Raw genomic sequence first — 57,671 nt, 5'->3', positions numbered from 1 at the left:
TGAGTTCTGATTATGGGGAGAAAATTCTCAGCGCTTTAGATGATCCAGAAGCCTTTATTTTGGGCGTTAGACTTTCATCTGTTGAAAACTTAACGCGGGAGACGGAAGCAGATGTGGTGGATATTACATACTTTTCAATTCCACCAGGAGAAACCGCAATGAACCCAACGTTAGTAGAAGGGCGTTTTCCAGAGGGTCCTAATGAAGTGTTGGCTTCAGAGCATATTGTTAACGACGGCATTCAACTGGGCGATGATTTACAAGATGATCGGGTGAATACTAGGTTTAAAGTAGTCGGACTCACCAAGAAAGAGACGCATTCATACAATCCCATCATCTATACTTTGCCGGAGAAATACATTGATACGAGTTTCTGGGGGCAGGTGACAGGCTATGCTGAAGTACAAGCAGTCGTGACAGAGTTGAGCCCAGAAGAAATTAATGACGAGGTTCGGGCGCTGAATGTTGATATCCATCATAAAGACACGATTATCCAGAATCTGCCTGGTCTACTAGCTCAGACGGCATCTTTTATTTTATTAATCATTGCCATGTATATTATTTCAGCCACGATTATTGGCATGTTCTTTTATATTATCAACATGGATAAACGGGAAGAGTTTGGTTTGTTGAAGGCCTTTGGTGCTAGCGATAAAATGTTAACTAAGATGGTGATTCGCCAAGTTTTAATGGTGGCCGTCATTAGTGTGGTACTCTCGGTATCCTTAATATTACTAACTAGCGTACTCCTTCCGAGCATCGTACCATTTTACTTCGTGCCAGAATATATTCTAGGCGGAAGTATAGCCTTCGTATTGATTGCTTTGCTAGGCTCGCTGGCATCCTTAAGGACCATTCGAAATGTTGATCCTGCAGAGATTATGGGAGGGACGCACTGATGGAAATATTGCACCTCAAAAACTTAGTTAAAAGCTATCCTGATGGCAACCAAGAGCGAGAGATCATTGCTGACTTGAATTTAAAACTCAAGCAAGGAGAAGTGGTGGCAGTAGTGGGTCCGAGTGGATCAGGAAAGTCTACTTTCTTATCGATGGCAGGCCTTTTGATTACCCCTAATGCAGGAGAAGTTCAAATTAAAGGAACGAATACGAGCAGCCTAAATGATGAAGAGAAGACGCTTTTTCGTAAAGAGCACATTGGTTATATCTTCCAAGGTAGCCATTTAATTCCTTACTTGAAGGTCAAAGAACAACTTCAAATCATTCAATCTTTAAGTGGCTATCAAAACAATGAAGAAGTCGATAAATTGCTATTGGATTTAGGGATTAGCCACCGTGCTGAAGCGTATCCAGAAGCTCTATCCGGTGGAGAGAAGCAGCGAGTAGCGATTGCCCGAGCCTTCATTAATCACCCTAGTCTAATCCTGGCGGATGAACCTACTGCTAATTTAGATGAGTCACTTGGTCGAGAGATTATTGACATGATTCGCAGGCAAGTTAAAGCGCGGGATACTGCCGCGATTGTCGTCACCCATGACACCAGTCTCTTAAGTCTAATGGACCGTGTTTATCGCTTAAATCAAGGTCAATTAGAAGAAATGCAAGTATAATATAAGCGAGGGATACGGACTTTCGGGTCTGTATCTTTTTTTTGTAGGGGACACAGGCGCATTTTCTTCTAACTAAAAACCCCCAAAAGATAAGCTTGTAAGCTTACTTTTTGGGGGGTTGAATGAATGATTATTGACTTAAGGCATTATTAACGGCTTCCATAATTGCTTGAGACGTTAACGATGCGCCTGAAGTAACTTCAACTTCAGTAGAGTTATTTTCAACGATTGCTGCTGGAACATCACTAATGGCTGGATCAGAAATGCTAGCTGTTTCGCTATGTTCTAAAACATTAACCGCTGTAATAACGCCGCCTTCAACGATCACTTCAACTTCAACAGCTCCGTTATGTCCTTGAGCTGAACCAGTGTAAGTACCGTCTTCTAAGTTAGAGAAGTCGACAGAAGCTGCTTCTTCAGTGCTTTCATCAGTTTCAGATGTTTCTTCTTCTTCCACAGTTTCGGAATCGTCTTCAGTTGCTCCAGAAGTGACATCTGTTTCATCGATATCTAAGTCTGCGCCAGTTTGTTGTAACCAGAAGTCTACTACAGGTTGGATATCCCAAATCACTTCGTTAATTCCCATGTAGTTACCATCTTCATCGTGAATAGCATAGTAGTCATGAACGACGAATTTTTCAGGGTCAGAGTTAGGTACACCCATACGTACGTGATCAGTATGACCTTCACGTAATTGGTTGATCACCCAAGAAAGATTTTGTAAAGCTGACTCCGGGTGAACGTCGGCAAGAGCGCTACCTACTTGATCAAGTCTACGTGAACCTAACATTTCTTCAGGTTCTAACTTGTAGTTGTAGAATAAGAATTGGTTATTGTCATCCGCGTAAGTTAATTCAACAGGTTGTGCTTTTAGGAATTCGTTAATTTGATCAACCGTTAGAACACCGTTGTCTAATTTAACGTATGTATCTCCTTCAACCGCGTCTACTGCCTTAGCAGCTTGATCTACCCAGTCTTCAGCAGCCATATCCACATCAGCAATCGTTGTTCCGTGTGCTGATTCGCCTTCGGCATTAACATCTTCAAATTCTAAAGCTTCTTCAGGGCTTAAGATTGGTGCAGCATCTTCGGTTGTTTCTGCTTCAGTTTCCTCATCGACTTCTTCACTGATTTCTTCCTCAGTTTCTTCAGTAGTATCACCGTTTTCTTCACCGGTTTCTTCTGTAGCTCCTGATGTTGCGTCTACTTCATATGACGCATTGTTTTGTTGCATCCAGAAATCAATCACTGGTTGGATGTCCCAAATAACTTCGTTGACACCCATAAAATTGCCTTCATCGTCATAAATTCCATAATAATCATGAACCACAAACTTATTTGGATCAGAATTCGGAACGGCCATACGGACATGGTCAGTGTGACCTTCGCGCAATTGGTTTACAACCCAAGATACATTGACCAGTGCTGACTCAGGGTGAACATCTGCTAATGGATTACCAGCTTGGTCAGGACGACGAGAACCTAACATATCTTCAGCTTCTAATTTGTAGTTATAGTATAAGAATTGGTTGTTGTCATCTGCATAAGTTAGTTCAAAAGGATTCGCTTTTAAGAAAGCATTTAATTGATCAACTGTTAAAAGTCCGCTATCCAAACGAACATAAGTATCGCCTTCTACCGCTTCCGTTGCAGCAGCGGCCTGATCCACCCAATCTTCTGCCGTCATATCGATGTCGGCAATCGTAGTTCCTTTGGCAGCACTTCCTTGAGAAGTTAAATCTTCAAATTCAAAAGCTTCCTCGGGAGATAGTGCGGTCGAAGTATCAGCCACCTCTTCAGTATTTACAGATTCTGATTCAACTTCTGAATTGTCTTGAGCAAATACCATTGTGCTACTTAATGCAAGTGAAAGAACCAAAGGTATAGTTAATAAGTTTTTCCAGTTTTTCATAAATCTTCCTCCTTTATATAATGAAACCATACCAAAAATATGCTTATAAAACAATAGTGAATGGTGTTTTTGTTACAATAATGCATAATTATATTGTATAACTAAAATTGCAACAAATGGTAAGAAGGCATGACCAATCAATCTGAGGTAATGGTTAAAATTCTCATTTTTGTGTAAGTAATCACAAAAAAGCGCGTGCCATAAATCATTATGTTGAGCTAATTAGCACTAGAAGGAAATATTTGGTGAAATAAATCTAAATAATTTTTGTTATTGTCAAGAAAAAGAAAGCCCACTAAAGTACCTAATCATTCGATGAATAAATCGTGAGAGGTGATTGATTCAACCCCATCACACATTTGTTTTCTTTCCACCGCTTCAATTATCAGTGAGAGATTCCTCCTATACCATGACGTTCACGCATTGACACTTCACCATCGATTAATATCTGATAAGAATCATGAATAATACGATCAAGAATCGCTTCTGCCAATTGTACATTTTCAATTTTTATATGCCAGCCTTCTGGACCAAATTGAGAGCAGAAAATCGTAGAAGCATTTTTTAACCGAGCTTCTACAATTTCAAATACATGCATCAAGTCCTCTTGTGTTAAAGGAGTTAGTAGAAATTCGTCCAATATAAGCAAGTCAATTTTACGATATTTATTGACGAGTTTTCGATAAGAACCATCCGCTTCATATTTAGCTACTTTTAGTTCATCAATGAGTTCTGGTAAACGTATGTATTTAACTTTTAGCCCTCTTAAGCCAAAAGACTACTCAATTGCAAAGTTCTCTAAGTGTTTTTCCACCACTCATATCTTACGGTACTGCATGGGTGTGCAGCCATAAGTTTCTTTGAATAGCTTATAAAAATATGTTTTATTCTGATAACCTACCTCAAGCATTATGTCTTCAATATTTAAGGTTGTATTCTTCAAGAAGAAAGCAGCGTGCTTAATTTTTTCCCCGTTCAGTAATTCTGTAAACGTTTGATTAGTCAGCTCTTTTATTCGATTGCTCAAATAATTTTTATTATAACCTAACTTTCTCGAGATAGAATCTAAAGAAATTGTCGAGTGATTCTTTTCAATTACATCTAATAAATCAACAATTAATGAATCGGTATTGAAGCCGGATTCTTTGCCAGTTACGTAAGTAACATTTGTAATCAGTTCAGTAATAAGAATTGGAATGTAGAGACTAATCATGCTGTCTACCGCTTTTTTTTCTAAAAAATAAATAGTTAAAATCCGTTTTACAATCTCTTGAACATGGTCATTATCAAAACTATTAAAAAGTAGGTAACTCTGTTTAGTATTGTCTTTAATATTCTGTGTTAAGAAATCAAAGACTAGAGAATTTTCTTGGTTTAGATTGGTTAACCATTCCAAATTCATTCTTTTATTGCGGAAGACGATATTTATTAAGATATCGTTTTTTCCCATTTCTTTGATACTGTGAGAAGAACCTTGATCAAGAAATAGAAGATTGCCTTTTTTTAGTAAGACTTCTTTTCCATTAATTACTTGTGTGCATTGGCCATCAAACATGTAGTTAATTTCTAAGAATTGATGCTTGTGTTCTGGATATTCCGCAAAACGATTGTGTTTATTTATGAAAATATCGCGATTGTTTAAAAAATAAGTATCTAAGAGAACCATTCTGTCATTTGTATACCTAACAGAAGATTTAGGAAAATCAAAGTAGAACTGATTACTTTCTAATTGTTTTGCTTCAATTGAATTGATGTGATACAAATAATCGTGAATAATTTCATTCACTTATAAGAATCCCCTTTCAAATGTTGGATAAAAGTTATTTAACTAATAATAGCATAACAAAGCAAACCTGTAAATTGGATATCTTTCGTATTAATTGATGATATTGAGAACGGTATCAAATAGATTGATAATATGGATAAGCTAAAGGGAGTGATAATAAGTGAACTACTACGTCGCAATAGACATTGGCGCTTCAAGTGGAAGAGTGATGTTAAGTCAACTAAAAAATAATCAAATTAAACTAGATGAAATATATCGCTTTAAAAATGAGTTTGTAAAAGAAAATGGTTTTGATACTTGGAATATCCAACACCTTATCGAATCGATTCTGATTGGCTTGGAAAAAATAAAACATATGGGAATCGACCAATGTACAGTTGGAATTGATACTTGGGGCGTTGATTATTGCTTAGTTAATGAAGAGGGACAATTAGTTAGAAAACCAATCTCATATAGAGATGACCGAACAAATGATATTCTAGAACGCTTCGAAAAAAAACTTCCATTAGAAGAACTGTATGAAAGAACTGGAATCCAAATCCAACCATTTAATACCATTTTTCAATTGATTACAGAAGAAAGCGAAGCTATCAAACAAGCAAAGCATATTATGCTAATTCCTGATTACTTAGCCTTTGTCTTTACGGATACGGTGATAACTGAACGAACAAATGCTTCTACAACTCAGTTAGTTAACTCTAAAACCGGAGATTGGGATTTAAAGTTATTAGAAATGATCAATATTTCCATAAAGAAATTACCTCCTATCAAAGAGGTTGGTACTGTTCGAGGGAAACTAAAACATGAAAAATTTAAGAAGCATAACTTGCCTGATGCGACCTTTATTAATGTAGGGAGTCACGATACTGCGTCAGCTGTTGCTGGTATTCCAGCAACGAAAGATGAAAATTGGTTATTCTTAAGCAGCGGAACGTGGTCTTTGTTAGGTAAAGAAATGAAAACGCAATCAATAACAAAAGACGCCTTTAAGGCAAATTATACCAATGAAGTTGGGGTGTATGAGCGTTTTCGTTTTCTGAAAAACATTATGGGTATGTGGTTAATACAAGAAGTGGCAAGAAATTTTGACTATCAGTTTACTTATCAAGAAATCGTAGAAAAAGCTAGTGAATCTCCTGCCTTTCAACAATTTATTAATGTGAATAACCCTATTTTTCTTAATCCAGATAATATGTACATGCAAATTCAAGAGTATTGTGAGCAGACAGGTCAAAAAGTACCTCAAACAATATGGGAAGTGGCACGATGCATCTTTGACAGTTTAGCATTAAGTTATGCAGTAGAGATAAAGTTATTAGGTCAATTAATAGAGGAAGATGCTAGCTTCGATACGCTTTATATAGTCGGTGGCGGTGCGAACAATCAATTGTTAAATCAATTGACAGCAAACTTGACGCAGATGAAAGTAGTGTCTGGACCAACAGAAGCGACTGCTTTAGGTAATATTGTTGTACAGATGATTACACAAGGGGATTTAAAAGATTTAAATAAAGCGAGGAAAGTCATTATGGAGTCAAGTGAGCTCCAAATTTTCTATCCAGAAAAGATAGATTTGAGTATTATTGAAAACTATGAAAAATTTCTGAAGGAGTATGAAACATGAGCGATGTAAAAGCACGTTATAAAGAAGCAAAGAGAAAGTATGAAAGTATAGGAGTAGATACGGACAAAGCATTAGAAAAACTTCAACAAATTAAAATTTCAGTGCATTGCTGGCAGGGGGATGATGTCAAAGGGTTTTTAAATCCTGATGGCGAATTAACCGGTGGAATCATGACTACTGGAGATTATCCTGGTAGGGCGCACACACCAGAAGAACTTCGCCAAGATTTAGATAAAGCATTTAGCTTAATTCCGGGAAAACACAAATTAAACCTTCATGCGATGTATTTAGATACTGATGAAACAGTCGATTTGAATGAGATCGAACCAAAACATTATGAAAAATGGGTCGAGTGGGCCAAAGAAAAGCAATTAGGCTTAGATTTCAATCCAACATTCTTTTCACATCCCATGATGAAAGATGGTTTAACCTTATCTCATCCTGACAAAGAAGTACGAGAGTTTTGGATTGAACACGGCAAGCGATCACGTAAGATTGCGTCTTATTTCGGTAAAGAACTTGGTGCAGTTTCTATTAATAATTTTTGGGTTCCAGATGGAATGAAAGATAATCCGATTGATCGATTGAAACCAAGACAAAGATTGGCAGAATCCTATGATGCGATATTCGAAGAAGAAGTGGATAAAACTTACACACTAGATGCCTTGGAAAGTAAATTGTTCGGTATTGGTGCGGAGGCATTTACTGTCGGGTCACATGAATTTTACATGGGTTACGGTATAACGAGAAATAAGTTGATTGGACTGGATGCTGGTCACTTTCATCCGACAGAAACAGTGTCGAATAAACTGAGTGCCTTATCATTATTTACGGACGGATTACTCCTTCATGTTAGTCGTCCAATTCGATGGGATAGTGACCATGTGGTCATTATGGACGATGAGTTGCAAGGAATTGCCAATGAATTAGTTCGAAACAACTTATTAGATAAAACCTATATTGGCTTAGACTATTTTGATGCGACGATTAACCGAATTTCTGCTTGGGTCATTGGTACACGTAACACTCAAAAAGCTTTATTAAAAGCTTTGTTAGAACCAACTGATGACTTGAGAAAACTTGAGGAAGAATTTAATTTTACCAGTCGTTTAGCATATACCGAAGAATTTAAAGATTTTCCTTATGCGGATGTTTGGAATTATTTCTGTGAAATTAATAATGTCCCAGTCGGTTTAGACTGGCTCGAAGAAGTCGAGCAATATGAGCAAAACGTTCTAAAAATGAGATAATAGAGAGGTAAACCATGAAGAATATTTTAGAGTCACATTATGTACAAGAAATGATCGAGGCAACAAGCAATATGTATCGTTTAGGTTGGGATGAAAGAAACGGAGGCAATATTTCTTATTTGCTCAGTGAGGAAGAGGTAAGTGAATACATAAATCTCAATCAAGTGATAAGACACATTCCTTTAGAATTTGATGGGTCAGAATTAGTAGGTAACTATTTTATTACAACCGGATCAGGAAAGTATTTCAAAAATGTTAAAAGTAAACCAGCAGAGTGTCTAGGTTTATTCCGTATTGCGAATTCCGGAAAGGAATTGGAGTTATTATGGGGCTTTGATAACGAAAGTCTACCAACTTCTGAATTGCCATCTCATTTGATGAGTCATATTGCGCGACTCAAAGTTGATTCACAGCATCGCATTGTTATGCATTGTCATGCGTCACATTTATTAGCCATGTCATTTACTCATTCTTTAGACCCTCGTGATTTTACAAGAACATTGTGGCAGATGTGTACAGAGTGTTTGGTAGTATTCCCTGAGGGGATTGAAATTATTCCATGGCTTGTTCCAGGGACAACGGAAATTGGTATGGCAACGGCTGAAAAAATGCAAACAGCAAGATTAGTTATTTGGCCCTACCATGGTATTTATGGAAGTGGAACGACGATGGACGAGGTTTTCGGCTTGATTGAGACGGCAGAAAAGGCTGCGCAAGTCTATACTTATGTTCAAGCGCAAGGTGGAGTTAAACAGACAATCACTGATGAGAATTTAATTCAATTGGCGGAGCGTTTTGGAGTGACTCCAAAGGCCAATTACTTAACGGATTGACTTCAGTAAGCAGTGAGCTGCTGAAATCATTATTAGAAGGGGTATTCCATGGAGATAATAGATTTTAATCAAAACTGGAGATATGGAGTATTAGGTGCGAGTGAAAGGACGAATGTTTCACTCCCACACGATGCTATGCGCACCGAATTACGTACTAATATAAGTAAAGGAAAAGAACATATTTCATGGCACTTAGGAAATGATTATTCCTATGAAAAAAACTTTTATATCTCTAATGAACACAAGCATAAAGAAGTAATGTTTGAGTTTGAGGGTGTGTACAGAAATGCGGAAGTCTTTGTAAATGGTGAGAAATTAATGTATCGTCCTTATGGTTATACAAATTTCTTTGTCAATGCTACTTCTTATATTAAATTTGGTGAAGAAAATAATATCCAAGTTTTTGCCTATAATTCAGATCAACCTAATAGTAGATGGTACACTGGTTCAGGTATTTATCGACCTGTAAAGATGATACTGTTACCTAAAAAACACGTCAAAGTAAATGGTGTTAAGGTTAGAACTCTAAGTCTTAATCCAGCAAGAATTGCTATAAATATTGAAACGAATGGACCAGGAGATTTAGACATTCAGATCCATAATGAAAGTAGCCAATTAATGTCAAATAAAGTATTTACAGACAGTTCAATTGAAGTTGAATTAGAAATACCTCAAGCAGTATATTGGTCGACTGATACTCCATACTTATATAAATGTGTGGTGGATTTTGAGGGGAGCAAATTTGAAACTGAATTTGGCATTCGAACGATTAATTGGGGAAGTAAAAACGGACTAGAAATCAATGGCGAACGTGTGATTTTAAAAGGAGCATGTGTGCATCATGATAATGGATTGTTGGGCGCCGCAGCTTTCGAAGATGCTGAGTGGAGAAAAGTAAAACTACTTAAAGACATTGGTTATAACGCAATTAGATCTGCTCACAACCCCTGTTCAAAGGCCATGTTAAGAGCGTGTGATGAACTTGGTATGCTGGTTTTAGATGAGTATGTCGATATGTGGTATATACATAAAACGAATCATGACTACACAGATTATTTTGATCAATGGTGGGAAGAAGATCTTAAAGATATGGTAGATAAAGACTATAATCATCCTAGTGTTATCATGTACTCTATTGGAAATGAGGTCTCTGAGACAGCAGAAGAACGCGGAATTAATATAACAAAAGAATTGACGGAGTACCTTCATAAATTAGATTCAACAAGACCCGTCACTTGTGGGGTTAATATATTCTTCAACTATCTGAGTTCTTTAGGTTTTGGCGTTTATTCAGATGAAAAAGCTGAAAAAGATGAGAATAGAAGTAAACCAGTAGGTAGTGAGTATTATAATAAATTAGCTGGAATACTTGGCGATAAAACTATGAAATTGGGAGCAACGCTACGAGGCAGTGATTTAAAAACAAAAGATGCGTTTGAACAATTAGACATAGCGGGATATAACTACGGGATTTTGCGTTACAAAAAAGATTTAAAGAAATATCCGGATCGATTAATTTTAGGAACCGAAACGTTCTGTAAAGATGCTTATAGTTTTATGGAATTAGCTAAAGAAAATCCTCGCATTATTGGTGATTTTGTTTGGGCTGGATGGGACTATCTTGGTGAAGCCGGAATTGGGGCATGGGTATATGAAGATTATGCACCCAAAAATGCGGATGAATCTGGTTGGATGACTGCAGGGAGTGGGCGTCTTGATATAACTGGTAAGCAAGGCGGTGAAGCGCTGTATACAAGTGTTGCATTAGAAAAAACTAATGGGCCTTATATTGCAGTTAAGCCTGTTTTTCAGACGGGTGCTCATTCTCCCTCAGCTTGGAAAATGACAGATGCTATCGATTCTTGGACGTGGCCTAATTGTGAAGGAATGAAAGCTCAAGTTGAAGTGTATGCAAGAGCTGCCTTTGTAGAATTATTGATTAATGGTAGAGTAATCGCAAAGAAAAAAACTAAGAAAGATTGTCGTGTTATTTTTAAAACGAAGTATGAAAAAGGGACAATCGAGGCGATTGCTTATGACGATAATCATAAAGAAATTGGACGTCATCATTTAACAACTGCTAATGATGAAACAATATTATCAGTTCTTCCAGAAAGTCCAACAGTTAGACCAGGTGGTTTAAGTTTTATACGCATTGCTTTTACAGATTCTAATGCTGTGTTAAAACCAATGGAAAATCACATCGTCAAGGTAGAGGTTCATGGAGGGAAGCTATTAGCGTTTGGACATGCGTGTCCGTACAATCCTCAAGGCTATATTGAGTCGGAAACAAACACTTATTATGGAGAGGCCCTCGCGATTGTTCAAGCAGAGGAGAAAGATAATAGTGAAATTCAGGTAATCTTTACTTATGGAAATAACAAAATAACTGAAAGAAAACTACCGATAAGGAAGGGTGTAGAATGTTAAAAATTAATAATTTTACTGTGAACAGCATGAGCGAAGGGTGTGTAACAGATGAATTGCCTCGCTTTTCTTTTTCGTTAGAAAGTAATCATGAGAATGTTGTGTTAAAACAAGCGATATTAACAATCGATGATTGGGTAACAGAAACCACAGATCAAATTGAAATTCCTTATACTGGCCCAACTTTATTACCTTTTACAGAATACACAGTTCAACTGAAAGTAACAGATAATTATGGTGAGGTGGCAGAAAAAGAATTAAGTTTCGAAACGGGCAAAATGTCTGAATCTTTTAAAGCCAAATGGATTACATTTGGAGATTATCAATTTAAAGAGAAAAAAGTTTCACCAAAGCCAATATACTTTCGCCGAAAGTTTTCTTGTGACAAAAAAGTAAAAAAAGCACATTTGTATTCTACTGCACTTGGAATATACGAAGCCAAACTCAATGATAATAAAATTGGTTTAGATTATTTTGCACCAGGATTTACTTCTTATCGAAATTATTTACAGTATCAAACCTATGATATTACAGAAGATATACAAGCTGAAAACGAGTTGCAGTTTGTAGTCGCAGGTGGATGGGCAGTAGGGGCTTTTACATATGCTAGGCGCAATCGAGTCTACGCAAAACGTCAAGCGTTACTTAGTGAATTGCATCTTGAATATGAAGATGGTAGCAAGGAAGTCATTGGTACGGATAGTAGCTGGCAAGTGACGATGGATGGCAATATGTTAGAAGCAGAGTTTTATAACGGTGAAATTTTTGATGCGACAGTCAATATGCAGAAAAGCCGTTGGAGCGATGCAAGTCTTGAAAATGTGAAAATAAAACCACAAATACTCGCTCAATATGGACTGCCCGTTAGGGCTCAAGAAGAGTTTCAACCAATTTCTCATTTTAAATCAAAGAGTGGTGTATGGATTTATGATTTCGGACAAAATTTTGCTGGTATTATCTCTGCAAAAATAAATGGAAAATTGGATCAAAAAATAACTATTAAACACGCAGAGATTTTAATGGATGGTGAACTTTTTACTGAACCATTGCGAACAGCCAAACAAGAAATTGTCTATATTTGTAAAGAAGGAGAGCAAAACTACTCACCCAGTCTAACGTATATGGGCTTTCGATATATCGGAATTAGAGGGATTGAACCTGAAAACATACAGATTACAGCCAAAGCCTTATATTCAGATATGAAGGAAATAGGAGATTTCGAATGTTCTAATGCACAATTGAACCAGTTACAAAGTAATATAAAATGGGGCGCTAAGTCCAATTTTGTTGATGTTCCGACTGATTGTCCACAACGTGACGAAAGAATGCCTTGGACAGGGGATATAGCATTGTTTGGACGGACTGCCGCCTATAATTTTAATACGCGTCGTTTTTTTGATAAATGGCTTCTTGATGTAAAAGCAGAGCAAAATCCAGGTGGAGGAATTCCAGTGACTGTACCATTAGTCCGAGTGCCTACACAAGGTGAAATAATGTTCCCAATGGCTGTCGATCATTGGGGGGATGCCTGTATATTAGTCCCTTGGGCAGAGTATTTAGCTCGAGGTGATGTGGGGATTTTAAGGAATATGTACCCAACCATGAAAAAGTATGTAAAAGCTTGTGAGTTTTGGGCAAAGTTATTCTCTGTAGGTAAACGTCGAAGAATTTGGTTGCTTTGGCATCATTATGGAGATTGGGTCGCACCTGAGGGGGGGCTTTGGACTTGGATGAGTCGTGGTCGTTTCACAGGAACCGCCAGTTTAGCAAATACAAGCAGACTCTTATCCCAAATAGCTAGTATCTTGGGTGAATCTGAGGATGCCGCTTATTACCGTAAAGTTAGCGAAGAAACTTCAGATGCCTATCAATCGATTCTTTTAGATAAAGATGGGCGGATAAAAGGAAAAAAAGAATTCCAAACAGGATACGTTCTGCCTTTGTATTATGAAATGTTGAAAGACAAGACAAAAAAACAAACTGCAGGTCACTTAGCCAGAATTGTACGTGAGAATAACCATCATATTGGCACAGGATTTCCTGGAACTCCATATATTCTCTTCGCATTAGCAGATAATGGCTATGTCAAAGATGCCTATAAGATGTTATTAAAGGATACCAGTCCATCATGGTTATTTGAAATTAAGGCAGGAGCGACTACTATATGGGAACGTTGGGATGCTTTAAGAGAAGATGGGACAAGTAATACCGGTGCAAATGATGGTACGAACGGTATGGTGTCGTTTAATCATTATGCTGCCGGAGCAGTAGGTGACTTTATGTATCGAAGAATTGCTGGAATTGAATCTATCACTGGCGGTTATAAGACATTTAAGATTGATCCAATCATTGGGGGAGGACTGACTTATGCTAAAGCCGAGGTAGAGACCGCTTTTGGTAAGATACAAAGCCTTTGGAAAATTGAAGGTAATCAATTCGTAATCAGTGTTCAGGTACCGGTCAATTCGACATGTTATTTGCATATGCCTAGTGGTGTTATAGAAGAGTTGGGGAGCGGTGAATATTGCTTTACAGAACACAAAGAGGAGGAAAAAGATGAGTTTTGATAGTTTCTTTGGATCGCCTATCGCAAGAACAAAGATAAAAACCGCGCAAGTTAGTGCGAAAGAAAGTCTTATAGGATATTTCTTCGCTCCATTTTTAGCATTATTATCGAACGCCATATTTGGTGCTTATTTGAATCGTTACTATTCAGATGTTATAGGATGGACGGATCGAAGTCAGTTCGGTGTGTTTTCAGCCGTACTACCCGTTATTTCGGTTGTATTTGTAATCGCTGGGAATTTGATTATTGGAAGATTAATTGATAACACCAGTACGCCTCAAGGGAAGACACGACCGTATTTACTTATATCAGCACCTTTAGTCGTCATAGCGATAATATTATTATTCTTAACCCCTACTAATTTAAGTCCTAGCATGCAAATGTTTTGGATAGCGGTTTCTTACAATGTTTACTATGCTGTGTCTTATCCATTATATTACACAGCTCACAGTTCTTTAGTTGCACTCTCAACGCGAAACAGTGCTGATCGAGGAAAATTAGCAACTTTCTCCAACGCATCAGGTGTCGCAGCAGTCGGTATCGGAGGAAGTATTCTAGTCCCAATCTTTTTACAGAAATACTTGTTTGTAACAAATGATGGGGTAATCGATCGCGTGGCTAGTTATAATAACTGGCGAATATTGATGGTTGCTCTATGTTTTATAACATTTATCGCGATTGTCTTAGAATATTATTATACTCGTGAACGAATAACGGAAGAAAGTGCACAATTATCTGTAAAAGAAAAGATATCATTAAAGACTCAAATAAAAGGATGTGTATCAAGCCCTTATTGGTGGTTAATCATTGGATACTTTTTCTTATTCCAATTTGGAGGGTTAGTGAAGAATGGGTCAATGAGTTATTATGCTCGTTGGATGTTTGACGGTGTGAATAATGAGACAAGTGCAGGAGCTGCCATGGCATCATTAGGGTTAGTAGGAGGAATCCCTACAGCTTTAGGAATGTTTATTGCTTGGCCACTCGCGAACAAATTTGGGAAACGTAACACTATCTTGTATGGTGTCATTTTCTCTGTAGCTGGTGGTCTAATTAGTTTTATTGATGTGAATAGTATCTTTTATGTTTCACTAGGAATTGTGCTCAAAGGTATTGGCGCAATTCCGGCAATGTACGTCACTTTAGCATTATTGTCAGATGTATTAGATCATTTGGAGGCCAAGAATGGTTTCAGAAGTGACGGCTTTACAATGTCTGTGTATGGATCCATTATGGTAGGTTTAACAGGATTAGGAAGTGGTTTGATAAATATAATGCTGACTCAAAGTGGATATGACCCCACTGCAATGATACAAAGTGACAGCGTTAGCAGAGTCATGGTTTGGGCATTTTTAGGCATAGAGCTTGTTTGTTATTTCGGAATTATCTTTTTAATGAGTTTTCTTAATGTTGAGAAACATATCGAAGAAGATCAAGAAAAAATATTAAATTACCAAAAGAGTCAGGTTTTAAAGGCCGGTGGTGAATGGATTAATCCCGAAGAAAGATTGAAACTTGAGGAGGCAAAGAGTAATCAGAATTAAAGGTAAAAATAACTTTAGAAAAGGAGAATAATAAATGAGTAAAACAAAAGCACAAGTATGGAGAGGATTAACCTCTCTATTGTTATCGACATCAGTAGCGCTAGTAGCCATAAATCCCGTTATTGAGCAATGGAGACCGATTATTGATACTTCTTTAGGAACTTCAAGTACAGAAATTACCAATGATGATAAGTTTCTTTCAGATTATGCTTCAACAGATGAACTAATATCTGCTCATATCGCACTAGGGGAAAGTATGAGCGAGGAAGGGTCCGTTCTTTTAAAAAATGAGAATAATGCCCTACCTTTATCTAATGAAAATCTTAAAGTAACTCTTTTTGGGATGGGAAGTGTCTATCCATTTTTAGGAGGAACAATGGGAAGTACTGTCACCGAATCATCTCAAAAGGATTTAGTCACGTCGTTGGAAGAAAAGGGCTATGAAGTGAATCCCCAAATGCTTGATCTTTATACTACGTTCGGAGAGGTTAAAACTGGAGAGAGTGAGATGTGGGGAACTATTACACCAATTTATGGGAAGAGACCAGCTAATTTCTCTACCCCTTATGAACCATCAGAACCATCAGTAGATAGTTATGCCGAAACAGTTGCAACTTATGAAGATAGTTTTGGTGATTATAATGATGCTGCAATCGTTGTTTTCTCAAGACCTGGTTCTGAGGGAAGCGATTTTTATCCTGGAAGTAACGGGATTGATGTAGAAAAACATGAGACAGATACTCCATTGGGGTTAACTGTCAATGAGAAAGAAGTTCTAGAATTAGCAAAAAGTAATTTTGAAAAGGTAATTGTGTTAATTAATAGTAGTTCTACTATGGAAATCGAAGAACTCAAGCAAGATGATCAAGTTGATGCTATTCTTGATGTTGGATTTCCAGGAGCGTATGGATTCCTAGGTGTTGCTGATATTCTAAAAGGAGAAGTCAGTCCTTCTGGTCGACTATCAGATACTTATGCAGTATATAGTGCAAATTCACCTGCTATGCAAAACTTTGGAAAAATAGAATTATCAGATACAAGCCTGATTTCATCACCTGACTCTTTAATGGGACAATTATCAGCAAATTCTCCAATAGGTAGTTTTGGCGGGGATGCTTCATTAGCGGCTGATCACTATTTAATCGAAGCCGAAGGGATATACACAGGATACAAATACTATGAAACACGCTATTATGATAGCGTTTTAGATCAAGGTAATGCAAGCAGTAGTGTCGGAGCTTCTAATGGTTCGACTGAATGGGAATATGAAAATGAAGTAACTTATGATTTTGGATACGGTCTATCTTATACAAGCTTCGAACAAGTCATAGATAATACGGAGATTAACTTAGAAGAACAAACAATTGCTGTGGATGTTACAGTGACTAACACGGGTGATTATCCAGGTAAACAAGTTGTTCAATTATATGTTCAAAAACCGTACACCGAATATAACAAAGAAAATAATATCGAAAAATCTGCGATTGATTTGTTAGGCTTCGAAAAAACTAGCGAACTCGCTCCTAATGAGTCTGAAACGATTACAATTACAGCAGACATGAAGTATATGGCAAGCTGGGATTCGAATGCTAAAGATGGTAAAGGTGGCTATATATTAGATGGCGGAGATTATTACTTTACTCTAGGTGATGGTTCTCATAATGCCGTGAATAATATATTGGCTAGACAAGGTCAAACTGATTTGGGAGATGAAAACCAAGTCTTTGTCGAAAAAATCGGGAATGACGGAACTGTTGATGAAGAAATGTTCGCTTTTTCTGAGAACGGAACTGAAATAGTTAATCAGTTAAACGATGCAGATATTAATTACTATTTATCAGATTATGCTACTTATTTAAGTAGACAAGATTGGGAAGGAACTTATCCAAGAACGTACGATGATCTAAGTATTGGCGGGGATAAAGTTGATGAATGGATAACCAATTTAACAAATGAAAACTATGTTTTTTCTGAAAATGGGGAACCAAACGCAGACGGAATAGAAAGTGAACTCAACTTTTCTGATATGGCAGGCGTTGATGATATCAATGATTCTCGTTGGGATGAACTTGTGAATCAAATTCCAGCACAAAACTTGATAACAAAAATTGCTAAAGGCGGAAGTACTAATGATGTCATTGAAGAAATCAATTCGCCATTAATCTATCAAAATGACGGTCCAAATGGGTTTGGTGGAACAATTAATGGACGTGGTCTTCATCAAGAAGATGAAAATGGCGACTATTCATTAGGAACGATGGCAAATGCAACTGTTATTGCTCGTACATATAACAAAACCCTTGTAAGAGAATGGGGACAGTTGATGGGAAATGATGGTCTTTGGAGTGGGAATTACCTAATTTGGGGTGCAGCACCAAACATTCATAGAACACCTTATAACGGAAGAAATCACGAATATTATTCTGAGGATCCTATGTTATCTAACTATATGGCAGCGGAAACTGTAAAAGGGGCTCTTGATTATGGTGTTCTAATTGGACCTAAACATTTTGCCTTTAACGATCAGGAAACACAAAGAAGTGGTATCGCACCTTATATGACAGAACAAAAGGCAAGAGAAGGAGACTTACGTGCTTTCCAAGGTGCCTTTGAAGATGCAGGCGCATTAGCAGGTATGGTGTCATTTAGTCGTATTGGTGCAACTAATGCCAACAATTCTATTGGATTACTAACAAACATCTTGCGAGATGAATGGGGATTCAAAGGGCTTTTAACAACAGACATGGTTAATAACGTTGGATATTTCCGACCAGAGTCAATTATTATGGCAGGTGTGACGATGATGGCAGATTTCGGATCTAATGAGACGTTTGAACAAGTAAAAGAATCATGGCCATATATGGATGATGCTTTAATCAGTCAAGACGAAACTTTCCTTAAGCAAGCAAGACAGAATATGAAACATCAGCTTTACGCATTTGCACATAGTGCGGCACAAAATGCATTAACAGTAAAAGTAACTCCATGGTGGGAAACAGCGAAGACCATATTAACCTATTCTACCTTTAGTTTAGGGATTATTAGCTTTGCTATGTATCTATTTGTTGAATTAAAAAGAAAGAATCAGGAGGGATAATAATGAATTATATTAAAAGTCAAAGAAGTGGCAGTATTATGTATTTAGTTGTGTTTCTATTCTCTATTATTACTTTGAGCGTCTACGTATTAAACGTAAATAAAGTATACTATCAAGATATGAAGACTAGTATAATATATATGATGTTAGGAGCGTTACTAACAATTCTTATTTCTAACATTATCCCACAAACAAATCAGTCACCGGTTTATCGGATTATCAGCGATATTGCTAGAATTTTAACTCCCATTCTAATTGTTTGGGCAGGTGTTACTTTCATAAGTATGCGAGTAGAATCTTTTGGCTATATTTTTGGATCTAATCTTGAGATGGGAAATGAAGCAGCTTTTGATGCAGGACAACAAGCCATTGTGGGTATAGTACTGTTCATAGTTACTTGGATTCTATCCATAATTGCGTCATTCTTAAAGATAGGCAAAAAATAACAGGATGAATAATAGTTAAGTGAGTTGTAATCGTCTTGAACCCAATATATTGAAAATGTATGATGGTGTTCTTTTTAAGTCAAAATTCTAACTTGCGAATTTGTAGATTAGTTAGAGATGCCAGAAAATGACGAATAGAACCCATTGAGTCGTAAGGCAAAAGATGATTAAAAATAGTTTTGGTAAACTATGTACGCATTAACTAAAACATTACCAATTTGGCAGAGACTATTTGAAAGCTAAAAATAATAAGTTAGGTTGTTTTGTAGATGGATCAAACGACTGACGAAAGATCTGTTAAAGTGGCAAATTAATCGTTAGCAATTCTTTATTAGTTGTTGCCCTTGAAGCATCTGATTTTATCTTAGAGGAATTAAATGGGATGATCGCTTTAGCGAATAAAGTAGAAGCGGTTTATCAAGCGCAACGCGAAGGCGTTACTAAGAAGGATATAACCCCTTTTACAGACAACCAAGGAAACCAATAGGAATTCGGTTAGGGTTTGAATTATAGTGACGTCATCCAAGATGAAGGTACAGCTAAATATGCTGATTAATTTAACAGGGTAGATTATATGCAAACAATATGCTTCTTTGATGCGAAATCTTTTGTACAAAGAGATGCCATCTTTGAAGCATATTGTATTTTTGACAAAAGGGGGTCAGGTGATTGAAGCACCAACAAATTATTGACAAGATGACACTGTTTGAAAAGGCTGCCCTAATGAGTGGGAAAAGCGTTTGGCAAACACAAGATTACAAGCATTTAAATATTCCTTCACTATTCTTATCGGACGGACCACACGGGATTCGTAAGCAATTAGGAAGTGCAGACCATCTAGGGTTAAACAAGAGTATAGAAGCTACGTGTTTTCCGACAGCTGCTTCTATCGCAAATAGTTGGGACGAAGATCTTGCCAATCGTATCGGTCAAGCACTAGGAAAAGAAGCACGTGAACTTGGTGTTAATGTCATTTTAGGGCCCGGATTGAATATTAAACGAAATCCATTATGTGGACGTAATTTCGAATACTTCAGTGAGGATCCTTATTTAACTGAACGACTATCCGTTGAATATGTTAAAGGAATCCAAAGTCAAGGTGTGGCAGCCACGCCTAAGCACTATGCTGTTAACAGCCAAGAATTGAGACGAATGTCAAACGATTCAGTGATAGATGAAAGAGCGCTACGTGAAATTTACTTGCCAGGTTTTGAGGCTGCTGTAAAAGAAGGTAAAGCGGATTTTATCATGACGGCATACAATCGCGTAAATGGTGACTATGCTAATGAGCATCCTCATCTATTAGATGAGATTTTGTATAAAGAATGGGGCTTTGAAGGCGCAGTTGTTACAGACTGGGGTGGCAGTAATGACCATGTTGAAGGCGTTGTAAGAGGTAGTCATTTAGAAATGCCTGGAACGGGTGTAGCGGGAGCTTTGGAACTCACTCAAGCAGTAACAGAAGGCCGTTTAAGTGAAGATATCCTCAATCAAAGAGTCGATGAATTACTCGATATTATCTTTAAACTGGCACATGAGGACACGGTTAGTGATCAACTGTCAGAAGTGACAGTCTATGAACATCATCAACTCGCTTATGAAGCAGCGATAAAAAGTGCAGTGTTATTAAAGAATCATCAACAGATATTGCCTATTTCGCCAGATAAGCAAATTGCCATCGTAGGAGATTTTGCTTTTGAACCACGTTATCAAGGATCAGGTTCTTCAGCGGTTAATCCTACTCAATTAGAGTCCGTCGCTGCCATTATTGATAAAACAGATGCCACTAATAATATTCAGCTCTATAAAGGCTTTACGCGCGAGGATAAAATACAAGAGGAATTAGTGAATGAAGCCGTAGCAGGAGCTAAAGTAGCTGATGTGGTGATTATTTTTGCTGGTTTACCAGAAATTGCAGAATCTGAGGGGATGGACCGCGACAATATGCAATTCCCAAGGAATCAACAACACTTAATTGAAAAGATTAGCGACGTTAATTCGAATGTCGTCGTTGTATTAAGTGGTGGCTCACCAGTGGAATTACCCTGGGTGAACAAAGTATCCGGCATCTTGCATACTTATTTAGCTGGTCAAGCAAGCGGCCAAGCAATTTGGGATCTATTGACAGGGAAACATTCTCCTTCAGGAAAATTAAATGAAACTTACCCCTTAACGTATCAAGAGGTTCCGTCAAGCATGTATTATCCTGGAAAAGAAGCAACGAGTGAATACAAAGAAAGTATCTTTGTCGGATATCGCTATTATGATACGGCGGGTATACCTGTTCAGTTTCCTTTTGGATATGGTTTAAGTTATTCGAAGTTTGCCTATTTGGATATTCAATTGACTGATAGTGAATTATCCTTTAGATTAACAAACATTGGTAACTATGCCGCAGAAGAAATCACTCAAGTTTATGTATCCAAAGAAGAATCTGCTATTTTCCGAAGTGCTAAAGAACTCGTAGCCTTCAAGAAAGTCTTTTTAGAAGCGGGTGACAGTCGTCTAGTCACAATCACCTTGCCACAGCGTTCGTTTGAATTTTATAATCCCGTGACAAAACGTTGGGAAATTGAGGCTGGAGTATATACCATTGGCGTTGGTGAAAGTAGTCAAGTCATTCATTTGTCCACAAAAGTAACCAAAGAAGGCGTTGACTTAACCGGCTTATATAGTCAGACATTATTAGCCGTTTATCGTGAGGCTAACATCAAGAACGTTTCTGATGATGTCTTTGAAGAGTTAATAGGTTATCCTGTCCCTGACAAAGAGTGGAACACTCAGTTACCTTTGTCAGCTAATGATACGCTATCACAGATGTATTATGCAAAAAGTGGACTGGCAAGAAACGTTTACCGGGTCATGACTTATTTTCTAAATCGAAGTATTGCCAAAGGCAAACCCAATTTAAACTTATACTTTAATTACAACATGACTTTTCGTGCAATGGCTAAAATGACTGGGGGTCTGATGAATCAGAAAATGGTAAACGAAATTGTGCGTATGGTGAATGGTCATTTTTGGTCTGGCGCTAAAGGGGTTACTTCTGCTTTCTTTGAGAATAGGAAGATAACAAAAAAGGAGCAGATAAATGAATGAAACAATGAATCGATGGATTGAAGAATACCCAGACTTATCATTCATTTTATTCTGCTAGGATTAGCAACCGGTTTTCTTTTTAGTGGCTTCAGTGGTCAACATTCTCATGGCTCATGTTTAACTATTCTGTTGAGAATATTGGGCTAACGGTCTTCTTGTCATTTTTACTCGCCTATATAGGTGACAGGAATGTTAATTACGTCGTTCTAAGAAAATAATTGTTCTCTGCGAATATTCGTTTTTTTTATAGTATAATTGTTATTTTCTGGGAATATATCAGTTATAATGTCTCCCTGTGTCATCATTTATTGATGGACTGGGGATTGAACATAGGGTTAGCTCAAACACTAGCAAACATTCTTAACATCTTCTTGCAAGTTGTTATAAATTGCCTTATGCTAATATTTGTTATTATGAAGAAAAAACTTTAAGCGTTCTTAAAGCTAAGTGCTATATAATTGAAAGGTGTAGATAAATCATGAAGCTGTTAACAATTACGATCCCCTGCTATAACTCAAGTAGTTATATGCATAAAAGTATAGAATCCTGCCTAGTGGGGAAAGAGGAAGTAGAAATTATAATTGTTAATGATGGTTCAAACGATGAGACTGCCGTAATTGCAGAGGCCTATGCTAATCGATACCCTTCTATAGTGAAGGTCATTCATCAAGTTAATAAGGGACATGGTGGGGCTGTTAATGCTGGATTGGCGGCAGCCACTGGACGGTACTTTAAAGTGGTGGATAGTGATGATTGGTTAGATGCGGAGGCACTAACTCTGGTCTTGAATAAACTACGCTATTTTGTTGAACAATCATCGTCGGTAGATATGTTAGTGTCTGATTTTGTTTATGAACAAGAGAATGTCTTAATCACCAAAAAAATGAAATACAACGGTATTATTCCCATTCAGAAGATAGTTGGTTGGGAGGATTTACATGAGTTTAACAAGCGACAATATCTACTGATGCACTCTTTGATTTTTAGTACAGAAGTCTTAAGAACAAGTAAATTAGCGTTACCTGAGCATACGTTCTATGTCGATAACTTGTTTGTCTTTGTTCCTTTACAACATGTTGAGACAATTTTTTATTTAGATGTTCCTTTGTACCGTTATTTTATCGGAAGAGACGATCAATCTGTAAATGAGCAAGTGATGATGAAACGTATTGACCAGCAACTTAAAGTCAATCGATTGTTAATCAGTTGTTATCATCAAACGGATCAGTTACCCTCTAAGTTAGATGACTATTTAATTCATCACATCCAAATTGTCACTTTAATTTCAACTGCCTTACTTAATAAGATCAATACTGAAGAGAGTTTAGCTCAAAAGCAAGCCTTATGGGTATACTTAAAGCAACAAACTCCAGAAGCATTTCTAAAAATTTCTAAAACAATGCCTGCACGTATATTGAACATTAGAGGTACGACCGGTGTAAGAATTTCTAATACCGTTTATAAAACTGTCCGTAAGGTTGCAGGATATGGCTAAGAAGAAATAACACTTAGGTGTTACTTTTTCTTGTGAAAGGAGACGATGATGTCAGAAAGAATCTTGGTTGTGGGTGCTGGATTGTTTGGTGCAACTTATGCACACGAAATGGCAAAAAAAGGCTATCAAATAGATGTCATAGAAAAGAGAGACCATGTGGGTGGCAATATTTATACTTATGAATTAGAAGGCATACACGTTCATAAATATGGTGCGCATATTTTTCATACGAGTGATGAGAAAATTTGGAACTATATCCAACAGTTTGCAACGTTTAATCATTATATTAATAGCCCCATCGCGAATTATAAAGGCGACATTTATAATCTACCTTTTAATATGAATACTTTTTCTAAATTATGGAATATCAGAACGCCTCAGGAGGCAGAAGATATTATTAACAAACAAAGAAAGAATATGCCTAGAAAACCTGAAAATTTAGAAGAACAAGCAATTAGTTTAGTCGGTACTGACATTTATCATAAACTTATTAAGGGCTACACAGAGAAACAATGGGGGCGAAGTGCCAAAGAACTACCGGCCTTTATTATTAAAAGATTGCCAGTGAGAATGACTTATGATAATAATTATTTTAATGACCGCTATCAAGGAATTCCGATCGGTGGCTACACTCAAATAATTGAAAAAATGTTGGATCATCCCTTGATTAATCTAAGCCTTGAAACAGATTTTTTCGCAGATAAAGAGACCTATTTAGCCACGTATTCTAAAATAGTTTATACTGGAATGATTGATCAATTTTTTGATTATCAATTTGGTGAATTGGATTATCGGAGTTTAGCGTTTGAAACCGAAGTGCTGGACTGTGAAAACTATCAAGGAAATGCGGTCGTTAATTTCACAGATTCAGAAACACCCTATACTCGAGTGATAGAACATAAACATTTCGATTTTGGTAAACAGCCAAAGACAGTGATTACTCGTGAATATCCCGTTGCATATGAAAGAGGCATGGAAGCTTACTATCCTGTGAATAATCGCGAGAATAATCAACTTTATTCAAACTATTTAAAGTTATCAAAAGAGTTACCACACGTTCTATTTGCTGGAAGACTGGCGCAGTACCGCTATTATGATATGCATCAAATAATTGCGTTGGCCTTGCAGTTCAGCGAGAAACACGAAGAATAACCTATAAGTTATATTCAGATAACAAATGCCCTTGAACGATCGCAACCAAGCAAACATGCTTTGCTGGAGTTAGTCCTACATGATATAGGAGAAAGTGTTTTACTGATACACCTGCCCATTTAATTTAGGATCAACTTAGTGAAGCTTACGTCTGGCGAAATGACGACCACCAGTAGCTAAGCTTATTCATCCTGAACGAAAGTATGTTTTTTATTAAAAGGGACGAATTCGTAAAGACGCTTAAGTTATTTAAGAGAAGTGAGTTTACACGCCTATTCTAAGCAGTAAAAATAACTCATGATGAACTGTAGTATGTAAATTACTCGCAGTCATCATGAGTTTCTTTTATACTAAAATTAAAGGAATTAAAGAGTAGAAGGTTTTGTATGAAATAACTGAGTAATGTGAGACTTGATACACTGATAATAATTTTATATTGCTTATGGAAGAATAATTATATTGAAGCGGCCAGTTACATGATGGATGTTGTGTGGACTGTAGGCGCGATAGTTCTTGGTTTTATGGTCGTTAAATTGATTGAGAATGGAATGAAGGCGAGACAGATGAAACGCGTCCTATAAATTTTTATAGGGATTATTCTGTATTGAAGCGTTGCATCGCTCATATAAGGTTAAGGATGTTTTTATTTAAAACAAATTCTCAAAAAAAGACAAAAAAGTCTACCTCATGTTATAATGAAGGTGGAAAATTTTTAATTTTTGGGGACTCCTATGCTATTGCCGTAGCTGGAGTCTTTTTTTGTTGCCATGGGGTGTAAGTTTCTCCCGTTTTGATGAGCATGTAGACTATTCTGAGTAATTTATGGGCCAAAGCCACCACTCCTTTGCCTTTCTGTTTGCGCTCACTAAACTTAAAATAAATCGCTCGGAATTCTTGGTGATTCGATCGACCAGCTGTCAGTCCCGCTCGACAAAGAGCCGCTTTGAGATAGCGATTACCTCGCGTCGTTTTTGACCCATATTGAATGCCAGCTGATTCATAACTCCCTGGACATAAGCCCGCCCACGAAGCGATTCGCTCAACGGTTTCGAAGGCCTCCACGGTCGGTCCAACTTCTGCGATGACCACTTGAGCCGTTGTTTGACTGATGCCAGGAATTTCTAGGAGCCGAAGATACAGGTCTTCATAAGGTTGAAGATGTTCTTCAATGAGTTGCTCACATTCCTTAATTTCATCAGTCAAACGTCGAATGGTCGCTAATTCAAGCTGGAGAAGTTGCCGGTTAATCGTCGTTAAGGAGCCATTCATCGCCTCAAATAATTGCCGAGGACTCGCGTGAACTCTTTTGGAAATCGTCTCTTCAATTAACTGCTCATTAATGACTTCACCATTAATAAATAGGCTTAATAACCGCTGACCCGTCGCTGTCAAATATATCCGATAAATAACGACTCAACTTAATATTTGAGCGTTGTAAAATATCATGCACTTGATTTTTACGACGCGTCAAATCTTCTTTCACCGATGAGCGGTGGCGCGTAAGTTGTCTTAAATCTTGAATGTCTCGCTCAGGCACATACGAGCCACTCACGAGTCCACAACGGCCTAACTCCGCGATCCATTGGGCATCTCTCATATCGGTTTTCCGCCCAGGGACTTGCTTAATATGTTGGGCATTCGCGAGAATCATCTTAAACCCATAAGGTTCCAGAATATTCCACACCGGTCGCCAATATTGTCCCGTGCTTTCCATCAGCACGGTGGTAATATCTAGCGACTCAAACCACTGGGCACACGCTTGTAATTCTCTTGTCGTGGTATCGAACTCTTTAGTTTGTTTCTTCGGTTTAGATCGATTAAGGGAACCAACTAACGTACAGACGGTAATTGTCTTCTTGTGCACATCAATTCCAGCACATCTTTTAACCATCACTTCCATCATAATTCCTCCTAAAAATGAATTAAAAGCAGGGAAACATTCTGGTAAAGTGTCTATTTATTTAAATGCTCGAAGCATAGTCCATTCATCTCAAAGAATGTTTCGTCCATTTTTTTATCCGGGTGCGGCAACACTACTAAACGCACGGATTTGTCTGCTTTCACTTAAATTAAAACAAGAAAATGGTGCACAGTGTTTTAAATGTCATTCGGATTGCGAAGCAATCTCATGATTTTTTATTGTTAGTGAGCTTAAAGTATGGGAGATTACGAGGGATTAGAAAACTGAAAAAGAAGTATGATATAAAAAAAGAATTTGAGAGGAGATAACATGAATTATTTATTCAACTCTGCTGCGGTGGAGAAAGAAGCATTAAAAATTTTACAAGAGTTTGATAAAGCCAGATACAGAGATGCTTTTATTTCTGATAAACCAGATATTCAAAACGTCTCATTAGGGATAGGGACAGAGGTTACAACAGTTGAGTATAATAAGATAGTTTTAAACTTCAATATGGAAAGGAAAAATATTATCGAATATCATAAAATGAAAAAGAGCCCTAAATTAAAAAAGATAAAATTTAAATTTTTACAAGAATTACCGGAAAATCACGAACTTCTGAAACAGTTTTTTTCTCGCAATCCTGTTTATGAAAATAAACTGAAATTACCAATGGAAATTGAAAATCTAGAGTCACTAAGAAACACCCCAGATAATAGTGATGTATATTTTACATCTGATTTTATGATGCAAAATATAAATGAAAAATTTGAAATATTATTACCGCCACCATCTACTCATTGGATGGGAACTTTATCAAGCGAAATGATGAAAGCGTTATATATTAAAGAGGAAAAACTAATAAATTATAGAAAGTTTAACGAAATCAACCTATTTATCAATAATTCGTCTGGATCTGTAAGGGAAATAGAAGATGTTAAAATAAAAGTAATGGAATACAATAAAACAGAAGGGTGCCAATTTAATAGAATTTATATAACAGACGGGTGGACTACCTCGAAAGTTCATGAAATTATATTAAATAATTAGTTAAGGTTATTAGGGGTAGTTAAGAAAATTCCTGGCAAAACGTTGACTAAAATCAATCAAGCTGTTGGCTTTAGAATGGTCACTAAATTTGGAACAAAGGGCGCAATTAATTTAGGAAAAGCAGTGCCAGTTGCTGGGGCATTTGTAGGTGGTACTTTTGATACCGTTACAACTAGAACGATTGCAAAATTAGCCACGAAAACATTTACTGAATTAGGCATTGATTTGGGAGATGGGACTATCTTAACAAAAGAAGAATTAAATATTATCTAAGTAAAAATTAGGTGGAGGTATATTTTTTATCTACGTCTGTTTATTCATTCTATGATAAAACTATTATAAATGAGTGTTAGGAAAAACATCACAAAAAAGTAACAATAATGATTTAAAGAATTATATTTTGTAATATTTAAAAGGATTAGTGCATGTAGCGTTCGTCTAGGACTACAAATCGCGATTATTTGTATCAGCTTCGTCGAAAATCGCTATACCAGTTTTGATTCGTAAGGAAACTCTATAAATATGGTATGAATTTGAAATAGCATAATCAAGAATTGCATCCGCAATCGTACTAAATTCTAAAACGTATTTAAGATAAATTAAAATATCAAAATACGTTGTTATAATAAATGATAGCGGTTACAATGGATGTATCAAAACAAACAGGAGGATGAAAAGATGCTTAGCTTGAAAAGGGGTTTATTAATTGCTACATCACTATTAATGTTTTCACCATTACTTAGTAGTCCAATAGTAAGTTTTTTGCAATTAGAGGAAGTCAGTGCTGTTAGCGAAAACACTGCAGATTCTTTGATGTCACTTGGTGATACACTCAACGTTGAACAGGCGGATATGACCAAACAGTTATTAGGGGCTCAGGATGTCACACCAGAAAATATCATCCGAATTGATGGAACAACGGTTAATAAATACTTAAATGACGGTTCAACAGCCAGTACTCAGGTATTCTCAAGTGCATATATCCAAGGACAAGACGAAAACTACGGCGTGCGAGTGCAAATAGTCACACCGCAGAATATAACGCTTGTTTCGCCAATGACTTATCAGAATGCAGCCATTACAGCAGGTGCTAAAGATGTGTTAGTCCGAGTTGCGACGGTGGTAGAAGTAACCGGTGAAGGCGCGTTGGCAGGTGTGTATGCTTTGCTAGACAAATCCGGCTACACCTTAAAGCAAGAAGATATTCAAGTGGCAGACAAAGAAATAAAAGTCATCCAGAATATCAAAAAGAATGTGACGATCAATGATTACACGATCAACCAGATGATGACGAATATTAAAATTCAGGTGATTCAACAAATTAATCAAACAACTAACATTAGCAATGAGCAACTAAATTTAATCGTGATTAACAACCTACAACAATACAATATTGATGCGGAGTTAAACAATGATTTGCTACAACAGCTACTCGAATATGCGAAAAGTTTCTCTGAAACAGATGCTGCTCAAACAGAAGAAACAATCAAACAATTAGAAATCAGTATAATTGGAAGTAACTGGCCAGAAATTTTAGCGACTCAAGAAGGCAATATGACTGCCCAACAAGCACTAAAATTAGATCAGCCGGATTACAGTGATCCTTCCGTTTATCATCCAATTATTCCCGCGCTGTTAAATACATTAAATGATCGCTTCAGTCAGGGTGAAGATTATATTACTGATATTTACTCGCATACATTTATCGTCGAAACGATGTTGCCACAATTATCGCAAGTAGAAAAAGATGCTCTGAACTACATTAGAACCGTGATCTATCAAGTGCAGGCTAGTCACGATGAAGCGAGATTACTCCGAGGTAAAGAAGAAGGAATCCAAGTAAGACCAATCAAACAAGACTGGTTACGGGCTTTAAACCAAGCGGCTCAATTCAGACAAGACCCTGCTCTAAATGAGATGGTTTCAAGAATTGCCATTGCAACTGGACATGCACCGGAAGTATTCAGCTACTCAGAGTGGATTCAATTTGATAGCCGCTTCATGACTTCCATTCGGAATTTTGGAGGAGTGAATAGTGGAACGGTCGGTCATTATGAAATAGACATCAATACATTAGAAGTATATGATGCTGGTGCACTAGCAACTGGTGAACCAATGGCCCCAACTTTTGATTTTAGTGGCATTTATGGTGTAGCAGTTGAAAATAATGCCATTCAAGCACCCGTACCATCAGTGTATGAAGTCCCAGAAGAAACAGAATTCTTTGATGAAGACGATGAGATTGTAAGTGTTGAGGAGTTGCCAGAAATGGGACCCGAAGAAACGCAAACAGAATCAGAACTATCTGAAGAAGTTCCAACAGAATCAACAGAAGAAACTTCAGGAGAGTCAACAGAAAGTATTTCAACCGAATCAACTAAAGAATCGACAGAGGTTCCGACCGAAGAAAGCAGTGAAGTACTAACTGAACCAGCGGTAGAAAGTTCTACAGAAGTTCCTGTTGAAGCATCTAACGACAAACTGCAAGTCGAATTACCTTCTTTCAACTCAAGCTGGCGCGATGTTTTAACAGCTAGCAAGAATGAAGTGGTGATGACGACTGAGGACATCTTAGAATTTGAACGAACAGATCTAAGTGACTCGAATATCTACCATCCAATTATCGCGAAATTCTATGATGACTTTACGACGCAAGTAACCAATCGTCGTTCGGTTCAAGAACTAGTCTCTCATACGTTTGTTTTTGAAGAGATAACACCGGAAATTAAGCCAGAAGAGCGAGCAGCACTGAACCAATTAAGGTGGTTTGCCTTCCAGTACTTCTTAAACGAATTTGAAGATCAAAGAGAACCAGCCTTTGATCAACATAAAATACCTTACCGTGAAGAATTACTGCATCGCTTGGATGCCCACGAAACTTTAATAAAGGATGCAAATATGAAAGAAATATATAATCTAATTAGTCAAACAACCGGTTATAGTATGCAAGCATATGCTACACACAATACGTTGCTAGAATTAGATGAACAAGTTTATCAGGAATTCAGTTTCTGGTTTGACCAAGTAGGTGGAGCAGAATATGCATTATTCAGTTACCATTTCGAAACAGGTAGCGTAGGAACTCGTGGAATTGGTACCGAAAATATCAATACCGTCCAACCGCTAGATTTCAACAACCTATATAATGTGTCGGTTCAAAATAACTATCAGCCTAGTAGCTCAATTCAAATAACGGCTGAAGCCCAACAAAAATTGGACGAAATTAAAGCCGCTAAAGAAGCTGAAGCATCGAGCGAAGAACCCGTTGTTGAACCAGAACCGGAGCCAGAATCAGAACCGGTTGTGGAGGAGGAGTGGATATCACCGCCTGTGATTATAGAACCAGAGCCAACTCCAGAGCCAACTCCAGAGCCAACTCCAGAGCCAACGCCGGAACCAGAACCAACGCCGGAACCAGAAGTGTCTGAAGAGGAACTACCTTTGGTTACAGACTCAGAATAATGGTGATTAGTTAAGTTTCTAGTGGATCAACAAGTATATTACAGCCACAAAAGCTCATCGAGAGTTTAGAAATTTGAAAAGTGAGTATGATATAGCAATTAACAAAGAAACACAGTTTGTCACACATGTATCAGTGAACTTGCTTGATTATCTTCAAGATAGTGTTCCGGACAAGAAAACAATCAAGATTCCACACTGGCTAAATGCTCGAGCAACAAAAGCTGGCATAAACTTTTCAAAAACAATGATAGAGGTCTTGATGGAAAAACTCCAAGTATAACAAAAGAGCAGTTGATCAAATTCGATCAACTGCTTTTTCCTACTTCTGTTGAGTAATATTTTGTCAGAATTCTTCGATTTCTGATGCATATATAGTCGAATGAGAATTTGTGAATAAATGTCGGCGCGTGGCATATTCTGAATCCTGTCTAGGAAAGTTTTGATGCCTTTATTGTAAGTGCCGGGCGATTATAGATTAATTGCTAATGTTATTGAGATAAGTTCTCAATCAACCGAAATTCTACATAGTGATCAGCCACAGGATAGGCTAAGGAAACGCCACCCGTTTTATTATAGAAAAGATAGGCATGGTGCTGGATTTCACTATACCACCCCGTGCCTCCCAACTTACCGGGACGAACGAGTGTGTTTACTTTCACCTGACGATTACCTTCAGAGAAATAAGAAACTAGATTAATTTCTTGAGTGTCTGCTGTTTCAATTTGAGCTGTTCGTTGATTCGAGTCTAGGTCCATTAGTTCGATATAGATAGTCGAGGGATTATCTTGCATCCCATTGCCACTACCTAGGAAATGGATGGACGAGCCTGTTTGATCTGTCCAAGTACCATAACGTGCTATATCCGCAAAATCAACTTGATACTGATAGCGCGTGTCTATGATGGTTGGATTACCATATTGGGAAAAGTAGTGAGAGAGGTAATCAAACAACATGAAGCTGGCACCTCGAGAGATATTGAAGCTATTCATTTGGTTAGCATACTTTGGATCGACAAAGTCACCTTTAAACACATCACCAGTTTCTAAAGTTAACACTTCCAATCTTGCTAGTTCAGCTTGGGCTTCAGCATAACTGTATTTATCTACGATGCCACCATTCGCAAATAACTCGATGATTTCGTCCCGTTTTGGTGACAAGCTTAAAGGTGAATGACTCTGATCGGCAGTGGACTCACTATTTAAGGACTGCGAGCGTTCAACCAGTCTAGCAGTAATATCGAAGACGCCATCTGCGCTGGTTCGTCTTGTTGTTAGAATACCAACTTGGGGCGCTAAATAAGTCTGCGTGCGATTATTAGATTCATCAAAACTTTCAGTTACCACCACATTTTGATAAACCTCTCCCTGATGTTCAAAGCTTGAGAGAATATCAGTGACCGTTACTGCTTGTTGGCTGGCATAGCCTTGATAGAAGACTTGACCGACTTGTAAGGTAGGAGGGAAGACCAAAGATTTAGTATTATCCGCCGAATCTGGGTGATAACGGAAGTCTTGTTGAGGATCCTCGCCTAAGAAATAAGACAACTCATAAATGCCGTCGCTATTTACTTGGTAAATATGAATTTTATTGATCGCGTAGTTATCGACGTTAAATTGATAAATCCCTTCTGCATTAGGTGGATAATAGACATCAACTTCGTAATCGTCAAATTCCATGCCATCTGCTAGGTATTTATAATACGTATCGAAATAATAAGGGGCATACTCTTGGCTATTCACTACAGAACTATTGGCATCAACGACGAGCAGTTGCCTATTAAACATCACAACAAGCAAAGTTAACCAACCTAATAGCGTCTTTCGATTGTTCATCCGCTCAACTCCTTTATATGTTCATCGTATCACATATCGACCAAATGGAATATATCTAATTATTAATAATCGATGATTTGGGTGGGCAAATGATCCATTAGTTGCTTATTGCAATAATGGGCGGCTCAAAATCCTCTTAGTTCAAGCGAAGTAATACCGAACGGTTGAAGAGAAAACTGCGCCTTGTGGGGAGTAGCCAGACTCTTAAAGTGTTTGATGACTCCTGGATGAAAAAGACACCTTCTTTGAATGAAAAAAATTAAATAAATATAACGGCCGTAAATAATCTGGGAAGCGACAATAACAAGCAAAAACTTATGTAACTATATATGATCGATTTAAGATCCATAGTTTTGCGACCAGATTTGATACTGCGCCAAATAATCTTAGCAATATGACTTGTGGATCCAAAGAAACATTACCTTAAGCTATAAGCCGCTTGATTTGTAAACCAGTATAAAATATAATATATACGAGAGAGCCCCACCGCGCGACTGACTTTTGTCAAGCGTACCAGGTGTGGGCCTATTTTCTTATAATGGGGAATTCTATGGCTAAAAGAACAATGAAATCTATGATGGAATTTCTCCGCGCCCCCCAAAAAGTTTATGATCAAGCAAATCGATAATAGCTTAAGACTATCGATGTTCGTGTTTAATCTAGGCTGAAGTGGGAGTAGAATGATATATGCTAAAAACCATAAAATTCAGCATTAATAATTGAAGAACTCATTTCTCGATTGGCTGGAAAGAAATTATAATACGGCTAATTCATTGCTTATCGAAGAAGCGGCACACTTTGAATTAATCCACTGTATGATTATTAATTTACACTACTATAATGTTATTGATATAATAAAAGAGATAATAGCTTATGTTCATGAGTGTTAAAGAAAAGAACATATTTAGAGGAGAAAGACTCAGGGTAGTTAAAAGAGCCCGCTAAAGGAAGGAGATATGAAGTGAATAAAACTATTGGAATTTCATTGTTATTTTTCTATCTAATTGCACTATATTTTTTAAGAAGTAATAATTTAGTTAATAATACAGAAAGTGTATTACTAACTCTTGTTGTGGCATTAATTATACTTTTTTTAAACAGAATAACTAAGAAAAAAATTAACTAGAGAACTAATTAAAGTTATTTGTAATAAGGGTGAAAAATTCTCCTTGAAAGGATTCTAGTTATACCACTCAGTACAAGTAATTGTATCATCGCTTGCATGACTGCTTTTTTCATTTGGGGCAATTGAAGTTCCATTAACGATGCAAAAATTGTTGAGACTATCCTTTCAATGCTGATCCGGCCAGCTTTGAGTTTCAGAATCGTGTAATTAGTTATCACCGTGAAGATTTTAGAAGAAAGTTAGTGATGTGGAAGGTGCTAATGAATTGTGCCTTATCGACTAATTAAAAAGTAAATCAAAGATTGTTAAATATAAGAGCTGTCAAGTACAAAATCATGTACTTGACAGCTCTTTTATTTTTCCTGGAATCTATTTAAAAACCTTGTTTTGTATTAGAGACTCATATTGTGCGTTTATGCACTGAAAAGTAATGTGTTAAGAGAATCTTAATTATAATTAAAAAAGTTAGTTGTTGTTTAAGGAGTGGCAAAGGGGTGTTTATCCGCATAAAAAGACTTGAACAAGAATATAGACGGAAGTCCTAATAAAAATGAGGAGATGATGGTTATGAACTTTTGTACGCAATGTGGTTTTTCATTAAAAGGAATTCAAGGAGGTTGTCCTAATTGTGGTCAAGTGATTGAGGAGATTGAATCAGAAGCAATGCAAGCAGCTGAAAACACCAATAAAGGGGCATCTTTTGATTATCAAAAAATCTTAAACTTAGTTAATTTATTACAGCACAATTTTTATTTAGTATTTATTTTGACCCTGCTATTATTTATTACCATTTCATTTTCAACTCAAACAGGCTGGTTACTACTAACTTTGAGTTTGGTAGGAGCTTACTTGTTTGCTAATTATAAAACAAGCCAATCACTTGAATTGAACCAAAAAATTGAAACGTGGTTTATTCATCAAGTCATCATGGTGCCAGAAAAGTTAAATGAGTTAGATAGTTACACCCAACAGATCAGTGAAGAGACACGGGAGCTTTATCATTCGGTTAAAACCAAAGCACACACTCAAGTGGAGAATATTAAAGATAATTACCAACAAAGTACTCAAGGTGTGAGTAAAGCACAAAAATTACCATCAGTTGATCAAGCAATATTAGATGAAAAAAATCAACTATCTACTGCTCAATTAGCGAATGATAGTGGATCGCTTCGTCGTAGAAGGAGATTGCAAGCTCAAGCTAGAAAAACACAGCAAATCAAACAACAACAAGTTGAATCGAGTGAAGGAAATACTAGCGCGTTGATTCATGCATCGGATAAGACCTCAACTCTTTCTTTTATCATGTGGATTCTTTTGACTGCATTAGCACTATTTATCTATTATAGCGGGATAAATAATTACTCTTTATTTGATGTCAATGCCTCCGTTTTGTGGAATTCCTACCAACAGACAACCTTCACTATGTCAGAAGTTATTGAAGCTTTGGGTTACGGTGCACTCTTTGATAATTCAGGGCAATCAGAGTTTTATCAAATGATATTTACTATCATTGCTTACTATTTACCAGTTGTTTTCGCCGTATTGAGTTTTTTACGCTCCAAAGTTAGTGGCTTTATACAATTTATAATTAGCGTCATCATGGGTGGCGGTATGACCTATTTAATTTATCTGGCAATCGATTCAAATCTATTTATTCGTTACGACAACGATTATGGATCAGTCTCGACGGATTTAGGCTTAGGGAGTCAAATGATTTTAGGATCAATTATATTATTACTAGTATGCTCACTGTTTAAAATGTTCAAAGGGAAATAAGTCATCACACTAAATGACTTATACATCATGATAGAAATATAACTTATTTGAATTGGGGAGAATAAAATGAAGTGTCATGAATGTCATCAACGAATAGAGGTACAGGCAAAATATTGCCCGTATTGTGGCTCAACCATAGAGGCAAAAGAGTTAGAAAAAGCTTCAAGAGTAGCTATGAAAACAAAAACAACTTGGAATCGTAAAGGAATACTAATTATTTTGTTTCTTAGTATCTTCCTGGGAGGAGGCTTTTGGGCTTGGCAAGGCGATGTACTATCAACCATTGGAATTAAACAGAAAGTACCCAAGCAAGTAATTGCTTATCCTTATCAAGATGCTTTTGGTTTAAATGTTTTAAACGAGGATTTAGAAGTCGTTGCTCAAGATGTTGGTGCTGAAGTCACGGGTTTTACCGGGCCAGTTTCTTACGTTTCACGATTTAATGAGTATGGTGTTGCGGTTGTTAGAGATCAAAACTATTTGTTTTGGTTAGTTAATCATCAAGGGGAAATAATTTCTGAAGGATTTAACACCATGAATAGCAGTCCGTTTGGTATATCAGGACCTGAATCAAGCTATGGCATATCAAGCTCTTTTAACGGCGTACATACCGCTAGCAATGATGATAAGTATTTTTTGATAAATACAACAGGAGACGTTTTATTTGAAACAGTAGGAGTGATTCTTCCATTTGAAGGAAATGATGTGACAGTATTGAACGATTACAGCAGATCGCACAATAATGGAACAGAACGTATTGCGTCAGGAGTTATTACGGATTCAGGGGAGATCGTTATACCAGTTAAGTATCACTACTTATCAGTAGTGGATAATGAGCATTTTATCGTTAAAGAATGGGAATATGAGGACATGTATCGTTTAATTGATCGTTCAGGGCAAACGATTATACAAATAGAGACCGATACACCTCCCGTAGTAGCTCATACAGACAATGACGTATTTATTAGTGCAACAAACTATTGGGGAGAAACAACAGTTTTCAATATTAATGGTGAAAGTATGTTAAGAGTACCTTATATAACTAATTTCAGCGCATCAGAAAATGGGGAGTATCTTTATCCCGGTTATTTAGATGATAACAGCCAACAATATATTGTTTATACCGCTGAAGGGGAAACACATTTTCAAGGAGATAAAATAAAAGATTATCACAGAGTGAATAATAATAATTGGTTAGCATTTTCAGACTACAGTGGCTTCGGTTATATTGATCTTGAAACAAGAGAATCCGTTCAAATTCCTTATGAAATGAATGACTCGTATTTCTCATTTATAAATGGAACTAATGTCGGAACAATCACAAATAATCGGGGAGAACATGTTTTCTTCAATAGCCGTTTAGAAGAGATTTTCTTACCTGAAACTCAATTGATGGGACATTTTGTCCAATTTGAGTTGAATGACATTGTTTATATTTACAAAAATAAAGGCTTCTATGTTTTAAATAAGGATGGGGATATTCTTTCAGAGGATGCATTATATGCTTTTGCGCATGAAGATTCCGTATATATTCAAGAGACTAATGGTAAAGCTTATTTACTTAACAAAGACACAGGCAAGATAATAAAAGAAAAGAAATAGGAGAGAGAATATGACATACTGTTCGAATTGCGGTGCGAAATATTTAAAAGATGCACGGTTTTGTATAGATTGTGGTCAAGCAATTTCTGTAGGCTCAGCTAGCAATATTACTAATGGAGATGAGAACACTAGTGAAGGACAACTAAGTCCTTTAAAGTTAGAATCAGAAGAAACACTTGAAGAAAATGATCGTTCTATCGAAGTGACTGACGATGCTAATTTAATACCTCTTAAGTCATCTCCTCATGGTACTGAAAATGATGTGAGTGACTTAAAGAAAAACCACCGGAGAAATAATAAGAAGATAGTGTTAATTCTGCTAGCCGTTGTCTTATTATTGGGAAGTTTAATCTTTTTCATTTGGAATAACTTGTCAAATGAACCAGAAGTCTGGCGTACCACTCAAACAGAAGATTATCCCTTTTCAATGAATGTGACGATTGATGAAAATCGTTATTCGGCTGAGGTGATTCCTGAATCCTATGACTATATGGAACTTTATGAGTTAAATAATAAAATGATTTTAGAAGGAGAGATGCTTCCTACTAACAACCCAAATAGTCAACAAGTCAAGCTTGAAGCAATCTCATTTGAATTGAATGACAGGTTTATATCAGAATATATAGGAGATATAACTTATGGGTTTTCTACTAGTTATTCTGCAGATGGAACGATTATAGAAGAATCTTTCGATGAGTTTAAAAAGAATTTAACAATCGATTGGAATTCACAGACGACGAAGGAAAAGAAAGCATTGCTAAATCAGTATAATAATGACTTATTCAAGGTGGTTAAAAGTGAACTTGGTTATGCGACCAATTCACAATTAAGTTCAATAAAAGAACTTGAGAGTTATATACAAGAGATTATCGATAATATTTATGAAGTTGACGGTGGTTTAGGTATCAAGATATCTCTCGATGAATTAAAAGAATTTGTTATGCTCGTCTCAACTATTGATGAGAACACTTTCTATGATTCTCAAGAAAGTCTCGCAATGATCAATGCATTAGAGAGTCTTGTTAAATTTGAGCTTACAGATGAAGTATCAGCCTTTGTAAGCATACCATTTACTAATGAGCGCTTATATTTTAGAAAAGAAATACAGTATAGATAAATTTACTTCCCACAATTAATGCATAATTCATTCAGTCTTTGTGGGAATAATGATTGCCGAAAAGTTATGGGAAACACCAAGGTAAAGAGTGTGCCAGAGAAAGTTCAGGACTTTGCCAGCTTCTTATCAAGCTTATTTAGTAGTATTAATGTAATCGAACAATTTGTATCGTTTTTATAAGGTTTTTTCGGGTTTTAATAGAAGCTAGATACTCTGAGTAAATGGAATGAGTTAAAAGTAAATGTACTGAAGTTATATGGCATTTATTGTGGAAAGATTTAACTGATTAAGTAGTGAGTAAAATGAAAAGAACGATGAAGTGACAACTTACATGACACTTTATGAGAAGGAATGATTATATTGAAATGGTTTAAACGGTTATTAGCTTTAATAATAGCTAGCGTTTTTATTTTAATCGGGATGAATTCAGGAATTTTGACAAGTATTCAGAATATAATATTAGGGAATCCCCAAACTTCCAATGACGAATCAAAAACACCTGAAATAAGAAAAATGGCAGCTATTGGAACAAATCTTGATAGTTCGCAAAAAAGACAGACCATTCAATTACTTGGAGCTGAGGATGTAGAGCCAAGCAATATCCTTTCGGTTGATGGTTTAGTCATTCATCGGTATCTAAATGATGGGTCAGATATCAATACGTCAGTAGTTTCGAGCGCTATGATTGAGCCACTAAACCCAGGAGAAGGGCTGCGAGTTGAAATTGTGACTCCAACTAACATTGAATTGATCTCGAAAGCAACGTTTGAGAACGCAGCCTTGACAGCAGGTGCCAAGGATATGACGATAAAAATTGCAGCCATCCGTTCAGTGACGGGTGAAGGTGCCTTAGCCGGTGTTTATGCTATGTTAGATGACATGGGCTACCAATTAGAACAAGATGATATTGAGGTTGCAGAAGATGAAATACAGATTGTTATTTGGATAAAAGAAGAATTTAATTTGAATGATGACCTGTCGAACCGATTGATTCGAGAATTGAAACTAAGAATTAGTGAGTTTTTAACAGCAAATTCGACGATTACGCAAGAGGATATCTTGTCTATTGTCATTAAATTATGCGAAGATTATGGAATAGATTATGATAAGCATCATCTAGATCGTTTAGTTGGCTTTGGTATCAAATATGCTGGCACTAACTTTGCCAAACAAGGTGATACAGTAGAGGTTCTGAATGATAAAAACTTCAGTCAGTATGATGGACAATGGATTAATATTATACCTAATCTTGATATGAACTGGAATCATGAAAAGCTACTGAGTTTAGAAAATCCAGAGGAATATCGCAATAAACAGGACTACCATCCAATTATTCCCGCAATGTTTGATGCCTATTTCGACAGAATTCAACAAGATAGCTGGATGAGTTTAGATGCTTTGTTGGGGCATACATTTGTTGTTGAAGCGATGTCACCTCAGTTCACTACCCAAGAAATCACTGCATTAAATCGTCTACGAGCTTATATCTATTACCATGCGGCAGCAGTTGAGCCTAAGAGAGCCGATGTAATTGGCATAGACTCGCCAGTAACAAAAGTTGAAGAGTGGACTCAAATGGCTTGGCAGCATCAGCTAAGCTTAGTCAACCAACCTGTAGAATATGATTTGAAGCAAAGAGTGGCGAATGCAACTGGCTATGGAGTAGAAGTCTATCATTACGATCCATTCGAAAACTTAAATGGAAGTAGACATGATGCGTTCGGTAACTTACCACTCTATGGTTTTAATATTAAAGGTATCGATGATGATTATATAATCGGTTCTCTATCCATTGTAAAAGCGATTGACCATGCAACTAACAAACTGTACAGTATTAATCAATATGATTCTAATGCTATTGAAAACATTTCAGATACCTATGATTTCACAAGTATTTATGGTGTTTCAGTTGCTAATAATTATCAATCGCCTTTTGAGATAACGCAGGATAATTCAGAGCCAGCCGAAGCGAATAATTCTGATGATATCGAAAATTTACTTGAAGTCATGGTGTCAGGTAATTTAACACCTCAAGTACCTGAATCGGAGTTGAAATTATTAATCGATGAGATGAAAGGTAATGTAAGATATGAACTTGAAAGTTATGGCGTCGACTCAGTCTATTCAATTCCCCAACGTTCTTTTGACAAGGAGAGAGTACTTGGTATAAAACTGAATGCAAAGGCTAAATATGCGTTAGATTCTTATTTAATCGAACTTGCGAATGAATTAATATCTCAAGGCTATGGTGAAATACCCTTGTATGATATTGATGGACAAAATGCGTTAGAGTCAAACTATATGTTTAAATATGATCTTTCATTACCGTGGCTTGAATTTATTGCGAGCGTAGATGCCTACACTACGGTGTCGATTAGAGAATTAGCCGCTATGCGCACTTTAGATTTAAGTGATAACGCCCGATATCATCCGGTAATTCAAGCGATGTACCAGAAGGTCTACGATGAAATGATTCTTAATGAAATCGTTAATATGGACGTTATATCTCATACATTTATTTTTGAGAACTTAGTGGACAACTTATCAGAAGAAGAACACGAGGTTTTAAACTATCTAAGACTATTGGGATATTACTACCACATAAATACCGAAGGTATTCATTTGGGGACCCTCGAGGATTACCAAAATTTCGCAGAAAAAGACACAATAAAAGGGATTTGGTTAGAAAAAGCCCGAAGCTTAGCTGACATTCAAGCTAGTGAACCGGAGCGTTATGAAGCGATTCAGCAAATAGCGTTGGTGACAGGATCTGCTTATGAAACCTCTAGCTATTTAGACGTTGTGTACGATAGTTTTGACGGAGTTTACGCTTATTCTGTAATCCCTTCATATATTAGGCACTTCTCGCGGATGGATTCTTATCAGTACAATCCATTAACTAAAAAAATGATGTATAAATCAGGGCCGTATGAATCGGATTCAATTGAGGAAGTTCACTCAAGATTCAATTTTAGTGATTACTATGGTGTTTCATTCGAGAAGGACGTGGAAGATGACCCAGTTGATTTAACGAATGAACCAGAACCAGACGACGTACTTGATACAGAGCAGAACGTAACCCAAGCAATACCCGAAGCTATAGGAGATGCCCACACAGGGAGTGTAGAATGGTTGCCCGTTGACTGGCATAGAACAACGCCACGTATGCGTCCGGAAATACCAGATGTGACTTGGCTTTTAATGTCGCATCATGCTCAATCTGGTAAACTCTTAGTAGAACCCATCTATTTATCTGAAGCGATTATATCGGGCTATGCAGATCCCAACTCTGATGTGTCGATTGAATGGTTACTGAATAGTCCTTATCATGACGATCAGTCAAGTTATTATCACACTGTGGGCACCAATGACCAAGGTTACTTTGAATTTATCATCGATAGAGAGGTTAATCAAATTTTGCCTTCGTCTATCCTAACAGTTTCGAATTTAGGACCGAGTGGCGGGGCACTAACTGACATACCTATGTATGGCTATATTCCGACGGCCTTAGAACATCCATCAGGTCTATTAACCTTAGAACGTTACTATCGAGAGGTGGGGGATATTGAAGGGTACACCTATCCTTATGCGGAAGTTGAAATTGCATACTTAGATGGTTATGCGGGTTCGGGTTACAAAGTCATAGCGGATAGTGAAGGTTACTTTTACTGGAAGATAGGTGCGACCCGTCGGAATAATACTTTCACTACTGTCGCAAGTGTGATTCATCCTGAAACTGGAGAAGAGATTTCAGTGGTCCCTTATCCTTGGACGCAAAGTGAGTTAGATAATGCGGTGTGGTAGTGCCAGAGTGTTAAAGGATTGATGTTAATTGTATTTTAAAAGTGGTCCATTATTCAGCGAATTTCAGTTGAAAATTGGACCGCTTATTTTTATATTCATCTTAAATACTAAATGGATGGAGGCAAAAGGAGCGGTTGAGGTCGACTAAGAAGTATGGGGAGCATGAGTAGAACGTTACTTTAAGTAAGTATTCCATACAGTCACATAAACTAAAATGAATGTATGAACCATTCTGATTTGTTCAAGTGCCATAATCGTAATATCTGTAAAAACGACTTGATACTGCTAACGAGAGTCTATACCCGATAGGTTTCCATAAGAGGAAAAGAGATGATAAAGATATTCTTCTAATTGTAAGCTAGCACACCGAGAGATATTGCCGCTATTCATTTGGTTAGCATACTTTGGAACGACAAAGTCATCTTTAACTATATTACTAGTTTCTAAGTTAAAGCTTCCAATCTTGTTAGATTAGCTTCAGCGTAACTATATTGATTAATGATGCAAGCATTCGCGAAAGCTCGATGATTTCTTTGCATTTTAATGACAAATTTAAAGATGAACTACTCTAATCGACAGAGGGGAATTACTATGTGATTTCGAGCGTTCCACCAGTCCAGCAGCAATATCGAAGACGCCATCTGCAACTTAATTCCTTTATATGTTCACTTCATCGTATAGTACCAATTGTTAATACATCTGGATAATAAGAAAAGGATTTGATTGGTTAGTCGACACATTAAATAAAAGTCTAAATAAAGGGTTTTGAATAAACGCCAGTTGGAAGACTCTTTTAAAGAATAGGTAGTTAGCGTTAGATTGAATATTAGAAGTTTAAACGAAAGATTAAGTTAAAGGATTTAATCTTATTCTCATAAATGGGTTGACAATTCTAATCTAAAACGGTAATATACATTTAATAAATCAATAGACTACTGCAATGAAGAGAAGAGTAACTTATTTCTTAACAAGTAAAGAGAGCCCGGTTCGGTGAAAAAGGGTAGACTAAGAGTAAGTGAAGATGAGCTTGGAGCAGTTTACGTAGTTAACGCTATTTAAACGGACACACCCGATATCGTGTACAGTATTGTTTGATACTGGTAGAGCTATTATTTGTAAGAATAATAGAAATTTGGGTGGTAACACGACTTTTCGTCCCTTTTGTTAGAGAAATTCTGACAAAAGGGGCTTTTTTTTTTTTTTTTTAGTCATGTTTGTCAAGCACGCACAGTTTGTCTAAAGGTTATTAATACTATAAGGAGAATCACAATTATCTAAGAGCAGTTGTCGCAAATTATTAGGTTGTCGGGATGTTAGTAAGCAATTGTCATCAAGTCACGTATCAATCATTCAAGAGAAACAAAGCGTTTAAAAACAACTTATTACAAAGGGAGAGATTTACTATGAAACAGACAAAACAGATTAAACAATGGATCCAATTAATATTAGGTGTCATTTTAGTTGTCGGACAATTTATTTTACCAACCGCATCAGCCCAAGAAGCTAAAGAGTTTGAAGGTGAAACGATTGTGGTTGGAACAGTCAGTGATTCGGCCTTAGAGTTATGGGAATACGTGGCAGCCAAAGCGTTGGAAGAAGAGGGTATTGTCTTAGAAATCGTTCTATTCAATGATTATAATCAGCCAAATGTGGCTTTACAGAATGGTTCAATTGAAGTCAGTGCTTTCCAAGGACATCCTTTCATTAAATCGTGGAATGAAGATAATGACGGCAGTGTCTTCGCGATTGCGAACACCTTATTAATGCCTTTAGGCTTATATTCAGACAAACATGCTTCAGTGGAAGATATTCCTGAAAATGGTGTGATTGCCTTACCTAATGACCCTTCGACTTTAGGACGTGCTTTACTGGCTTTAGAAATCGCTGGTTTAATTGAAGTCGACGATGAAGTCGGAATTTACGCGGACGAAGCAGATATTACAGACAATCCAAAGAACTTAGACATTTTATTAGTTGAACCAAACTTTGCGGCCTTATCTTTACCAGATGTGGATGCCGCTTTAGTCAATACAAACTTTGCCAACGATGCAGGGCTATCAATTGATGACGCGATCTTTAATGATGCGGCTGACGCAGCTAAAGTGAACCCACTCTATATTAATACCATTACAACCTTGGAAGAGAATAAAGATAACCCGCTGTATTTAAAATTAGTAGAAATTTACCATACAGACGATGTGAAAGAAAAATTACTTGAAGTCTATGACGGACACGTTTTCCCAATGTTTGAAGACCCATTACCAGAAGTAGACTAAGTTAAAAGGAGAATGACTATGACCAAACAAACGACACAACAAGAAACTGCAATTTTAGCCGGAGGCTGCTTCTGGTGTATGGTTAAACCTTTCGACCAATGGGAAGGCGTTCACTCAGTAACTTCAGGTTATACCGGTGGACACACAGTGAATCCAACTTATGAAGAGGTGTGTAGTGGCGAGACTGGCCATACCGAAGCGGTTAAAATTGTCTTTAACCCAAGCAAGATTAGCTATGAGCAACTGTTAGATATCTACTGGACTATCAGCGACCCAACTGATGCGGACGGCCAATTTATTAACCGTGGCTCTTCTTATCGTCCAGGCATTTTCTATTTAAACGACGAACAGAAAGCCAAAGCCGAAGCTTCGAAAAGAGCTTTAGATCAAAGCGGACGTTATGATGAACCCGTTGTGACCGAAATTACGGCAGCCGGACCATTCTATGATGCCGAAGAATATCACCAAGATTTCTACCAAAAGGATCCAGAACATTACCAAGCCTACCGAATAAGATCAGGCCGTGATCAAGTCTAAAGCTTGTCACACAAAAACAGAAGCAACCCATTCTTAAATGAATGAGTGACTTCTGTTTTCTTTTTTTGTATTATTAAATTTTACCCTTAATATCCTTTAGTCCAAGTACTAAAACAGTATCACCTTCGAGAATCACGGTATCCCCATTCGGAACGACTAATTCGTTATCGTCTCTAAGAACCAGCACAATCAAAGCAGAACGGTCTAACTTAATCGTATTGATTTTCTTATTGACCCAACTGTTGTAGTTATTAATTCGAAACTCTAACAGATCCGTACCCACTACGTCAAAATAGGAACGACCAGCCAATACGATAATGTCACCAGCTAACAGTTGAACGTCACCGTTTGGCACGATGGTTTCACCTTGGCGAAGAATTTTAGCGATAATAAACTCAAAGGCTAAGTTAATGTCTCTGATATAAGCATTGACTAAGGAACTATCCTCTTTTATCTTGGTTGCTAAGAAGCCAACGTCGCTTTTGTCTTGTAAGGAGTTAAAGTTACGTAAGGACGCATCTTCTGGGTCTACCATGTTAGTTTTCTGTGAAATAACGGGGAGTAAGCCACCTTGAATCAGTGAGGACAATAAACAAATATCAAAGACGATATGATAAATATCATTCATACTAGGAGTATTTGAGTTGACGACACTAATCGCAAAAGAAATGGCTGCGGCCCCTCTTAAGCCAGCGAAAGCGATGACTGCCAGTTGATTACTTTGCATCTTGAATGGAAACATGAGTCCATAAACTGAAGCAGGACGTGCAATAATTGTCATAAATAACATAATGACGAGTGCGATTGGCATCATCGACACAATAGAACTTGGGTTGGATAATAAACCTAATAAGAAGAATAAACCAATTTGAGCTAAGTTCGTAAAACTATCAAAGAAGAACACGACACCACGTTTTCCAACGAACTCTTTGTTTCCGATATAAATCCCGAAAATGTAAACGGCCAAGTAGCCATTACCACCTATTTCATTCGTAAATTGATAAGTAAATAAAGCGGCGGCAGCTAACAGAATAACTTCCATACCTTCTTGGAGTTGTAAGAAACTTAGTAGGCGAATGAAAATCCAACCTAACACGAAGCCAAGCGCTAAGCCTAAGCCAATCTGTAAGATAATAAGGGAAGGAACATTAATGTTCTCACCTTGAAGTAACGTAACGAAAAGAACAACCATCGTATAAGCAGTGGGGTCATTGGAACCAGATTCCAATTCCAGTAAAGAATCGGTATTGTACTTTAACTTGAGGTGGCGAGAGGACAAGACATCCGACACACTCGCATAATCTGTTGACCCAATAATAGAACCTAATAACAAGGCTTCTAAAAGCGAAAAGTCAAAGACTAGGTAGACGAACAGGCCAGTAATTAAGGCGGTGAGAATAGTCCCTAGGAAACTTAGAATAATGGCTTCTTTTGCGACAGGTTTAGACATCTTCCATTTGGTACCAAAACCACCATAGAAAATAATAAACATCAACGCCAACGAAGCTACCTGATTGGAGAACGCGTAGTTTGTGAAGTCTACGCCAAAGAAATTAAAAGAAACACCTAGCAGCATAAACAGTAGCAGTTGCGGAATTTTTAAATTATTAGCAAGTCGCATCGCGATTAAGGCTAGAATCAGCACTAGTGAAATAATTAGAATATAAATAAGAACGCCTCCTCTATTTTTTTTGACAAAAGCATCTGAATCATCTGATTGCTTCTATTTTTATTATATCATATGAAAGGACGTTCATGAAAACGCCCAGGTATTGTAATAATAATTTCAATAATTTTTAATCAGGAAGAGCTTTTATTTATATTCCGGCCTAATTAAAGTTCTATTTGAAATTGCGTTGATAAAGGCCTTCGATCTGTTGATAAGGATGTCCCGATTGCTTGAGTATTGCGCCGACTTTCTCTAAAGGTGGTTTGATTGACGATAAACGTTAAGGTCTGACAGCGGACGCTAAATTTATTTCCAGTCAAATAATTCAAACGATTGAATGAAGTAAACGATGTTCAACTGCAAATTTAACTTTTTCAAATTTCGTATAGAATACGATGAGCATTAGCTTGGATAAATAAGTTTAAATTCTTCATAAACGACAGGTGTTTCGTCGTTAAAGGTTATATTATTTTCTTGATAGTAAGGTTTCCAGAATTTGATGTGGACGCGGCGCCAATAATCGAGTGTCAGGTCGCCTTCGCCTTCTTTGTAGGCTTGTTCATCAGAGACCTCTTTAAATGGTAGGACATCGACTGTCACATTCTGGATGACACCGATGGGCTGTTCGCGGCCATCAAGGATGATATCTATTTGACCCGCTTGAGGCAGGACCTCGGTTTCCCCTGATAAGAAATAGAGTTGATAGCCAGATGATGTCCCGGTTTTCTTGCCTTCTAAAACAAGTTGGGCGAGCTCGTCAGCCATCGCTTCGGTATCACCGAAGGCAAAGGCACCGTAGGGCGTTTGCGGGTCTGTGCCTGTTTCGGTACAGAATGTTTGCCAGTAGGCTTGGATTGCTAGTGAGTGTGTCATTATGATTCTCCTCCGTGATCTGAATTAAGTATTGACGATTTGTTGAAAATTTTCGAAGGGCATCTTGTTGAAAATTAGGGCCCGATTTAATTTAAGGCAATCTGTCGAGCGGTCATTGCGACCGACCTTTGTTGTGAAGGCATATTTGAAGCCTAGCTTAGCTAAGTTGTCGATTAAGGTTTCATGATAGAAACCAAAGGGGTAAGCGAACGTATCCTTATGTTTAACGACTTGATTACAGCGTGATAAGTCAGCTTGTAAGGCTTCAAAACTTGCTTCCATGGCACCGTTGACGCCAACTTTGATCAAATTATGTAAGTCATGGGTATGATTGGCTAGTTCGAAGACATCGGACATGGCTTGAAGTTCAACCATTGACAGGACCTGTGATGCGCTCGCATTATAGTCACTTGCATCATCGAAGAGCCAGCCACTGACCAAGAATAAGGTCGCTTTGATACCTAATTCTTTTAGAATAGGATAGGCAGTCGTATACAAAGATTGAAAAGCATCATCGAAAGTGATTAGGACGCTATTATGCGGTAGGTCGATGTTTTTTTCATAATAGTCTTTCACTTCTTGCATCGATAGAAAATGAAACTGCTGTTCAACCAAATAGTCCATTTGGTGTTTAAAATCTTCAGAGTTTAAAAAAAGGGCGGTCGGTAAATTTATAGCATAAGCATTGGCAGCTTTTAAAGGTGTCATTGGCTGTTGGACTAGATTTAAATCATCTCGGATTTCATGGTAAACGAGGGCAGTGAATGACATCTGATCACCTTTTCTTTTTTACATAGTATAACATTCTGTCTAATAGATATCATTGGGAATCGAAGTTTAAAAAGATAAAAGCACCCTCATTTGCAGAGTGCTGGATACTGTGAATTTAGGAGAGATTTATATTGTAGCGTTAATACCAAAGGCTTTCATTAAACGACTCAATTACCATACTTAAGCACACTACTTAAAACCACTAATTTACATCTTCAATTTGCGTATTGTTATTTATATACATCAGGAAAGCATCGATGACGCGATTTTTAAAACCATCGGCGCTAGCAGCAATCGCAATTTGATAGACGTCGACGACTTCATCGTCAACAATTACAAAGAGTGATTTAACATTTAGTTTCGTTAACACTTCGGTTAATAATTTATCCGTCCAAACGGATGTGATCAGCGAGCAAGTCATCGCAACGGATGACATAGAAGCCTTTATCTTGTGACCATTCAGCGTAGGCGACGTTATCAACGGTGAGGTAACCTAATTGTTTCAATTTTTCCACGAGCCATTGTTCGTCTAATTGATGATTCTCAAGGACTTTCTTTTCAATTCTTTCTTTATTCACCAAAAGCAAACTGAGGGTATCATCCTTATCATTATAGGTCGTCAAACTGACTTGGCCACCTGTTTCCATGATCATATGCTTAGCGTTTTTTAAAGAATAACAGCCAGAGCTGCGCAGTAAAGCTCTCAGTTGCTCCATCTCTAGTTTGTTTTTTTCATGGCTGGCAGCACTAGCTGACCGTTATAGATAATTACCGAAGGTTCTCCCTTAAAAAGTTTGTTTAGATACTCGTTTTGCGTAGAAATATATTCTAAAGTAAAAATTAAGACACCCCATAAGGAAATACCTAAGAGGACATGGAGTAAATTGACTTGGTCATCATATAACGCTTCCTCAAGCAACCACCTAGTACTAACGTATAGACAAAGTCGTAGGGGGTCATTTGAGCTAGACTTTTACGTCCTAAGACACGCACCACGGCTAATAAAGCAACTAAACCGATCATCAATTTCGATACAATGGACCATGCAATATACACGTTCGATCATCCTTTCTTTTAATCTGATTGACGCTTCCACTACTAGAATACAATAAAAGTGTGGGGAACTATCATGAAATGCTCATGACGAAGGATAGAGTAAGGCGCTCGGTGGCGTTGATTAATTGAAGGCTATCTAAAAGTGTGGCAGAGGTAAGATAAACACCGCCCCTTTTGTCTAAGACTCAATCTATAGAAGGCGAGGCGATGGTTAAGTTAACTGAAATACAGTTTATCTTGGATAAATCACTTTGAATTCTTCAGAGAAAATCGCTGTGTCATCGTTAAAAGAAAGGGTGTTTTCTTGAAAATAAGGTTCTTAAAACTTAATGTGGACACGGCGCCAGTAATCTAGCGATAAATCTCCTTCGCCTTACTTACGCGGGTGGTCGTCATTGATGTCTTTAAAAGGCAAGACAGCCACGCTGATGTTTTGAAAGACACCGACAGGTTATTCTCGACCATCTAATATAATATCGATTTGTCGCGCTTTAGGTAAGCTTTCCGTTTCGTCAGAAAAATAAAGGTCATAACCTGATGTCTTCCTTGAGACATTGATAGTCTTCCCAGGCAACTTGCAAGGCTGAATGAGGCATTGTGTTATCGCTTGCTAAAGGGGCGAGTGGGGGGCTGTTTGAGCTAGTCTCTTTTGGCTAGGTCAGTGAGGCTGGAGAGTATCATTAACAAGTTTACTAATAACAGGTGCCTAAGTCTTTTCACATCACCCAACTCCTTTTTATTTCGCCTAGCTTTTCAGCAAGGCGCTATTCTTGCTTCTAGTATAGCTGGGTGTTGGCCTTAGTTAAAATGAAAGGACTTTGGGGAGGGGGCGGCGTGATTTGTGCTTGCTTACAGAGGGGCGTCAGCTGACAAGGCGGAAACGCAGCGTCCAATGTCGCGGGTGCTTGGTGGCTTACTTATTTTCCGAAAAAGTGCATAAAAAAAACAGGACCCTTTCGGATCCTGTTGTATACTTATATTATTCGATTATAACACTGTGTGGTCTTTGCGGTCGTATCTGTCCGCTACGCCTGTTGCGCGTAAGATAAATTTGATGATTTCAACGAAGACTAAGATGCTTGCTGCAGATAGGATGGTTACTAACCATTGTTCTGTATTTGGTACTGTTACATCAAAGAAGTTGTTGATACCTGGTGTGACAACGACACCAATCAGTAAAACTCCAGATAAGATTGTTGCTCCGTTTAGGAACTTGTTATTAAATGGATTGTCGCTGAATAGTGAGTTGAAAATAGATTTTACGTTATATGCGTGGAACAATTGGATCATTCCTAAGGTTACGAATGCCATTGTTTCTGCTAAGTTGTTGTCTAAGTTCATTTGGAATCTTGCATACCAGTATACGAATAGTGTTAAGCCACCTTCAAGGATTCCTTGGTAAATGATACTTGGCATGACGCCGTTTGATAGGAAGCTTGATTTTTTACCACGTGGTGCATGTTTCATTGAGCCTTTTTCTGCGTGTTCCATACCTAATGCGATGGCTGGGAAGACGTCAGTTACTAAGTTGATCCATAGGATATGGATTGGCTCAAGGATTTGCCAGCCTAATAGTGTGGCAACGAAGATCGTTAAGACTTCACCTAGGTTAGCTGATAGTAAGAATTGGACTGCTTTTTGGATGTTTGCAAATACTTTACGTCCTTCTTCAACGGCTACAACAATTGTTTCGAAGTTGTCGTCTGCAAGAACCATGTCTGAAGCGCCTTTAGAGACTTCTGTACCTGTGATACCCATACCAACACCGATGTCGGCTTGTTTTAATGATGGCGCGTCGTTTACTCCGTCACCTGTCATTGAAACCGTTATGTTGTTTGCTTGCCATGCACGGATGATGCGTACTTTATGTTCTGGCGATACACGCGCATAGACATAGTAGTTTTTAACGTTACGTGCTAAGTCTTCATCAGACATATCGTCTAATTGTGCACCGGTAATAACGTTATCTGCATTGTTGCCGCCTTCTGGTAAGATCGTTAAGCGTTCAGCGATTGCTTGTGCTGTAACGGCGTGGTCACCTGTAATCATAACAGTACGGATGCCTGCTTCACGAGCCACACGAATTGCTGCGCCTGCTTCTTGACGTTCAGGGTCAATCATACCTACTAAACCAGCGAAGATTAGGTCAGTTTCTACTGAGTCTGTGTCAACTTTTGCTGGTAATGTATCGATGACTTTGTAAGCACCTGCTAATACACGTAATGCTTGGCGAGCCATAGCGTCGTTGTTTGTTAATACTTCGTCGATATGTGCTTGTGTCATCTCAACAATTTCACCATTTAATTCAATCTTGGTTGCACGTTTGATCAATTGATCGGGTGCACCTTTGACTGCGACTAAGTATTTGCCGTTTTCTAATTGGTGAACAGTAGACATTAACTTACGACCTGAATCGAATGGTACTTCGTCGATACGAGGTGTTTTAGCTAATTCGTCTTTTAAGTTTTGGCCTTTATCCATTGCGAATTTAATCATTGCCGTTTCAGTTGGGTCACCCACTAATTCGCCTTTGTTATCTAATTCTGAGTCGTTCGCAAAGGTGATTGAGCGTAATAATGAGTTATCTAATGATAATTCTTCTGAAGCTTCATGTAATTGATTATTATAGAAGACTTTCTCGATTGTCATTTTGTTAACTGTTAAGGTACCCGTTTTATCTGAACAGATTACTTGAGTTGAACCTAATGTTTCTACTGCAGGTAATGTACGGATTAAAGCGTTACGTTTAGCCATTGTTTGTGTTCCGATTGAAAGGATAATTGTAGTAATAGCAGGTAGTCCTTCTGGAATGGCAGCAACAGCTAATGAAATCGCGATTAATAACATGTGGACAACTTCTTCACCTTGAATGAAGACACCAACTGCAAATGTTAAGATAGCAATCGCAATAATCATGTAAGTTAAAACTTTACCTAATTTATTTTGGTCACGTTGTAACGGTGTTAATTGTGCTTCAGTCGAAGCTAACATTGTCGCAATGTTACCAACTTCAGTTTCCATACCTGTTGAAGTAACAACACCTAAGGCACGTCCGTAAGTAATGTTTGTACTTGAGAAGGCCATGTTTAAGCGGTCACCAATTCCAACGTCTTGTCCAGATAAATCAATAATTTCTTTTTCGACGGGCACGGATTCACCAGTTAAGGCAGCTTCTTCTACTTTAAGCGAGCTTGCTTCAACTAAGCGAATGTCAGCCGGAACAACGTCACCAGCTTCTAATTGAACGATGTCACCAGGGACAAGGTCGAAACTTTTAACTGTATGCACTTGACCGTCACGTCTTACTTTTGCTGCAGGTGATGCCATGTTTCTTAAGGCGTCAATTGCTTCCTCAGCTTTAGCTTCTTGGAAAACACCCATGATAGCATTTAAAATAACAACAATCAGAATAACAATCGCATCTGCTACCCCTTCACCTTCAGCCAGACCTACAAATGCTGATACTGCAGCAGCTGCTAAAAGAACAGCAATCATGAAATCTTTAAACTGATCTAGGAACTTTTGCAACATTGAACGTTTTTCTTCTGCTTCAAGTTCGTTAGGACCGTATGTCTCGATACGTGCTTTAGCTTCTGCTGAGCTAAGACCTGTTTGAATATTCGTATCTAAATGAGCAATGGTGCGATCGATTGACTCTTGATAAGCAATAAAATCTTTATTAGCCATAATTTCCTCCTTATAAATAATAATCACGAACCTTCAGTCATCACAATAAAAAAAGACTTATGCTGCCTAATCAGAAAACAGCACTGCTGCATATGATATGGCCGGCATAAGTCTCACTTTTTAAAATCAGCACCAGTAACCAAATGATTGGCCACTTATCGTTGTTGATACTGATTAAGGCATAAAGCCTCAAGTTACTCCCTCATGGACGTGTTATTTAAAGTAATTATATAATCATCCTACCTATTTTGCAAATAAAAGATGCTTTTTAGGCAAAATAGGATACTCTCTAAGTTTGACTAAAGTGTGACTATTCATAGGTGTTTATGTTAAATTCGGGTTAAGTCGCTATAATTCATTAGGATGACATGGTATATTAGTTTTATAATATAAACTAGATTGGGTTTGGAGGAAGTATGAATGAGTGAAAAAGAACCACAAACTCGTATGAGTAAAAATAAAAAACAGGGTAAAAAAGGCGGCAAGCTTCAGGTCATTCTTGGTGTCATTTTAATTGTTATTGCCGTCGGCTTGTTAGCCATGGATCCGATTAAAAATTGGATGATTGAGCAAGGGACGAATCAGAATACGATTGGCAATTTGACGCGTGAAGATATTGAGTCGAATATGACGGCAGATGTGACGTATAATTGGGACGATATCGAAACTCTGGATGCTTTTACGGTTATTTCAGATAATGTTAATCCTGGAGATTTACCAACCATCGGTGGGATGGCGATTCCAAATGTTGGGATGAACCTGCCTATCTATAAGGGGGTTTCAAATGAAGGGATGTATTTGGGAGCCGGCACATTGTACGCTGATCAAACGATGGGTGTTTCCAATTATCCAATTGCCAGTCACCACTCGATCAATGACGATCTATTGTTTGCACCCTTGATGCGTGTCGAACATGGCGATTTAATTTATCTCACGGATTTAGATACCATTTATGTTTATGAAATTGATACGATTAGGCAAGTCGCACCGACGGCGATGGAAGTCGTTCAACCGACGGAGAATCCCATCATCACTTTAATTACGTGTGACTATTCCTTGAACGAACGGGTGATTGTCCAAGGCTCCTTGGTGGAACATGTCAATATCAACGACGCCAGCCAAGCGATGATTGATGCCTTTGGTTTACCACAAACAGTACCGGGCGCTTAGCTTTACTTGCTATCGTTAAAGTGAATAATATTATAGTAGGCAGGTCTTCGGATCTGTCTTTTTTTTTGGCTTTTGGAGGAGAGTCAGTTGGACCCAATCAGTGGGAACGTTTGATTTTTGATTAGCGCAGGGGAAGTGAGTGGCCTATTCTGCCTTGTGGAATTATGAAAAATCTTTGATTATTCTGAGAAACTTTGCTTAAAAGATATGATTAAAGTGCGAGTTTGAATCATTCTTAAGCAATTTATGATACATTTAATATGTAGAAGAATAGTCAATTTAGGAGGTTGAGCTATGAATGCGAGAAAGAAAATGAGTCATCTCTTGATGACCTTGATGCTGGTTTTGGCGGCTGTTCCGTGGGGCAGTCATGTGTCAGCGCAAGCAGAGACGATTAATGTGGTGTTTAAAGTCTTTTTACAATTAGAAGGCCAGGAGGCAAATGCCCAGAGTCAGATTTCGTATGATGTGTTGAATAGTGAGAAAACAGAGTTTTTATATAGTTATCGTTCGCAGGAGCCGCCTGCGGAATCCTTGTCGCTGCCTGAGGGGAATTACTACTTCAGATTGTATGATGGGGGAGGTTTCGTTCGTGAAGGTGTAGAGATTATGCCTGAGAAAGTGTTGCAGACCATTTCTAATCAAACGGAGGAAGATAAGGCAGAGAACAAAACGAAGCGGTCGCTGGATGAAATTGGATCGGTCTTAACCCAAGGCGATGGGACGAAAGTTTACGATGTGCCGTTTTCGGTGCATGCGGGGCCAACGCTTGTCAATGGTGACACGGTTGAAATTGAGATTTATTTAGCTGATCAAGCGACGATTACGGCCAATGAATCGTCGGGTGATGAAGAAGATGGACCAGAAACGTCTGAGCCAGTGCCGCCGTCATTGAGTACGATTACGTTTAGTGTCTTGGATGAAAATCAAGCACCCGTTCCAAATGTGACCTTGCAATTAGGTGAATTACAAGCGACGACCGATGAGAATGGGTCGGCCAGCTTTAGGGATGTGGCTGCTGGAGATTACATGATTTCCATCGCCAGTCTGCCAGAAGGCTACACGGGTTCTCTAGAAGATTTACTGCCAGTGGGTAGTGACGATCAAACGCTGACCTTAAACATTCAAACAGCAGCACCAGCTGTTGGTTCCATTTTATTTACGGTCTTGGATCAGAATGGCACGGCAGTTCCAGGTGTTGGAATTTTAGTCGGTGAGACGGAATTAACGACCGGTGAGACGGGTGAAGCGTCGATTTCAGAGTTGCCTGTCGCAGATTACAATTATTCGGTCACAAGTTTACCTGAAGGTTATTCAGCCGAGGTAGCAGATCTTGTGACAGTGCTGGCTGATCAACAAGTTGCGCCAGTGATTTATATTAACAAAAATGCTCCTCAAGTTGGCGGTGTTCGCTTCGAGGTGAAGGACCAAAATGCGGAAGCCTTCGCGAATGTGGTGATTCAAATTGAGGGTCAAGAAGTGACGACTGATGAAAATGGTGTCGCGATTGTTCCTGAATTACCAGTAGGTACGTTAAATTATGCAGTGGCAGCAACAGCTGCTTATTCAGAAACTTACGGAGAAGTAACGGTAGCTGAAGGCGAAGTCGTGGAGCCCGTTGTGGTGAACCGTATCCCTCAGAATGCTGCCGCTAGTTTTACTGTGACGGATGAGGAAGGCTTACCTGTTTCAGGAGCGGTTGTTAACATTTCAGATCAACAAGTCACTACAAATGAAGAAGGTCGTGCAAGTATTGACCTACCTATGGGTGATTATGAGTATAGCTTGGCTGCCTTGCCTGAGGGTTATACGGGTGACGCAACAGGTTTAGTGTCGGTTACGTCTGAAGGCGTGAGCACACCGATTTCAGTAGCTAAAGCGGCTCAAACGGATTCAGTCAGATTCGAAGTGAGTGATCAAAACGAGGCGCCAGCTGCCAATGTTGTGATCCAAATCGCTGAGCAAGAAGTGACCACGGATGAGAGTGGGGTGGCTAGTTTAGCTGATTTACCAATTGGTACATTGAACTATACTGTGCCTGCAACAGAAACATTTGCTGAAACATATGGCGAAGTGACTGTGGCTGAAGGTGAAGTGCTTGAAACGGTACGTGTCAACCGAATCCCACAAACAGGTGTGGCGAGTTTTGTGGTCACAGACCAAGCAGGGGTGCCAGTTGAAGGCGCCGTTATCAATATTGCCCAGCAGCAAATTACAACCAATGTTGAAGGAGAAGCCAACTTAGCTGATTTAGCGATTGGGGATTATACTTATAGTGTGGCTAGTTTACCAGAAGGTTATGTCGGAGAAGCTTCCGGTACCTTAACGGTTAGAGCAGAAACTGCTGAAGCAACAACGATTGCGGTTGAAAAAGCACCGGAAATCGGAACAGCTACGATTAAAATAATAGATCAAAATGAAGCAGCCGTGGCGGGAGCAGTTATAACGCTTGCAGAACAAGAATTTACAACAAACGCCGAAGGTATCGCAAGTCTCTCTGAATTATTAGTGGGCGATCATGCATATACTCTAACGAGTTTACCTGAGGGTTACTCAGGCGAAGGTTCAGGTACCTTAACAGTGACAGCGGCTGAAACAGCGACTGCCACCATTAGTGTCACCAAAGCGCCAACCGTTGGGAATGCTTCAATTAAAGTAGTCGACCAAAACGAAGCGGTCGTAGCTAGTGCGGTTATAACGATTGCTGAACAAGAATTTAAAACTAACGAAGAAGGACTTGCAAGTCTCTCTGAATTATTAGTGGGCGACCATGCATATACTCTAACGAGTTTACCTGAGGGTTACTCAGGCGAAGGTTCAGGCAACTTAACAGTGACAGCGGCTGAAACAGCAACAGCTACCATTAGTGTCACCAAAGCGCCAACTGTTGGGAATGTTTCAATTAAAGTAGTCGACCAAAACGAGGCGGTTGTAGCCGGCGCGGTTATAACGATTGCTGAACAAGACTATACAACTAACGCAGAAGGTGTGGCGGCCATTAGTGAGTTGCCAGTGGGCGAGCATGCATATACTCTTACGAGTTTACCGGAAGGTTACTCAGGCGAAGGTTCAGGCAACTTAACAGTGACAGCGGCTGAAACAGCAACAGCTACCATTAGTGTCACCAAAGCGCCAACTGTTGGGAATGTTTCAATTAAAGTA

The 57,671-nt window shown here is 38.0% G+C and carries 35 protein-coding genes and 2 pseudogenes (1 of these 37 running past the window's edge); 24 read left to right on the top strand and 13 right to left on the bottom strand.

Going from position 1 to position 57,671, the window contains the following annotated elements:
* Both ACTQ5J_RS09520 and ACTQ5J_RS09515 read left to right on the top strand, forming a co-directional pair.
* On the top strand, window positions 1-899 hold the 3' portion of the coding sequence (locus tag ACTQ5J_RS09520) for an ABC transporter permease (RefSeq protein WP_373742719.1). Its footprint begins 208 nt before the window's first position; only the last 899 of its 1,107 coding nucleotides appear in the window; the start codon falls outside the window, past its left edge; it ends in the stop codon at window positions 897-899.
* Window positions 896-1,570: an ABC transporter ATP-binding protein gene (locus ACTQ5J_RS09515; protein ID WP_441752687.1), complete on the top strand. Its 675-nt coding sequence runs from the start codon at window positions 896-898 to the stop codon at window positions 1,568-1,570. The genes ACTQ5J_RS09520 and ACTQ5J_RS09515 overlap by 4 nt, the downstream gene beginning before the upstream one ends.
* 130 nt (window positions 1,571-1,700) lie before the next feature.
* On the opposite strand, the gene ACTQ5J_RS09510 is transcribed toward ACTQ5J_RS09515, so the two are convergent.
* The 3 genes and pseudogenes from ACTQ5J_RS09510 to ACTQ5J_RS09500 form a co-directional block, all read right to left on the bottom strand.
* A complete protein-coding gene (locus ACTQ5J_RS09510) occupies window positions 1,701-3,482 on the bottom strand; it encodes a PAS domain-containing protein (RefSeq protein ID WP_441752546.1) in 1,782 nt (593 codons plus the stop codon).
* 385 nt (window positions 3,483-3,867) lie between these two features.
* Window positions 3,868-4,236: pseudogene (locus ACTQ5J_RS09505) on the bottom strand (ATP-binding protein); the annotation flags it as partial.
* Window positions 4,237-4,299: 63 nt separating this feature from the next.
* On the bottom strand, window positions 4,300-5,268 hold the full coding sequence (locus ACTQ5J_RS09500) for an AraC family transcriptional regulator (protein WP_441752545.1): 969 nt from the start codon (window positions 5,266-5,268) through the stop codon (window positions 4,300-4,302).
* Window positions 5,269-5,428: 160 nt separating this feature from the next.
* Here ACTQ5J_RS09500 and rhaB point away from each other — a divergent pair, with 160 nt between their 5' ends.
* From rhaB to glf, 11 genes are all read left to right on the top strand, one after another.
* Complete coding sequence (gene rhaB / locus ACTQ5J_RS09495) at window positions 5,429-6,892, top strand: rhamnulokinase (protein WP_441752544.1); 1,464 nt, start codon at window positions 5,429-5,431, stop codon at window positions 6,890-6,892.
* Complete coding sequence (gene rhaA / locus ACTQ5J_RS09490) at window positions 6,889-8,142, top strand: L-rhamnose isomerase (RefSeq protein WP_441752543.1); 1,254 nt, start codon at window positions 6,889-6,891, stop codon at window positions 8,140-8,142. The genes rhaB and rhaA overlap by 4 nt, the downstream gene beginning before the upstream one ends.
* 14 nt (window positions 8,143-8,156) lie before the next feature.
* On the top strand, window positions 8,157-8,975 hold the full coding sequence (rhaD, locus tag ACTQ5J_RS09485; RefSeq protein WP_441752542.1) for a rhamnulose-1-phosphate aldolase: 819 nt from the start codon (window positions 8,157-8,159) through the stop codon (window positions 8,973-8,975).
* Between the two features lie 48 nt (window positions 8,976-9,023).
* Window positions 9,024-11,405 carry a glycoside hydrolase family 2 TIM barrel-domain containing protein gene (locus ACTQ5J_RS09480; protein WP_441752541.1) on the top strand — a complete coding sequence of 794 codons (2,382 nt, stop codon included), beginning with the start codon at window positions 9,024-9,026 and terminating at the stop codon, window positions 11,403-11,405.
* The gene (locus ACTQ5J_RS09475) at window positions 11,399-13,969 is read left to right on the top strand and encodes a family 78 glycoside hydrolase catalytic domain (protein ID WP_441752540.1); all 2,571 of its coding nucleotides are present in this window, start codon (window positions 11,399-11,401) and stop codon (window positions 13,967-13,969) included. Before ACTQ5J_RS09480 ends, ACTQ5J_RS09475 begins: the two co-directional genes overlap by 7 nt.
* Entirely contained in the window at window positions 13,959-15,512 is a 1,554-nt protein-coding gene (locus tag ACTQ5J_RS09470) for an MFS transporter (protein ID WP_441752539.1), read from the top strand. Before ACTQ5J_RS09475 ends, ACTQ5J_RS09470 begins: the two co-directional genes overlap by 11 nt.
* Before the next feature lie 34 nt (window positions 15,513-15,546).
* Window positions 15,547-18,609, top strand: coding sequence for a glycoside hydrolase family 3 C-terminal domain-containing protein (locus ACTQ5J_RS09465; RefSeq protein WP_441752538.1), 3,063 nt, complete (start codon window positions 15,547-15,549; stop codon window positions 18,607-18,609).
* A 2-nt stretch (window positions 18,610-18,611) separates the two neighbouring features.
* The gene (locus ACTQ5J_RS09460; protein WP_441752537.1) at window positions 18,612-19,055 is read left to right on the top strand and encodes a hypothetical protein; all 444 of its coding nucleotides are present in this window, start codon (window positions 18,612-18,614) and stop codon (window positions 19,053-19,055) included.
* Window positions 19,056-19,724: 669 nt separating this feature from the next.
* The gene (locus ACTQ5J_RS09455) at window positions 19,725-22,154 is read left to right on the top strand and encodes a glycoside hydrolase family 3 C-terminal domain-containing protein (protein ID WP_441752536.1); all 2,430 of its coding nucleotides are present in this window, start codon (window positions 19,725-19,727) and stop codon (window positions 22,152-22,154) included.
* A gap of 478 nt (window positions 22,155-22,632) precedes the next feature.
* Window positions 22,633-23,649, top strand: coding sequence for a glycosyltransferase family 2 protein (locus ACTQ5J_RS09450; RefSeq protein ID WP_441752535.1), 1,017 nt, complete (start codon window positions 22,633-22,635; stop codon window positions 23,647-23,649).
* 48 nt (window positions 23,650-23,697) lie between these two features.
* The gene (gene glf / locus ACTQ5J_RS09445; RefSeq protein WP_441752534.1) at window positions 23,698-24,801 is read left to right on the top strand and encodes a UDP-galactopyranose mutase; all 1,104 of its coding nucleotides are present in this window, start codon (window positions 23,698-23,700) and stop codon (window positions 24,799-24,801) included.
* 729 nt (window positions 24,802-25,530) lie between these two features.
* On the opposite strand, the gene ACTQ5J_RS09440 is transcribed toward glf, so the two are convergent.
* Both ACTQ5J_RS09440 and ACTQ5J_RS09435 read right to left on the bottom strand, forming a co-directional pair.
* Window positions 25,531-26,193: a transposase gene (locus ACTQ5J_RS09440; protein ID WP_441752533.1), complete on the bottom strand. Its 663-nt coding sequence runs from the start codon at window positions 26,191-26,193 to the stop codon at window positions 25,531-25,533.
* Window positions 26,153-26,692 carry an IS110 family transposase gene (locus tag ACTQ5J_RS09435; protein WP_441752686.1) on the bottom strand — a complete coding sequence of 180 codons (540 nt, stop codon included), beginning with the start codon at window positions 26,690-26,692 and terminating at the stop codon, window positions 26,153-26,155. Before ACTQ5J_RS09435 ends, ACTQ5J_RS09440 begins: the two co-directional genes overlap by 41 nt.
* 339 nt (window positions 26,693-27,031) lie before the next feature.
* On the opposite strand from ACTQ5J_RS09435, the gene ACTQ5J_RS09430 reads away from it, so the two are divergent.
* From ACTQ5J_RS09430 to ACTQ5J_RS09420, 3 genes and pseudogenes are all read left to right on the top strand, one after another.
* Complete coding sequence (locus tag ACTQ5J_RS09430; RefSeq protein WP_441752532.1) at window positions 27,032-27,751, top strand: hypothetical protein; 720 nt, start codon at window positions 27,032-27,034, stop codon at window positions 27,749-27,751.
* Window positions 27,752-27,760: 9 nt separating this feature from the next.
* A pseudogene (locus ACTQ5J_RS09425) lies at window positions 27,761-28,024 on the top strand (EcsC family protein); the annotation flags it as partial.
* Between the two features lie 405 nt (window positions 28,025-28,429).
* Window positions 28,430-31,213, top strand: a complete 2,784-nt coding sequence (locus tag ACTQ5J_RS09420) for a DUF1002 domain-containing protein (RefSeq protein ID WP_441752531.1) — start codon at window positions 28,430-28,432, stop codon at window positions 31,211-31,213.
* A 488-nt stretch (window positions 31,214-31,701) separates the two neighbouring features.
* Here ACTQ5J_RS09420 and ACTQ5J_RS09415 read toward each other — a convergent pair whose 3' ends face one another.
* Window positions 31,702-33,045 (bottom strand): hypothetical protein, encoded by a 1,344-nt coding sequence (locus ACTQ5J_RS09415; protein ID WP_441752530.1) that lies wholly within the window; start codon window positions 33,043-33,045, stop codon window positions 31,702-31,704.
* A gap of 1,642 nt (window positions 33,046-34,687) precedes the next feature.
* Between ACTQ5J_RS09415 and ACTQ5J_RS09410 the strand changes: the two genes are divergently transcribed.
* The 6 genes from ACTQ5J_RS09410 (at window position 34,688) to msrA (ending at window position 45,283) form a co-directional block, all read left to right on the top strand.
* Window positions 34,688-35,947: a hypothetical protein gene (locus tag ACTQ5J_RS09410; RefSeq protein WP_441752529.1), complete on the top strand. Its 1,260-nt coding sequence runs from the start codon at window positions 34,688-34,690 to the stop codon at window positions 35,945-35,947.
* Between the two features lie 66 nt (window positions 35,948-36,013).
* Window positions 36,014-37,549 carry a hypothetical protein gene (locus ACTQ5J_RS09405; RefSeq protein ID WP_441752528.1) on the top strand — a complete coding sequence of 512 codons (1,536 nt, stop codon included), beginning with the start codon at window positions 36,014-36,016 and terminating at the stop codon, window positions 37,547-37,549.
* Window positions 37,550-37,559: 10 nt separating this feature from the next.
* Entirely contained in the window at window positions 37,560-38,666 is a 1,107-nt protein-coding gene (locus tag ACTQ5J_RS09400) for a zinc ribbon domain-containing protein (RefSeq protein ID WP_441752527.1), read from the top strand.
* Window positions 38,667-39,026: 360 nt separating this feature from the next.
* On the top strand, window positions 39,027-42,470 hold the full coding sequence (locus ACTQ5J_RS09395) for a DUF1002 domain-containing protein (protein WP_441752526.1): 3,444 nt from the start codon (window positions 39,027-39,029) through the stop codon (window positions 42,468-42,470).
* A gap of 1,403 nt (window positions 42,471-43,873) precedes the next feature.
* Window positions 43,874-44,746, top strand: a complete 873-nt coding sequence (locus ACTQ5J_RS09390) for a MetQ/NlpA family ABC transporter substrate-binding protein (RefSeq protein ID WP_441752525.1) — start codon at window positions 43,874-43,876, stop codon at window positions 44,744-44,746.
* Window positions 44,747-44,764: 18 nt separating this feature from the next.
* Window positions 44,765-45,283, top strand: a complete 519-nt coding sequence (msrA, locus tag ACTQ5J_RS09385) for a peptide-methionine (S)-S-oxide reductase MsrA (protein WP_441752524.1) — start codon at window positions 44,765-44,767, stop codon at window positions 45,281-45,283.
* Window positions 45,284-45,356: 73 nt separating this feature from the next.
* Here the strand turns inward: msrA and ACTQ5J_RS09380 are convergent, their stop codons facing one another.
* The 7 genes from ACTQ5J_RS09380 to ACTQ5J_RS09350 all read right to left on the bottom strand — a co-directional run bounded on the left by ACTQ5J_RS09380 (window position 45,357) and on the right by ACTQ5J_RS09350 (window position 53,339).
* Window positions 45,357-46,946, bottom strand: coding sequence for a potassium/proton antiporter (locus ACTQ5J_RS09380; protein WP_441752685.1), 1,590 nt, complete (start codon window positions 46,944-46,946; stop codon window positions 45,357-45,359).
* A gap of 408 nt (window positions 46,947-47,354) precedes the next feature.
* A complete protein-coding gene (locus ACTQ5J_RS09375; RefSeq protein ID WP_441752523.1) occupies window positions 47,355-47,825 on the bottom strand; it encodes an ASCH domain-containing protein in 471 nt (156 codons plus the stop codon).
* A 24-nt stretch (window positions 47,826-47,849) separates the two neighbouring features.
* Window positions 47,850-48,596: a polysaccharide deacetylase family protein gene (locus ACTQ5J_RS09370; RefSeq protein WP_441752522.1), complete on the bottom strand. Its 747-nt coding sequence runs from the start codon at window positions 48,594-48,596 to the stop codon at window positions 47,850-47,852.
* 202 nt (window positions 48,597-48,798) lie between these two features.
* Complete coding sequence (locus ACTQ5J_RS09365) at window positions 48,799-48,966, bottom strand: hypothetical protein (RefSeq protein ID WP_441752521.1); 168 nt, start codon at window positions 48,964-48,966, stop codon at window positions 48,799-48,801.
* Window positions 48,967-48,979: 13 nt separating this feature from the next.
* Entirely contained in the window at window positions 48,980-49,312 is a 333-nt protein-coding gene (locus ACTQ5J_RS09360; protein WP_441752520.1) for a YetF domain-containing protein, read from the bottom strand.
* 148 nt (window positions 49,313-49,460) lie between these two features.
* The gene (locus ACTQ5J_RS09355; RefSeq protein ID WP_441752519.1) at window positions 49,461-49,652 is read right to left on the bottom strand and encodes a hypothetical protein; all 192 of its coding nucleotides are present in this window, start codon (window positions 49,650-49,652) and stop codon (window positions 49,461-49,463) included.
* A gap of 987 nt (window positions 49,653-50,639) precedes the next feature.
* Entirely contained in the window at window positions 50,640-53,339 is a 2,700-nt protein-coding gene (locus tag ACTQ5J_RS09350) for a cation-translocating P-type ATPase (protein ID WP_441752518.1), read from the bottom strand.
* Between the two features lie 420 nt (window positions 53,340-53,759).
* Here ACTQ5J_RS09350 and ACTQ5J_RS09345 point away from each other — a divergent pair, with 420 nt between their 5' ends.
* Window positions 53,760-54,509, top strand: coding sequence for a class A sortase (locus ACTQ5J_RS09345; protein WP_441752517.1), 750 nt, complete (start codon window positions 53,760-53,762; stop codon window positions 54,507-54,509).
* A 294-nt stretch (window positions 54,510-54,803) separates the two neighbouring features.
* A partial coding sequence (locus tag ACTQ5J_RS09340; protein ID WP_441752516.1) for an MSCRAMM family protein occupies window positions 54,804-57,671 on the top strand: 2,868 nt, incomplete at its 3' end.

Source organism: Fundicoccus sp. Sow4_F4, assembly GCF_052116145.1.
Lineage (GTDB): Bacteria > Bacillota > Bacilli > Lactobacillales > Aerococcaceae > Fundicoccus.
This window is presented reverse-complemented; position numbering and strand designations above follow the sequence as displayed.

Bases quoted from the DNA above. Each gene is read 5' to 3' on its own strand.
- ACTQ5J_RS09510 (WP_441752546.1), bottom strand. From the start codon at position 3,482: ATGAAAAACTGGAAAAACTTATTAACTATACCTTTGGTTCTTTCACTT.
- rhaA (WP_441752543.1), top strand. From the start codon at position 6,889: ATGAGCGATGTAAAAGCACGTTATAAAGAAGCAAAGAGAAAGTATGAA.
- rhaD (WP_441752542.1), top strand. From the start codon at position 8,157: ATGAAGAATATTTTAGAGTCACATTATGTACAAGAAATGATCGAGGCA.
- ACTQ5J_RS09480 (WP_441752541.1), top strand. From the start codon at position 9,024: ATGGAGATAATAGATTTTAATCAAAACTGGAGATATGGAGTATTAGGT.
- ACTQ5J_RS09475 (WP_441752540.1), top strand. From the start codon at position 11,399: ATGTTAAAAATTAATAATTTTACTGTGAACAGCATGAGCGAAGGGTGT.
- ACTQ5J_RS09470 (WP_441752539.1), top strand. From the start codon at position 13,959: ATGAGTTTTGATAGTTTCTTTGGATCGCCTATCGCAAGAACAAAGATA.
- ACTQ5J_RS09465 (WP_441752538.1), top strand. From the start codon at position 15,547: ATGAGTAAAACAAAAGCACAAGTATGGAGAGGATTAACCTCTCTATTG.
- ACTQ5J_RS09460 (WP_441752537.1), top strand. From the start codon at position 18,612: ATGAATTATATTAAAAGTCAAAGAAGTGGCAGTATTATGTATTTAGTT.
- ACTQ5J_RS09450 (WP_441752535.1), top strand. From the start codon at position 22,633: ATGAAGCTGTTAACAATTACGATCCCCTGCTATAACTCAAGTAGTTAT.
- glf (WP_441752534.1), top strand. From the start codon at position 23,698: ATGTCAGAAAGAATCTTGGTTGTGGGTGCTGGATTGTTTGGTGCAACT.
- ACTQ5J_RS09435 (WP_441752686.1), bottom strand. From the start codon at position 26,692: ATGGTTAAAAGATGTGCTGGAATTGATGTGCACAAGAAGACAATTACC.
- ACTQ5J_RS09430 (WP_441752532.1), top strand. From the start codon at position 27,032: ATGAATTATTTATTCAACTCTGCTGCGGTGGAGAAAGAAGCATTAAAA.
- ACTQ5J_RS09420 (WP_441752531.1), top strand. From the start codon at position 28,430: ATGCTTAGCTTGAAAAGGGGTTTATTAATTGCTACATCACTATTAATG.
- ACTQ5J_RS09415 (WP_441752530.1), bottom strand. From the start codon at position 33,045: ATGAACAATCGAAAGACGCTATTAGGTTGGTTAACTTTGCTTGTTGTG.
- ACTQ5J_RS09405 (WP_441752528.1), top strand. From the start codon at position 36,014: ATGAAGTGTCATGAATGTCATCAACGAATAGAGGTACAGGCAAAATAT.
- ACTQ5J_RS09400 (WP_441752527.1), top strand. From the start codon at position 37,560: ATGACATACTGTTCGAATTGCGGTGCGAAATATTTAAAAGATGCACGG.
- ACTQ5J_RS09390 (WP_441752525.1), top strand. From the start codon at position 43,874: ATGAAACAGACAAAACAGATTAAACAATGGATCCAATTAATATTAGGT.
- msrA (WP_441752524.1), top strand. From the start codon at position 44,765: ATGACCAAACAAACGACACAACAAGAAACTGCAATTTTAGCCGGAGGC.
- ACTQ5J_RS09375 (WP_441752523.1), bottom strand. From the start codon at position 47,825: ATGACACACTCACTAGCAATCCAAGCCTACTGGCAAACATTCTGTACC.
- ACTQ5J_RS09370 (WP_441752522.1), bottom strand. From the start codon at position 48,596: ATGTCATTCACTGCCCTCGTTTACCATGAAATCCGAGATGATTTAAAT.
- ACTQ5J_RS09360 (WP_441752520.1), bottom strand. From the start codon at position 49,312: ATGGAGCAACTGAGAGCTTTACTGCGCAGCTCTGGCTGTTATTCTTTA.
- ACTQ5J_RS09350 (WP_441752518.1), bottom strand. From the start codon at position 53,339: ATGGCTAATAAAGATTTTATTGCTTATCAAGAGTCAATCGATCGCACC.
- ACTQ5J_RS09345 (WP_441752517.1), top strand. From the start codon at position 53,760: ATGAGTGAAAAAGAACCACAAACTCGTATGAGTAAAAATAAAAAACAG.